This window comes from Polaromonas sp. (genome assembly GCF_049790275.1).
Lineage (GTDB): Bacteria > Pseudomonadota > Gammaproteobacteria > Burkholderiales > Burkholderiaceae_C > Polaromonas.
Genome location: NZ_JBAQYR010000122.1, coordinates 1 through 55,459 on the forward strand (window position 1 = coordinate 1; position 55,459 = coordinate 55,459).

Consider the following 55,459-nt stretch of genomic DNA (forward strand, 5'->3'; position numbering starts at 1 on the left):
GTTCGGCCTGCTGGCGCACCTGGGCCTGACGCGCCGGCAGATCCTCGCCCTGGTTGCCGGCGAAGGCGCCGCCTGGACGCTGGCCGGCGCCTTGGCGGGGCTGGGCCTGGGCCTGGGCGTATCACTGGTGCTGGTGCATGTGGTCAACCCGCAGAGTTTTCACTGGACCATGGACCTGGCGCTGCCCTGGGCACGCCTGCTGGCACTCTGCGCGGCAGTCATCCTGGCCGGTACCGTCACCGCCTGGCTGGCCGGGCGCGCTGCGGCGGGTAGGGACGCAGTGCTGGCGGTCAAGGAAGACTGGTAGCGCCCTGAAACTGCGGCTTGGCTATCTGTCGAGACTGCGCGATTCGCTTTTTCATTTGCTTACCAACTGCCCGATTTTTGACAGTGAAAATTTGTGAATTGTCATGACTTCGTCGCACCGCACGCGCATCATGAATATCTCACTCGAGGAGATCTTCACCATGGCATCCGCTCAATTTCGCATTGAAAGCAGGGACCCTCTGCGCGGCAGCCTGCTGCCTCCGGCCTCGCTTCAGCAGCTCTACACCAACCAGTCACTGGCCGTGGCCGTGGCGGTGAAAAGCCTGACCGATCCCACGCGACAGGACATTCGCGTGGTGCATGTTCCCAGCGGTGAAGTAGTTTTCCAGACGTCGCAGCATTGACCTGCATCCCACTATCCTGCGACGCCTCCCTGACGGAACTGCTCCAGCGTCAGCAGCAGGTTGCGCGTGGCACCATCCACCGCTTCGATCGGCCTGTGCACCACGGCCGTATGCCGCGTCAGCAGCGGCTTGAGCGGAACCACCTGCACACCCTGATGCACCAGTGACCCGGCGGGCTGCTCCAGCGGCAGCACCGCCGCACCGTAACCGGCGGCCACCAGGCTTTTCATCGCTTCGTTGTAGTTGAGCTCGATGCGCGTGCGCGGGCTCAGCCCCGCGTTGGCAAACCACTCCATGGTCAGGTGGTACATGTGCGTGGTCGAATCGTTGAAGATCAGCGGCCGCGCAGCCAGCCACTGCGGCGTGATGCGTTTGGGCACCGTCCAGTGTTTGGGCACAAAAGCCATCATCGGGTCGCTGCGCCAATGCGTCATGACCACGCCCGGCCGGGGAAGCTGCGGCGAGGCCACCAGCCCGACATCGATCGTGCCCTGGCTGAGCCGTTCCATGGCCTCGCTGGAGCCGAGGATGCTGACCTCGACATCGATGTCGGGGTGCGCGCGCTCCATGGCCTTGAGCACCTCGGGCAGCAGATACACCAGCACGCCGGTGGAGCTGCCCAGGCGCACACGGCCAATGCGGCCCTCGACATGGCGCTGCACTGCGTCCACCGCGTCGTCGGCATCACGCAACAGGCGCCTGGCGCGCTGCACCAGCACCGCACCGGCGGCTGTGGGCTCCACCCTTCTGCCGCCGCGCAGCACCAGCGGCGCACCCAGCCGGCTTTCCAGCTCGCTGACATGCAGGCTCACCGTGGGCTGGGCCAAGTGCAGCGCGCGTGCCGCTGCTGAAAAAGTCCCCAGGTCGGCAATCGCGACCAGGGTGCGGAGTTGGTCGAGGTTCAGTTCACGCATCAGCAATCCTGATAGTTTTGATCAGAAAACTCAACTTCCACAATACCATGATAAATCGCACCATTGGGTACTTCAACTCAGGAGTACCACCATGCTGTACAAGACCGTTGGCTTTCCATTTCCTGCGCTGGCGCGCGGACTCGCGCAGATGACGCGCGTGTTGCCGCGGTGGCCGACGCAGGACAGGGGCCTGCGTCGCAGCCGGGACGAACTGGCGCAAATGAGCGCGCGGGAACTGAACGACCTGGGCATAAGCCGCGGCGACATTCCCGCACTGCTTGATGAACCAGTGGCCTGGCGCAGGGACAGGCGCTAGTGTTGTGCGGGGGGCAAAAAATCAGTGCATTGCGCCATCAACCGGCGTAGCATGGAGGCGGATACTCCCCAAGTATTTCCCGGAGGTGCTGCATCATGAACATCGTATTGGCTGCCATCGTTCTGGCCCTGGTCTGCCTGCTGGTGATCTGGCTGCTGCCAAGCTGGCGTGCGCTGAGTGCGCAACTCGGCAACCTGTTCCCCAGTGCACCCACTCCTGACACGGGCTTCGGGGCGAGCAAACCGGCGCAGCGTCTGCGCGCCGGCAAACAGCCCCCCGTGCATGCGCCGGCGCACCTGCATGGCGCCAAGCGGCACACCGTGCTGCCGCACCAGGCGCGGGGCCGTTAGGCAACCCACCCACCACCTTGCTGCGCAGCAAGGTGGGAAGAAGTCAGTGGGTGATGACCACCAGCACGCTGCAGGGCGCGTGTTCGATCAGCGACTTCGACACCGAGCCGCGCCACCAGCGCGCCGCCCAGCCCTCCAGGTGTTTGTGGCCCACCACAATCAGGTCGGCACTGATTTTTTTAGCGTACTTGGTGATCTCATCCACCGTCTCGCCCACCACCACCTCGCCTTTCGCCTGATGGCCCGCCCCGGCCAGCTGTCGCAGACCCTCGTCCAGGATGGCGGTGTACTTCTCCTTCTCGTGCTCGGCCAGGCTTCTGTCGTACACACCGCCTTCCACACCAATGAGGTCCATGTAGAGCGGCGTCACGGCAATCAGCGTCAGCGAGGCCTGGCTCCACTGCGCAATCTCCTGGCAGTCCAGCAGCGCCTGCTGCCCGGCCTTGGAGCCGTCATAGGCCAGCAAAATCTGTTTGTACATGTTGCATCTCCCGCATAGAGTCAAAGAAAAGGTTTCACGAACGGTTCAAGGATAGACCTTACATTCCTGCCCCGCAACCGCAACTCTCCCTAGCTCTGCCATGGCATTCTTGCTGCGAGAATGATTCGATGCGCCCCGCCAACACCCTTGCCCGCCCCCCCTCCAGCCTGCTGCGCCGCCGCCTGCTGCTGGCCGTAGGCATGACGGGGCTCGGCACAGGCACCGGCCCAGTCAGCGCATTGCCCGCGAGAGCGTTGCAGTTTCCGCGCGATTTTGGTGCGCATCCCGATTTCCGCACCGAGTGGTGGTACATCACCGGCCATGCAAGCTCGGGTTCGCGCGAGTTCGGTTTTCAGCTCACCTTCTTCCGCTCGCGCGTGGATGCCACGCAAGGCATGGTGTCGAAGTTCGCCGCGAAGCAACTGATTTTTGCGCATGCCGCCGTCACCGACGTGCTGGGCAACAAGCTCTGGCACGACCAGCGCATAGCCCGCGAAGGTTTTGACATCGCCAGCGCCAGCCCGCAAGGCATGGCCATCAAGCTGCGCGACTGGTCACTGCAGAGCCAGGGCCGTATTCATCGCGCCCACCTGCCGGCTGCCGACTTTGCGCTCGACCTGGCATTTGCCGAAACGCAGCCGGTGCTGCTGCAGGGCAAGCAGGGCCTGTCGCGCAAGGGGCCCGAAGAAAAGCAGGCCAGCTATTACTACAGCCTGCCGCAGCTGGCCACCAGCGGCAGCCTGCAGGTCAAAGGCCAGAAATTTGAAGTCACCGGCAAGGCCTGGCTGGACCATGAGTGGAGCGAAGAGCTGCTGCATCCCAGCGCCACAGGCTGGGACTGGATAGGCATGAACCTCGACGACGGCAGCGCCCTCACCGCCTTTCGCCTCCGTGACAAGGAAGGCAATGCCGTGTGGGACGGCGGCTCTTTCCGTTCTGCAAAAGGAGATTTCTTTGCCTTCAGCCGCGGCGAAGTGATCTTCAGGCCCGTGCGCCGCTGGAAAAGCCCGCTGAGCCAGGCCAGCTATCCGGTGGAATGGCTGGTGCGCACGCCGGCCGATATCTACACCGTGCGCGCCGTTATCGACAACCAGGAACTCGACAGCCGCCAGTCGACAGGCGCGATTTACTGGGAGGGTCTGAGTGAATTGATCGACAGCAATGGCAAACGTGTCGGGCGCGGGTATCTGGAGATGACGGGATATGCGGCGGCGTTGAGGTTGTGATGAATGGTTTTGGACATTTAACCCGGATACCTGAGCATCAACGGTTATGGACATTAGCAGCCGATGGCCGCTCTGGGCCCAAAGCAGACATCACAACTCAAGATGGAAGCAGCGGTGACGCCAATATCCGCAGACAAAAAAGGCCGGCACTTGCACCGCCGGCACCAACTGTCTTGGAGACTTACCTTGTTGTTTTTGACTTGACATGGTTAAGCTTGACTAAAAGAAGTCAGAACGATGACGCAGCCCCAAATCCAGCCCGGAAGAGGACTGATTGGCGCCTGCGGTCGCACCGTTCAACGCGGCCGTGGCGCCACCGCTGTTGCGGACGCGAGCGTACGTACCGTAAAGAGAGGTGCGCTTGGGCAGGTTGTGTACGTCCGGAGGCGTCATCAGATCAAACGTCGCGTTTCCGGCACCGATATCATGCCGCCTGGCATAACGACTTGCGCGAATATGCGCCAGCCGCCTACGTTCTGCCCAAAAATGGACATCGATTGGTAGGTACCGAACGCCGGGTAAAAGGCATTTCCGCCGAAGGCAACGGGAAAGTTACCCGCGCCTGAGCCGAACACGCCGACTGGAGCGAGTGCGGCATTGGGATGATTTGACATTACCGCGGCGCCGACGCCTGGCACGAGCCCCATCAATTGATTGGCGAGCACGCCGCCAGCGAGGCCGGGCGCTGGGGTTATATGAGACGCATAAGTTACGCCGCCGTGCCGCGCGAGGCAGAATGCGCACCCGGTAAGTTGCGTCGTCACCATCCAAGTCGGCATCCCCGCAAAATCAATACCCTGCATGTTTGCGAAGGTAGGCGCGGGCAGCGCCACAGGCACGGCCGGCGGATTGTTCAAGGGACCCCGTCCCGGAACCTGCCCCCAGTGGAGCGCGGGAACACTTACGGCGTTGAACTGATGGTCCGGAAGCGCTGCGTGTGCGATCGCGGTTATCTGAAACCTTTGATTGGCCGGCACATACATAAAGCGAAAAGCCACAACGTTCTGGTAGGCTGGCGCTGGCCCCGTCAGCAAATTCTGACCGTGAACTGTCCCTTGAATGAGAAGACGATGCCGCTGGATGAACGCCAGCGGATTCGGCGCGAAATGCTGGTTGAAAACGTGCGAGATGCCGGCTGGTGAGGCGACCGCTGCGGCAAAGAACATGGCGTCTTCGAGTGCTGCGGCGAGGTTCCCAACCGGCATGCTCATCGCGGCCGCTTCCTGCGGCAAAGCTCCCGCCGCGCCGCGCGAGCCGATGGCCGCCCAGAGCATCGCGATGGCACGCCGCTGCTGGCGCGCTGCTGCCGTGCCCGGAGCTACGCCGATCACGACGTGGTTCTTCACGGAGATGCTGTCAACCATGGTGTTGAACCTCGCCTTCTGCACGGGCGTGAGCCGTGGGAACTGCGCGTTGATCATGGCAACGATGTCAGTCCTGATCGCCAATGGCAGCGCAATGCCGCCAATCCCCGCAGCGTAATTCAGGACTACGTTAAGGGTATCGTTGTAGCGGGTGCTGCGGAAGTAGGGCATCAATTCCGTTCATGTTGGGTTGCGGGCGTCTTACCATCAAATGCATCAACGACTATGCATGAGTCGTCAGCAAGATTTTATGATTCGCGCGAGCTAAGTAGGCTGTTTTTTAAATAAACACACGTATTATTTTTGATTAATTCGGTCGCGTATGGCACTAGCCGCTTTGATTGCACGCTTGTTGTATGGCACGGGCATGCGCTTGATGGAGGGAATACGGCTTCGCATCAAGGATGTGGACTTTGACCGACGTGTGATCATCGTGCGAGAGGCCAAGGGCGGCAAGGATCGTGTGGTGATGCTGCCGCAATCCCAAATTGCCGCGTTGCGGTCGCAGATGCAGGTTGCACGTTCTCAGTGGAAGATAGATCGTCACGCCCAACGAGGTGGCGTGGAAGTGCCCCATGCTTTGGAGATAAAGTATCCCCACGTAGGACATACTTGGGGTTGGTTTTAGCTATTCCCTTCACCCACGCTGTCGATTGATCCTCGAAGTGGCGTGCAACGGCGGCACCATTTGTATGAGGACCGTGTGCAGCGTGCGCTCAAGAAGGCGGTGCAGCTCGCGGGTATTGTCAAACCGGTCTCAGTGCACACTTTGCGACACAGTTTTGCAACGCATCTGCTGCAATCGGGTAGCGACATTCGCACAGTTCAGGAACTGTTGGGCATAGCGATGTATCCACCACCATGATTTACACCCATGTGTTGAAGGTTGAGGCCGTGCAGACAATGAGTCCGCTGGATTCGATCACTGGTGAGCAAGGAATGTCTGCTTTGCGGTGAGGCAGTCGTAAGTCTGCTATTGGCCGAAAGCGGACGTCACAACGAACAATCAGCCAAAAAGCCAATGCAAAAACACACCGTGGCAGTTGCGCGGTGCTCAGGATGCACCAAACATTCCAGGAAATCTTTCCGGAGTTGCTGAAACTCTTCTCCTGCAGTCACCTGGAGCAATTTCATCCTGTCGAAACGATCTGCCCAGGCATCCAGGATCTCGCGGCTTGCCGACCCGGTGAAGGACAGTTCCCGGTCGTTCAACGAGAGTTCCTTCATCCCGTGAAACCCTGCCATCCTCATCTGAGACGCCAGCTTGCTTCCCATCGAGAAGTCGTACCGCTTGGCAGCCAAAGCTTCCGTCGTGAAGGTTTTCAGGGTTTGCGCGGACTGCGCTGGAAGTGGCTCGTGGCCGAACATGTCGTCCACCTCTGTCAGCGCGAGCCAACCGCCTGGCTTTAGAGCAGAGCGCCAATTCCGCAGCACAGGTTCCAGATCCGGAAAATACGCGGCAACGAAGCTGGACCAGATTCCATCAACTGACCCGGCTGGAAGAGTATCTCGGGCATCACCGAGAAGAAATGTTGCGCGTGGAATGTTTTTGCTTCGAGCTACCGCCAAAAGCTCCGGGTTCAGCTCAACGCCAACAACGGTAGCGCCCCGTTCAGCCAGATCTTTCGATTGAGTTCCAACGGCGCAGCCTAGGTCCAGCACCTTTTTCCCATTCAGATTTGGGAGGGCGCCATAAGCAGTTTTCCAGTCGCGCCACGCGGACTGGCGTTCGTATTGAGCCGCGATATCCATGCCACACTTTACCGTGGCCGTCGCTCGCTCCTGGCCCCGAATTCACATCAACGGATTCGCTGCGTCATAGAGGTCTCAGGCGAAGCAGCTACCGGCGTATATTTTATGCCTCCAGCCCTTTCCACACCTGCGCCAACAGCTATCAAATACATAGCAACTTGACCCGCTCTTCCGAACGCGGCGACCTGGGAATGGCAGGGTACACATCGCCACTGCGCCTGTGATTTCCTGAAGCAACATCCTCGCAAACTCCGACGGTATGAGGCCCGTCGGCTGTGCAGGCCATGCGCCCTAAACTGCCAGCTGCCGCGCAAGCGCAACGATGCCGCGCAGGCCGAGCAGGTAGGACTGCGGCCCCAGGCCCTGGATCGTTCCTTTGACCGCCGGTGAAATGATGGAATGGCTGCGCCAGGGTTCACGCGCCGCGATGTTGGACATGTGCACTTCCAGCACCGGGAAAGGCATGGCCTTGATGGCGTCATGCAGCGACACGCCGTGCTGCGTCAGCCCGGCGGGGTTGATCAGGGCTCCCTGCGCCGCGTCCATGTGCAGATGCAGGAAGTCAATCAGCGCACCCTCGTGGTTGGACTGAATGGTCTCCAGCGTCACCTCCAGTTCGGACGACAGCGCCGCAAGCTGGCTGTTGATTTGAGCCAGCGTGGTGGTGCCGTAGATGTGCGGCTCACGACGTCCGAACAGGTTGAGGTTGGGGCCGTGCAGGACAAGAATTTTCATGGCGTTCAGAACTTGGATACGCGCTCCAGCTCGGTCTTGAACAGGGTCACGACGGCTGGGTCATAGGCAGCGGCAAACTTGTCGTAGACCGGTTTGACTTCAGCGCGCATTTTGGCGAGTTCGGCGGCTGGCAGGTCGTTGTAGATCATGCCCTTGGTCTTGAGTTCGCCCAGGGCCTTGCCGGAGATTTCCCGGCTGACAACGCGCTGGTAATTCTGCGCTTCGATGGCGGCGTCCTGCAGCAGCTTCTGCTCCACCGGCGACAGCTTGTCCCAGAAACGCTTGCTGATCTGGACCGGGTTGGTCGCGCAGACGTGGTTCGTGCCGCTGACGTACTTCTGCACCTCGTAGAGCTTGCTCGACAGGATCACCGCGAAGGGGTTCTCCTGGCCATCCACGGCCTTGCTTTCGAGCGCGCCGTAGAGCTCGGCGAAGGGCATCGGCAGCGGGTTCGCCTTGAAGGTTCTGAAGGTTTCCAGGAACACCGGATTCGGGATCACGCGCAGCTTCAGGCCTTCCAGGTCCGATCCCTTCATGATGGGCCGCTTGCTATTGGTGACATTGCGAAAACCCAGGTCAAAAAAGGCCAGCACAATCACGCCCTTTTCCGGCAGCTTGGCGGTGAGCATCTTGCCCAGCGGGCCGTCGACCAGTGCGTCCGCCTGTTTGGCGTTGGCGAAGAGGAAGGGAAAGTCGAGCAGGCCGAATTCCTTGACGATGCCGTTCAGCGAGGTAGTCGACGCCACGAGCATTTCCTGCACACCGCCTTGCAGCGCCGATTGTTGCTGCAGCTCGTTGCCCAGCTGGGATGAAGCGAATTCCTGCACCTTGATCTTGCCGCCGCTCTTGGCTGCGACGATCTCCGCGAACTTCTTCACGCCGAGACTGGTCGGGTGGTCGGCATTGTTGAGGTGGCCGAACTTGATGGTCCGTTCCTGGATGTCCTGGGCGATGGCCACAGACGCAGAGAGGAGCAAGGCGGCGCACAGGGCGGCGCGGCGGTGCAAAACGGTGTTCATGGGTTTGTCTCCGGTTGGAATTGGAAAATGGCGAAATTGGGAAAAGGCATCATAACTTCAATTATGGAATGTCATTCCAATTTGGAACAACGTTTCTTTTTTAGTATGATGACCCGGAAGATGGAGAATCCAAGGCATGACCGGCCCCCTCGAACGATCGTTTGCAATCCTTGAATATTTGGCGTCTTATCCCGAGGGGCTGCCGCTGGCGTCCATCGCGGTAGACCTGGACCTGCCGCGCAGCGCCTGCCACCGGCTGCTGACCGACCTGGTGCGCTGCGGCTACGTGCGCCAGTTGCGCGACCATGGCGACTACGCGCTGACCAGCAAGCTGGCAGCGCTGGGCCTGACTTACTTGAGCAGCTCGGGCATTGTGGACATTGCCCAGCCTCTGATCGACCGGCTGGCAGCTTCGTCGGGCGAGCTGGTGCGCCTGGCGATTGTGGACGGCGAGCGCCTGACCTTTGTGGCCAAGGCCCAGGGCGCGCGCTTTGGCCTGCGTTACGACCCGGACATGGGCATTGACGTGCGGCTGTCGTGCAGCGCCGGCGGCCATGCGTGGCTGATGACCATGAGCGACGAACAGGCGATGGAGATTGTTGCGCGCCAGGGCTTTGGCGACCCCAAGCAGTACGGCCCCAAAGCGCCCACCACCATCAAGGCCCTGACCAAAGTGCTGCAGGAAGACCGCAAGCGCGGCTTCAGCCTGATCAACGAAATGTATTCGCCCGGCATGACGGCGATGGCAGCACCGGTGCGCAGGCGCGGCGAGCCGGCTATTGGCGTCATCACCATTGCCGGCCCGCTGATGCGGTTGACCGAGCAACGCATGCTGGAGCTGGGCCCCGAGCTCTTGGCCGCAGCCGATGAGCTGGGCATGGCCAGCACGGCCTCACCGATGTTCTCGCGCGGCAGCTTGAAGGCACCTGTGCCCGAGCCATCCTTGCGCTGAAAGACCCCATGCCCTTTTTAGGCAAGGCAGCGGTGGCCATGTGGTGGAACATGGCACCCGAACACCGCGAAGAATTTGAAGACTGGCACTCGCACGAGCACTTTCCCGAGCGCATGGCCATACCGGGCTTTTTGCGCGGCTCGCGCTGGGCGCATGCGGATGGCGGCGAGCGCTTCTTCGTGATGTACGAGCTGGACGACTACGCCACGCTCACATCCAGCACCTACCGCGAGCGCCTGAACAACCCGACGCCTTGGTCCACCCAGATGATGCCGCGTCATCAGGGCATGGTGCGCAGCCAGTGCCGTGTGCTCCACAGCGCAGGTGGCGGCATCAGCCGCTTTGCGTTGACGCTGCGCCTCTCCCCGGCGGAGGGTCGCGAGACGGCGCTTCAAAACCACCTTGCGGAAGCTGCCACCACTTTCACCACACAGCCGGGTGGCGCAGCCCTGCACCTGCTGGCCACCCAGACGCCTGACACACCTCCCACACTGGAGCAGCAAATACGCGGCGGCAAGGACGCCGCAGCCGACTGGATTGTGGTGGCGATGAGCTACGCAGCCGAAGCGCTGGAAGCTCTGCAGCGCGGCGCACTCAGCCAAGCACAAATGCTGGCACATGGCGCACGGCCTGGGGGCATCACGGGCATGTACCAGCTTTCCTACACGCTGGCTGCGCAGGACTTGCGTTAGGCCCCGGTTGCCATCCCGGACCCGGATCAAGTCCGGATCAGGCCTGATCCGGGGATCCATGCCCCCGTCAACCGCGGCCCCACGCTCAAATTTGCACCCGCGTCCCCAGTTCAATCACACAATTGTTGGGCAAGCGAAAAAACGCAGCCACGCTTCCGGCGTTGCGTGACATCAGCGCAAAAAGTGCTTCACGCCAATGCGCCATGCCAGCACCTTTGGTCGGCACCACAATCTCGCGGCTGAGGAAATAAGACGTCTCGAACAGGTTGATGGGCAGGCCTTGTGCCTGGCAAAGCTCCAGCGCTTTCGGGATATCCGGCGTGTTGATGAAACCGTAGTTGACCTGCACCCGCCAGAACCCGGCGACCAGCGGCGTCACCTGGACGCGCTCCTCAAACGGAATCCAGGGCACGTCCTGAAACACCACAGTGAGAATCAGGTTGCGCTCGTGCAGCACCTGGTTGTGTTTGAGGTTGTGCATCAGGGCCTGCGGCACGGTGTCGGGGTTCGCCACGGCGTAAACCGCGGTGCGCGGGATGCGATGCGTGCGATCTGCGGCCAGCGCTGTGATGAAAGGCAGGAGTTCGGGATCATCGCGCCGCATGCTCTCCATCAGCAGCTCGCGACCGCGCCGCCAGGTGGCCATGATGATGAAGATGGCCACGCCCAGCACCAGCGGAAACCAGCCCCCCTGCCAGAACTTGAGAGAACAGGAAATCACCAGCAGCAAATCGAGCGCCAAAAATACGCCGGTTGCTGCAAGCGCCAATGGCAACGGGTAGCCCCAGGCATGCCGAACCACAAAAAAAGTCAACACAGTGGTCACCAGCATGGTCACCGTCACCGCAATGCCGTAGGCCGAGGCCAGTGCTGACGAACTGCCAAAGCCGACAACTGCCAACAGTACGGCCACCAGCAGCAGCCAGTTCACCTCAGGCATGTAGATTTGCCCGGCCTCTTTGGCGGAGGTGTGCTGCACCAGCATGCGCGGCAGCAGCCCCAGCTGCATGGCCTGCTTGGTCATCGAATAAGCACCGGAAATCACCGCTTGCGAGGCGATCACCGTAGCCAATGTGGCCAGCACCACGGCAGGAATCAGCCAGCTCTCGGGGAACAGGCGATAAAAGGGGTTCTCCAGCGCGGACGGGTCACGCATCAACAGTGCACCCTGCCCCATGTAGTTGATCGTCAGCGCCGGCAGTACCAGCCCCATCCACGCGAACTGGATAGGCCGCTTGCCGAAGTGCCCCATGTCCGCATACAGCGCCTCGGCACCGGTGAAGGCCAGCACGATGGCCCCAAACGCAACAAACATGTGCCAGCCCTGTGCTCGCAGAAATGCAAACGCATGCAAGGGATTGAGCGCCGCCAGAATGGCCGGCTGCTGGATGATCTGCAGCAGGCCTGTGAGAGCAAGCACACCGAACCAGAGCAGGATGACCGGCCCGAACATCTTGCCCACAGTGCCTGTTCCGTAACGCTGGACGGCAAACAGGCTGATGAGAACCGCTATCGAAACGGGAAGCACGTAGGGCTTGAGTACCGGTGTCACCACCTCCAGCCCCTCAACCGCGCTGAGCACCGAAATGGCCGGCGTGATCACGCTGTCGCCATAAAACAGCGAGGCACCAAAGACACCTGCCAGCAGCAGGATCACGCGCCGCTGCGGGGTCTTGCCGGCCGCCTTGGCTGCCAGCGCGGTCAGGGCCATGATGCCGCCTTCACCGCGGTTGTCGGCGCGCAGGATCAACAGCACGTACTTCAGCGTCACCACCATCATCAGGCCCCAGAAGATGACAGAGGTGGCACCGATGAGATGCACCGCGTCCAGCGGAATGCCGGTGGCGGGGCTGAAAATCTCTTTCATGGTGTACAGCGGGCTGGTGCCAATGTCGCCGTACACCACACCCATGGCGCCCAGGGTAAGCGCTGCCACGCCCTCGCGGCTTGAAGTCTTGGTCATAACCATCCATCAACAGTGAACATGGCTTCACTGTCGCTGCCAAGGCATCAGGAACGCATAAGGACGCGCTGGATCAGGCTGAGGCCAGGCGGTAACCCACGCCGGTTTCCGTCAGGAGATGGCGCGGCTCGGCCGAATCGCGCTCTATTTTGGCGCGCAGCTGGGCCATGTAGAGCCGCAAGTAATGGGTGTGTTCGGTAAATTCCGGACCCCAAACATCCACCAGCAACTGCCGATGCGTGACCACCCGGCCGGCGCTGCGCACCAGCCGCGCCAGCAGCTTGTATTCGGTTGGCGTCAAATGCAGTGCCTCGCCCTCAAGCGTCACCACGTGCGACTGCAGGTCGATGCGCAAGCCATCCAGCTCATGCACAGTCACCGCTGCAGCCAGGGCTGTGCCACGGTGCCGCAGCGCCACTCGGATGCGTGCCAGCAATTCGCCGACGCTGAAGGGTTTGGTCAGGTAGTCGTCGGCACCCGCATCGAGCAGCTGGATTTTCTGCGCTTCCTGATGGCGCGCCGAAACCACAATGATGGGAATGGCTTTGCTCTTGCGCAGCTCGCGCACCAGCTCCACGCCATCGCCGTCGGGCAGGCCCAGGTCCAGCACAACCACATCGGGCAGGTGATGAGCCAGCATGGCGCTCGCCTCGCTCAGTGACACAGCGGTCTGCACCTCAAAGCCTTCCACAGACAGGGATGACCGCATCAGTGCCCGTATTTCCCGGTCGTCCTCGACGACCAACACGCGCAAGGTCATGGCAACTCCCCTTGCGGCGGCTGCGCCTCAACCGGCAAGGTCAGGGAAAAATTGCTGCCGCCGCCGTTGCGCCGCCTGAGCGTCAGGCGCCCGCCATGCGCCTGGGCGACGGCCCGGCACACCGCCAGACCCAGACCCGCACCACGCGCGCCGGGGTGGTCCCCGCGGGCGTAGGGCTCAAAAACGGTGTGCTGCTCGGCCTCGGAGATGCCGGGTCCCCTGTCCTTGACCGAGACCACCAGTTCGCCAGAGCCGGTGCTGACTGCCAGGTCAATCTCACCTTCGCTGTACTTCAGCGCGTTTTCAAGCAGGTTGCCAAGCAACTGTGCGAGCAGCACCGGGTCAGCCTTCACCAGCGGCAAGCCCTCCGGCACGCTGGACTTGATGCGACGGCCCGGATCGCGCTGGCGCACCCGTGCCAGCACCGCACCAACGATTTCTTCCATGGCTTCCCAGTCGCGCCGGAGCTCCTGCGTCGAACTCGCCAGCCGCACAAGCTGCAGTGTGTTCTCGGTCACCGTGGACAGGTAGGAAGCTTCACCTGCGATGCTGGCCAGCAAGCGGTCCTGTTCTGCAGGGTCCAGCTTGTCGCGCTGGGTCTGCAATGACGAAGCTGCGCCAACAATGGCCGCCAGCGGTGTGCGCAGGTCGTGCGATATCGCCGCCAGGAAGGTGTTTTGCAATTGTTTTTGCTGCACCTCGTTTTGCGCGGCCAGCATGGAGGATGTCAAGCGCAGACGCCACAAGGTCTGCGCCAACAAGGAACACAGCGCATGCGCATGCTGCCGGCCATCCTCGTCCGCAGCCAGGGCAGGCTGCACGCAGGCCGCGCCGGTAACTTGTCCCTTGTCGCCCAAAGGCAGGTACCAGGCGTTAAGGCCCGGCCAGCGTCCGGTACCCGGCCCCAACACTGCTGCATCGGCCATGCATTGGCGCATGCCATCCCGCACGGACGGCTCTAGCGCGTCTGCACGTTCCAGTTCATTGCCGGCATTCCCCAGCGCCAGGAAACAGGGCCCGAAAAAGGCTGCATCCAGCGCCGACCCGCCCAGCGACAGCACCTCATCTGCCTGGCTGGCATTGGCAATCTCACCTGCCAGAATCTGCAACTGCCGCGCCCGCCGTTCGTTCAGGCGGGCCGTCTCCGTCTCACGCCGCAGTCCGGTGGCAAGCCGGTTGATCACCATCGCAACGGCCAGCATGGCAACCAATGCGATAACGTTCTCCCGGGAGTCAACCACAAAGGTCCAGCGTGGCGGCACAAAAAAGAAATTCACCGCGGTCACAGCCCCCACCGCACACACAGTCGATTCAATCCAGCCGAGTCGGTAGGCTGCAATCACCACTGCCAACACATACACCATGGCCAGGCTTGTAAGTGAAACGTATCGATCCAGTACAAAACCCACGGCAGTGGCGACGACCAGCAGCAGTGCTACGACAGTCCAGCTTCTGACTGAAGGGGAACTTTGCGCGGTAGCTTCGTGTGCACTCATCATGCGCCAGCGTAACACCAGCTGTATCAAGATTGCATTAGGAATGAGTGCGTGTCCGGCGCAAAAACATCCATTTCTTCCAACATCAACACCGTTCGCCTTGTCATCGTCAAACCAGCGGCTCGACAGACGCCAGTCCACCGGCGCGATTTACTGGGAGGGCTTGAGTGAGCTGATCGACAGCAATGGCAAGCGTGTCGGCCGCGGGTATCTGGAGATGACGGGGTATGCGGCGGTGTTGAGGTTGTGATGGCTGTGTGACTAGCTTGCCAGCGAAAATATGTATCTCGATCGCTGTCAAATCCGCATGACGCTTTCGACGAAAGAACTGAATATTTTGGGCCTCCAGCCCTTGATTTGCGAGCACAATCAGCTATCAAACACATAGCAATTCGACACAATCGCTGGGGCACAGGCAGTTGGAGATCACAGGCCATGCACCGCCCTTGCATATGAAAGTTTTTGCATGGGCACCCCATCGGGTCGCTGTCGATCGATCTGGCCGTTTTTACGCTTTTTTTACAGCCGATTGATAAATCTCATCCCCGCTTTTACGCGCCGGTAGCCAAACTCCAACCATTCATTTGATTCAGGAGCTGTTATGGACATGGCGTATTTAACCCTTGCCGCCGGGCTGTGGGGGGTAATGGTGTTATTGGTCTGGGGTTTCCAGAAGCTTGAGCGGCCTGCAGGGGGTCGGCCATGATCAGCCTCGAAATTCTTTATGGCTTTGGTGCCACGTGTGCCATCGCGTTGCTGGCTTATCTGGTCTATGCGCTGATCTACGCAGAGGAGTTCTGATGAGCAGCTCGGCATGGGGTCTGCTGGCCCTTTTTCTCGGTGTTTTGCTGGTGGCAGCCTGGCCGCTCGGCATCTGGATCGCGCGTTTAAGCTCCGGCCGTCTGCCGGGCTGGATGCTGCGCGTTGAAGCGCCTTTGTTCCGCCTCGCCGGCACCTCGGCGGACCAGTCCATGAAGTGGTCGCATTACGCGCTGTCGCTGCTGGCTTTCAATGCGCTGGGGGTGCTGGCGGTGTATGCCTTGCAGCGCCTGCAAGTGTGGTTGCCGCTGAACCCGGCCGGCATGGCCGCCGTGACACCCGACTCGGCTTTCAACACGGCCGTCAGTTTTGTCACCAACACCAACTGGCAGGGCTACGGCGGTGAAACCACCATGAGTTACCTGACACAGATGCTGGCGCTGGCAGTGCAGAACTTTCTGTCGGCTGCCACGGGCATCGCCGTGGTGTTTGCGCTGTTCCGCGGCTTTGCCGCGCGCTCGACCAGTGTGATCGGCAACTTCTGGGTGGATGTGACACGCATCACCGCCTGGCTGCTGCTGCCGCTGTCGCTGGTGTTTGCCGTGTTTCTGGTGGGCCAGGGCGTGATCCAGAACTTTGACACCTACAAGGAAGTGACGACACTGGAAACCATCAACTACCAGGTACCCAAAAATGGTCCTGACGGCCAAGCCCTGAAAGATGACAAAGGCGCCCCCGTCATGGAAGACGCCAAGACCGACAAGCAGACCCTGGCCATGGGCCCGGTTGCTTCGCAGGAAGCCATCAAGATGATAGGCACCAACGGCGGCGGCTTCTTCAATGCGAATTCGGCGCATCCGTATGAAAACCCGACTGCGCTGAGCAATTTTTTCCAGATGCTGGTGATTTTCCTGATCCCGGCAGCGCTGTGTTTTGCCTTCGGCCGCGAGGTCGGCGACCTGCGCCAGGGCTGGGCCGTGCTGGCAGCCATGACAGTGATGTTCGTGATTGCGGTGGCGGCCATTGTCCCGGCCGAGCAGGTCGGCAACCCCTTGCTGACGCCGCTGGGTGTGGACCAGACGGCCAGCGCGCTGCAATCGGGCGGCAACATGGAAGGCAAGGAAACCCGTTTCGGCATCAACGCCTCCAGCCTGTTCGCGGTGATCACCACGGCGGCGTCATGCGGTGCGGTCATTGCCATGCACGACTCCTTCACGCCGCTGGGCGGCATGGTGCCCATGGTGATGATGCAACTGGGTGAGGTGGTGTTCGGCGGCGTAGGCACCGGCCTGTACGGCATGCTGATATTTGCCATTCTGGCGGTGTTCATTGCCGGCCTGATGATCGGCCGCACACCGGAGTACCTGGGCAAAAAAATCGAGTCGCACGACATGAAGCTGACCTCGATTGCGATATTGGTCACGCCGATTCTGGTGCTGGCGGGAACGGCCATCGCCGTGGTGGCCGGCGCCGGTCAAGCGGGTGTTGCCAATCCCGGTGCCCATGGCTTCTCGGAAATCCTCTACGCGCTGAGCTCGGCGGCCAACAACAATGGCAGCGCCTTTGCCGGCCTGTCGGCGAACACACCGTTTTACAACACGCTGCTGGGCCTGGCGATGTGGTTGGGCCGCTTCGGCGTGATTGTGCCGGTGCTGGCGATTGCCGGCAGCCTGGCTTCCAAAAAACGCCTGCCCACCACCCCGGGAACCATGCCGACCCATGGCCCGCTGTTCGTCTTCCTGCTGATTGGCACGGTGCTGCTGGTGGGGCTTCTCAATTACGTGCCGGCGCTGGCGTTGGGCCCGGTGGTCGAGCATTTGATGCTGTGGCCTGGTCGTTGAACCGCCGAAAAACAAGGTCAATGTTATGAAAACGAAAACTTCCCTGACGCTTTTTGATCCTGTGCTGCTCAAGCCAGCCATCAAGGCCTCCTTCACCAAACTGAGCCCGCGTGTGCAATGGCGCAACCCGGTGATGTTTGTTGTTTACATCGGCAGCATCGTCACCACCTTGCTGGGCCTGCAGGCGCTGCAGGCCAAGGGAGAAGCCCAGGCAGGCTTCATCCTGGCCGTGGCGCTGTGGCTCTGGTTCACCGTGCTGTTTGCCAACTTTGCCGAAGCCCTGGCCGAGGGCCGCAGCAAGGCGCAAGCGGCATCGCTGCGCAACCTGAAAAAAAGCACCTGGGCCAAGAAGTTCAAGGAACCCGCGGGCAAAATTTTCCACGGCACTACCTGGCTGCCGCAGCAAGCCGAGAACCTGCGCAAGGGTGATGTGGTGCTCGTCGATGCGGGCGACATGATTCCGCTGGACGGTGAAGTCATCGAAGGCGTGGCATCGGTCGATGAAAGCGCCATCACCGGCGAATCGGCCCCGGTGGTACGTGAATCGGGCGGCGACTTCTCGGCGGTGACCGGCGGCACGCACGTGTTGTCGGACTGGCTGGTGGTACGCATCATGGTGAACCCGGGTGAATCGTTCCTGGACCGCATGATCAGCATGGTCGAGGGCGCCAAACGCCAGAAGACACCGAATGAAGTGGCGCTGACGATTTTGCTGGTGGCGCTGACCATCGTGTTCCTGGTTGTGACCGTCACGCTGTTGCCTTTTTCCATCTTCAGCGTGGGCGCCGCAGCAACCGGCACGGTGGTCAGCCTGACCGCGTTGATCGCCCTGCTGGTGTGCCTGATACCCACCACCATTGGCGGCCTGTTGTCGGCGGTCGGCGTGGCCGGCATGAGCCGCATGATGCAGGCCAATGTGATTGCCACGTCCGGCCGTGCGGTGGAAGCAGCCGGCGATGTGGATGTGCTGCTACTGGACAAAACCGGCACCATCACCCACGGCAACCGGCAGGCCACCACTTTCCTGCCGGCACCTGGCGTGTCCGAGTCCACGCTGGCAGCCCGTGCAAAGCAGGCTTCCATGGCCGACGAAACACCGGAAGGCCGCAGCATCGTCACGCTCACCCAGAAAATTCATGCAGCGCAGCCCCTGACCAGCGAAGCGAGCGAGGTTCCGTTCACGGCGCAGACCCGCATGAGCGGGGTGGATGTGCACAACAGTGACGGCAGCACACGCCAGCTTCGTAAGGGGGCAGTGGATGCCATCCGCAAACACGTGGAAGCGCTGGGCGGCAGTGTGCCTGCAGAAGTGCTCCGCGCTTCCGAGGAAGTTTCGCGCCGTGGCAGCACGCCGTTGGCGGTGGCCGACGGGAATGTGGTGCTCGGCGTGGTTGAGCTCAAGGACATCGTCAAGGCCGGTATCAAGGAACGTTTTGGCGAGCTGCGGCGCATGGGCATCAAGACCATCATGATCACCGGCGACAACAAGCTCACGGCGGCGGCGATTGCGGCGGAAGCCGGCGTGGATGATTTCCTGGCCGAAGCCACGCCGGAGGACAAGCTCAAGCTGATCCGCCAGTACCAGGCTGAAGGCCGGCTGGTGGCCATGACGGGCGACGGTACCAACGACGCGCCGGCCCTCGCACAGGCCGATGTGGCGGTGGCCATGAACAGCGGAACCCAGGCGGCCAAGGAAGCCGGCAACATGGTGGACCTGGACTCGAACCCGACCAAGCTGCTGGAAGTGGTGGAAACCGGCAAGGCGCTGCTGATGACGCGCGGCTCCCTGACCACTTTTTCCATCGCCAACGACGTGGCCAAGTACTTCGCCATCATCCCGGCGATTTTTGTGACCACTTACCCGCAACTGGCGGCACTCAATGTGATGCGCCTGGGCAGCCCCAACTCGGCGATTCTGTCGGCGGTGATCTTCAACGCGCTGATCATCATGTTCCTGATTCCGCTGGCGCTCAAGGGCGTGAAGTACCGCGCGGTGGGTGCTGCCGCCCTGCTGCGCCGCAACCTGCTCATTTACGGCCTGGGCGGTCTGATCGTGCCTTTCATCGGCATCAAGGCGATCGACCTGTTGCTGGTGGCCATGAAGCTCGCTTGACGGGCACCCCAAGGAAAATCCATGAAAAACATTCTTCGTCCCGCCCTGGTACTGTTCCTCGTCCTCACGCTGGTGACCGGCGTGGCCTACCCGCTGGTGGTCACCGGTGTGGTGCAGTCGCTGTTTCCGTCGCAGGCAGGCGGTAGCCTGATCCTGCGCGACGGCAAGCCGGTGGGCTCGGCACTCATTGGCCAGAACTTCAGCGACCCGGGACATTTCTGGGGCCGCCCTTCAGCGACCGGCCCAATGCCTTACAACGCAGCAGCCTCCAGCGGCTCCAACCAGGGCCCGCTCAATCCGGCACTGGTCGATGCCGTCAAGGGCCGTATCGAGGCACTCAAGGCTGCCGACCCCGGCAACACGGTGCCCGTTCCGGTAGACCTGGTCACCGCCTCGGCCAGCGGGCTGGATCCGCACATCAGTCCTGCCGCGGCCAGCTACCAGGCGGCACGGGTGGCCAAGGCGCGCGGCCTTGCACCGGAGAAGGTTCAGGGCCTGGTTGAACAGCAAACCGAAAAGCCGCTCGCCGGCTTCCTCGGTGAATCACGTGTCAACGTGCTCAAGCTCAATCTGGCTCTGGATGCTCTTCGCTGAGGTGGTGGTCTTTACGCCTTTTTGACGACCCGCCAACGAATCTGTTTCCCGTTTTTATGCCGTGACATCCAGAATTCTTCTCTGGTTCCAATGAACCGTTTATCAAGAGGACATCATGGCTTACGCCGCTTATCGTGAATCGTTTGGTGCAAATCGTTGTGACACTCCGACCGAGGAGCATGGGCAAATCCAAGAGCTTGTCGTGCTGGACTTCACGGTTCCCAGCCGCGACGCTTTCGCGGTGCGCCGCCTGCTGGCCAGTTGCCCCGACACGGGCGTTGTGCGCTGCGTACCGCGGCCGCACGACAGCCGGGTCCGCCTGGAAATCCAGTTGCCGGCGGACCGGGTGCCTGAGGTCATGCACGTCCTGATGATCTCTTTGCCGAGCGGTGAAATGGGCGCGCTGACCTCGTGGCGGCGCCATCTGACCGGGCACGGAATGACCCATGGATTCTGACCTGTTGCGGGCCTTGTGTGCGCTGGCGGCCTTTGTGCTGCCACTTGGCGTGGCCTGGTTCATTGTGGCGCGCGACCAGCAGGCAAAAAAGCACATGGCCGGGCGACCGCGCTGGCTCCGGCGGCATCGCAGGTGAAAGCGAAGGGAGCGCCCAGTGGTACCCTGCGCAAGGCAGCATCCGGCATTTGACCCACCGATGGCAACAACACTGCATGGCATATAACCCCGATTCTCGGCCTGACCCGGACCAGCTTCTCGACCAGCTCCGGGAGCATGAAGCACGAGCGAGCCGCGGCAAATTGCGCATCTATTTCGGCGCCAGTGCAGGCGTCGGAAAAACCTATGCGATGCTCAGTGCCGCCCGGCACGAGCGCAAAACCGGACGCGACCTCGTGGTGGGCGTGATTGAAACGCATGGGCGCGGCGAAACCGCCGAGCTGCTGGCGGGGCTGCCCCAGTTGCCGCTGCGTCAGGTGCCCTACCGCGGCCGAATCTTGCAGGAGTTCGACCTGGATGCGGCGTTGGCGCGCAAGCCAGCCGTGCTGCTGGTCGACGAACTCGCGCACAGCAATGTCGAGGGTTCGCGCCACCCCAAACGCTGGCAGGACGTCCAGGAGTTGCTGGAGGCAGGCATCGACGTCTGGTCGGCGCTCAATGTCCAGCATCTGGAAAGCCTCAATGGCACCGTGGGGGCCATCACAGGCATCCGGGTCCATGAGACGGTGCCGGACACGGTGCTGGATGCGGCCGACGAGATCATCCTGGTGGATGTGACGCCGGACGAGTTGATGGCACGACTGAAAGCCGGCAAAGTCTATTTGCCCCAGCAGGCCGAGCGCGCAGCGCAGAACTTCTTTCGCAAGGGCAACCTGATTGCCTTGCGCGAGATTGCCCTGCGGCGCACGGCCGAGCACGTGGAAGACGATGTGCGCAGCTACCGGGTGGAGCAATCCATCGCACCGGTGTGGAACACCGAAGGCGCCATCCTCGCCTGTATCGGACCGCGTGAGGGAGCCGAACAGACCGTGCGCACTGCAGCGCGTCTGGCTGGCCAGCTCAATGTGCGCTGGCATGCGGCTTACGTGGAAACGCCGCGCCTGCAGCGCCTGGACGTGGTGCAGCGCGACAGGACGCTGGCGGTGATCAAGCTGGCCGAAGAGCTAGGTGCGGTGACGGCCGTGCTGGCGGGCGCAGATGCAGCGACCGAACTGGTGGCTCAGGCGCAGTTGCTCAACTGCGCTGTCCTGGTGGTCGGAAGGCCCCAGCTGTCGGGCTGGTCAGCCCTGTGGAACAACCGCACCATGACCCGCCGACTGGCCACGCTGGCACCCACGCTGGACATTGTGGAAGTGGGCCAAGCCGAAAGCGCCAGACGCTTTGCCCCGGCCGTGCAACGTACGGGTGAAGAGGACGCGACGGCCTGGCTTGGCAGCCTGCCGCGTTATGCCTGGACCATCGCCAGCAGTGTGGGCATCACGCTGCTGGCCACACCCCTGCTGAAGTTTTTCGACCTGGCCAATATCGTCATGCTGTTTCTGCTCGGGACGGTGCTGGTTGCGCTGAAGTTCGGGCGCGGCCCGGCTGCGCTGGCGGCCTTCCTCAATGTGGCGGCGTTTGACTATTTTTTTGTCCCGCCGCGCCTGTCCTTTGCTGTCAGCGATGTGCAGTATCTGGTGACCTTTGCCGTCATGCTGGTGGTCGGTTTGCTGACCGGGCAGTTGACGGCCGGCTTGCGTTTTCAGGCCAGCATTTCTTCCAGCCGGGAACGCCGCGCACAGTCCCTGTTCGAGCTGACACGCGAACTGTCGGCCGCTCTGCTCTCTTCGCAGGTGGCTGAGCTGGGCGAAGCGGCGGTACAGCGCAACTTCGGCGGACGGGCACTGGTGCTGAGCACCGATGCCAAAGACCAGCTGGTGTTTCCGGCACTGGCACCGACGGGCTTCGATGCCAGTGTTGCGGACTGGGCGTTTCGCAATGCGCAGGCCGCCGGTCTGGCCACTTCCACCCTGTCGGCCCAGACCTGGCACTACATTCCACTGAAAGCGCCGATGCGGGTGCGCGGCGTGCTGGCCCTGCAACCCGCACAGCCGCGCTGGTTGTTGATTCCCGAGCAGCTGCAGCAGCTTGACACGCTGGCGCGGCAGATCGCCATTGCCCTGGAGCGGGTGCACTACGTGGACATCGCCCAGCAGGCGGTGGTGCAAATGGAGTCGGAGCGGCTGCGCAACACGCTGCTGGCGGCCATCTCGCATGACGTGCGTACACCGTTGACGGCGCTGATCGGCCTGGCCGAATCGCTGCAGCGCTCCCTGCCGCCGCTGGACAGCCGGCAGGCGGAAATGGCCCAGGCGATGACACAGCAGGCGCGCCAGCTCAGTGCCCTGGTGACCAACCTGCTGGACATGGCGCGCCTGCAGCATGGCGAAGTCAACCTGCACAGCGAGTGGCAGTCTGTCGAAGAAGTGGTGGGCTCGGCCATCCGCGCCGCACAGCCCGCGCTGGAACACCGGGCGGTGCAAACCGGTATTCCACCGGATATGCCGCTGGTGGAATTTGACGCTGTATTGATGGAGCGGGTGCTGGTGAACCTGCTGGAGAATGCCGCCAAATATGGTGCGCCGCCGATTGAGGTCCGCGCCCGCGTCACGTCGGACAGCCTGGTGCTGGGTGTGCGTGACCATGGGCCCGGGCTGCCGGCCGCACTGAGGGGGCGCGAGGCCGAACTGTTCGATAAATTCACCCGGGGCCAGACCGAGTCCGCCACGCCGGGTGTCGGACTCGGTCTGGCCATCTGCAAAGCCATCGTGGACGCGCATCGCGGCCATATCGAGGCTGGCAACGCCCCCGGTGGAGGGGCAGAATTCGCCATCACCCTGCCACGGCGTTCCCCGCCAGAGCAGACACCCGAATAAACTTCCCGCATGTCTCACCCCGTTGTTGTTGTCATTGAAGACGAACCGCAGATCCGTCGCTTTGTACGTAGCGCGCTGGAGGCTGAGGGCTGGCAGGTGTTTGAGGCCGACACGGCACAGCGTGGCTTGAGCGAAGCCGGCACACGCAAACCCGACCTGCTGGTGCTGGATCTCGGGCTGCCTGACAGCGACGGCCTGGACCTGATCCGGGACGTTCGGGGCTGGTCAGGCGTGCCCATCATTGTGTTGTCGGCACGTGCCGATGAAGCCGACAAAATCGCCGCGCTGGACGCCGGCGCCGACGATTACCTGACCAAACCCTTCGGCGTCGGTGAACTGCTGGCCCGAGTGCGCGCCAACCTGCGACGGCCGCGGGCCGCCACCGCCGACGGCGGACAAGCCGAAGAGGCAGCGTCGGTGTTCCGTTTCGGCGAGGTGGAAGTGGACCGCCAGGCCCGGGTGGTGCGCCGCAGTGGCGTGGAAGTTCATTTGACGCCGATCGAATACCGGCTGCTGAGCATGTTGATGGCCAATGCAGGTCGGGTGCTGACGCACCGCCAACTGCTGCGGGAAGTATGGGGGCCTTCCCACGCAGAGCAGAACCACTACCTGCGCATTTATATGGGGCATCTGCGGCAAAAACTGGAAATCAATCCAGCCCAGCCACAGCATCTGCTGACGGAAACGGCGGTCGGTTATCGCCTGCAGATGGCCTGCCCCTGAATTCCGTGGGTGGCCCTGGCAGCCGTGACAACTGGTTGCGGCATTTCATGCATGCTTCAGGCTCGCAGCCCTTGCCAACCGGTCGTTGCAAGCTATCAAACACGTAGCATTTCCACCATGGCAAGAGCAAACCAACCTGCGCCGGACAGACCCGTGCGCAGCCGTTTGGCACGCCATTTGCTGCGGTTTGTTATGCTCATTGCGGTGCCTCCGCCACTCACGTAGCAGCGAGTTTGGCGACTCCGGGGTTTTGTATGCAGGTCAACGGTCGAAGCAGGCGGCACGGGTCATTGCTTCCATGATTCAAAAACATGACGGGTCCCGTACAAGGAGAAGATGACGTGCGATTCAAGCTCATACCATGGCTGGCGGTTTCAACATTGATTGCGGGCCTTGCCGGCTGCCAGACAGCACCAGGGCCCGCCGGCGCTGCCGGGTCATCAACACCCCCGATCGGGTCCATCGGCCTGACCCTCGCTTGCCCAACCTCCAGGTCAGTTGTTCCTAACGCCGACTACATCGGGCCCTACATGGGCGTTGAAAACGTCATCCCGTTGAAGGAACTGGCCCAGGACGTGTATTGCTCGGACTCATTCAAGGCCCGGAATTTCCCGCTCGGCTTCGTCACCATCTACGGCAGCTCCCGTATCAGGGAAAAGAATGCACCGTGTGATGCGCGTGGGGAAAACTGCAACGAGTCCGTCAGGGCCGCGAATGACGTGATTTACCGGGACACCCGGAACTTTGCCTACACCTGGACCCAGCGACATGGCAAGAAGTACCCGATCATGACGGGAGCTGGCCCCGGGCTCATGGAGGCTGGAAACAAGGGGGCTGTTGAAGCGGGCGGTGCCAGCGTAGGCTACACGACCTATTACGACCGCAAATCCGGCAGCGATCCTGTCAAACCTTATGGCGGTGATCCCAAACTGGCGCTCAACGCCTACGTGACGCATGGCTTGATCTTTTCCAGTGTGGCTGTGCGCGAATACGCCATGATCAAACATTCAGCGGCGATGGTGATTGCGCCGGGTGGAACCGGTACCGAATGGGAACTGTTCCAGATCATTGAAACCATCAAGAGCAGGCAACTGACAAAAGTGCCGGTCTACTTGCTGGGCAATCGCCAGACCCACTGGCGCAGCCTTGAGGCACGCCTGAAGGACATGGTGGAACGGAAAACCGTCAACGCCGAAGAGTTGTCGTTTTTGAAATACGCGGAAACCAGTGAAGACCTGATCAGGCAACTGGGTGTTGATCTGGGCCTGAACTGATATTGCACACACCACCCTGCCGCGGAAAAGATCGGATGACCTATTCGCCCGGGAGCCCCGGAGCAACCCGTCACCAGGTTCAGCCGTGCTGGCTGGCCAGTTTTTCAAGAAGTTCGAGGCCTCTCAGGCCTCCAGCCCTTTTGCTTCTTGCGCAAGCAGCTATTAAATCAATAGCGCCCAAGATCCCCTGGAGGGACTCTTCACGTTTGAAAGCTGCTGCTGGAGTCAGAAGGAGCTGCTTGCATGTCACCTGGACCCCCGTTGCAACGGGGGTCGAACGTGGACACTAGTGAGAACAGCACCAGCGTTTTCTCACGCCGGCTGGCCTCACAAGAGGCCGGACGCACGGTGAGCCCGGGCCATACCAAGCGCATGGCCGACCAGCGGGGTCACGCCCGCCGGTAGCCGTGAAAACTGCTCAGTAGTCGGCGCGCATCAGGCGCTGGGAGCGCGCGCTCATGTTGCGGCGGATGGCTGGCGTCAGCCAGTGGGGCGACAGCCGCGCAACGTATGCGGTGCCCAGTGTTTCGAGCATGGCATTTGCGGCGTCCAGCACCTGGCGAACCAGGGAAGGAGACGACGAAGTACGCTGGCCGGCAGACATTCCGCTGGCTTGGGCGTTGACGAAGAGTACGGAGCGAGTCATGGAGCTTCCTTTCAAAATTTGACCTGAACTGGGCTGCCTTTACAGCGGTATTGGAAAAAGTATAGGGTTTACGAGCATAGAAGTAAAACGACTTATATTTGATTTCAATGCAAAATTTTTCTTTTAAAGCCTGCCCTGTACCGGAGTTTTTTGATGGACATCAACCTCGCCCGCACTTTTCTGGAGATCGTTTCCAGCCACAGCTTTGCCCAGGCCGCGGAGCAGTTGCATGTCACGCAGACGGCGGTCAGCGCGCGTGTGAAGACGCTGGAGGAGTTGCTGGGCCGCAAGCTCTTTGTGCGGAACAAGGCCGGCGCATCGCTGACTGCGGCCGGCGAGCAGTTTGTCCGGCATGCCATGGCGCTGGTGCAGGCGTGGGAGCAGGCCCGCCACCAGATGACGGTGCCGCCCGGGCGCCGGGCGCTGGTCACGGTGGGCTGCGAAATCAGCCTCTGGCAACCCCTGCTGCTCGACTGGCTGCTCTGGATGCGCCAGGGTGCACCGGACCTGGCGCTGCGAACCGAGGTGGGTGTGGCAGAAGACCTGCTGGAGCGCGTGGCTCATGGAACACTGGACATCGGCATCGCCTACGCACCGCGGCAGCGCCCCGGCCTCAGGATCGAGCTGTTGATCGAGGAAAAGCTGGTGCTGGTGACCACTTCCCCCACGCTTGAGGTACCCCAGGCCGCCGACTACGTGTATGTGGATTGGGGCCCTGAATTTGCGGCGCAGCACAGCCTGGCGTTTCCGGAGCTTTCCAGCGTGGGGGTGTCGTCCAGCCTGGGACCACTGGGGCTCGAATACCTGCTTGCCGTCGGCGGCGCGGGCTATTTCCGGCAAAACGTGGCGCGCAAGTACATCAAGGAAGGACGTCTGCACCGCGTGCCCGGTGCGCCTGAATTTCTGTACCCGGCTTACGCCGTTTATGCCGGCAACGCGGACATGAAGGTGCTGGAGGCGGCTCTCGCCGGATTGAGACAGGTCGCGGCAGGAAACCCGGCCAAACCGCGCGCCGCCAGGCCAGCCAAGGCAGCCGGGAAGCCGAAGCCCTCTTCCCCTTCTTCTTCCTAGCACCCTACCCTAGTGCGCTCCCGCCGCCGCATCCAGCGTGCCGGCGGCCTTTTGCGGATGGGTCATCCACACCAGGGGAATCAGCGCCAGGAAAAGCAGTGCCGAGATCCAGAAGATGTCGTTCGCAGCCAGCATGAAGGCCTGCTGGTCCACCAGCCGGTTCACCTGCGCCAGCGCTTGTTCAGGCGTGAGGCCGGATGCGGTCAGGCCCGACAGTGCGGCCTGCGCTGCCGGGCTGCCCGGGTTGATGGTTTCGGCGAGCTGCGCGTGATGCAATGCAGCGCGGCTCTCCCACAGCGTGGTCGAGATCGAGGTGCCCATGGCGCCGGCGGTGATGCGCACGAAGTTGGTCAGGCCCGAGGCGGCGGGCATGCGGTCCGGCGTGAGGCCGGACATGGTGATCGTCATCAGCGGGATGAAGAAGAAAGCCATCGCCACACCCTGGATGATGGTGGGAACCAGGATGGTGTTGAAGTCGGCCTGGGTGTTGAAGTTCGAGCGCATCCACAGCACCAGTGCGAACACCAGGAAAGCGAAAGTCGCATAGCGGCGCGGGTCGACACTGCCCACCGTCTTGCCCACGATTGGTGACAACACTAGCGCCAGCAGGCCCACCGGTGCCATGATCATGCCGGCATCCGTCGCGGTGTAACCCATGAACTGCTGCAGCCACAGGGGCAGCAGCACGACGTTGCCGAAGAACAGGCCGTACGCCACCGAGGTCGTGATGGTGCCGGCCCAGAAGTTGCGGCGCGCAAACAGGCGCAGGTCCACCACCGGGTGTTTGTCGGTCAACTCCCAGATCAGGAAGAAGGCGAAACCCACGGCGGCCGTGATGGCCAGCCCGATGATGAGCGGCGAGTGAAACCAGTCGTGTTCCTTGCCCAGGTCCAGCATGATCTGGAGCGCACCAATCCACAGCACCAGTAGCGACAGCCCCACGGTGTCGATGGGCAGCTTCTTCGTGACACTTTCACGCTTGCGGTAAATCGTCCAGGAGGCAAATGCGGCGAGCATGCCGACCGGAATGTTGATGTAGAAAATCCAGGGCCAGGAGATGTTGTCGGTGATCCAGCCGCCCAGCAGCGGCCCCATCACCGGCGCAACCAGCGTGGTCATGGCCCACATCGCCATGGCCAGCCCCGCCAGTGCGCGTGGGTAGCTGGCCAGCAGCAGCGACTGCGACAGCGGGATCATCGGACCGGCAACAAATCCCTGCAGCGCGCGCAGCGCAATCAGGCTGGTCATGTTGGGCGCCAGGCCGCACAGCCATGATGCAATCACGAACAGGATGACACTGCCAACGAACAGGCGCACCTGGCCGAAGCGCTGCGACAACCAGCCAGTGAGGGGCACTGCAATCGCGTTGGCAACGGCAAAACTCGTGATGACCCAGGTCCCCTGGTTCGGGCTGACGCCGAGGTCGCCGGCGATGGCTGGCAGCGAGACGTTGGCGATCGAGGTATCCAGCACGTTCATGAACGTGGCGGCGGACAGCGCGATGGTGCCCCAGGTGCGCGCCGATCCCTCGAGCGGCGCGTGCGCAACGGGCATGGCGGCGCTGGCCATGTTCAGTTCGCGCGGGAAACGGGTGCGGTGACGGCCAGGGTGGCGGGCGCCGGCACGGGCGTCAACGTATTCTTGCTGCCCCCTGTGCGTGTGCGACCCAGGTTGGCGGCAATCACGCGGCGCACAGCGGCCTCGCCGCCGTTGTCGGGCACCTGCAGGGCCTGTGCCTGCGACGCGGCGGCGCCCGGCGCATCGGCCAGGGTCTTGCCGTCGCGGTTGCGGATATCGACCTCGGCGTCCATCGACAGGCCGACGCGCAACGGGTTTTTCGCTATCTGTTCGGCATCGAGCGCAATACGCACCGGCACACGCTGTACCACCTTGATCCAGTTGCCGGTAGCGTTTTGCGCGGGCAGCAGCGCAAAGGCCGCGCCGGTGCCAACACCAAGCCCGGCCACAGTGCCGGTGTATTCGACCTTCCTGCCGTAGAGGTCGGCCGTCAGCTTGACCGGCTGGCCGATACGGATGTTGCGCAGTTGCACTTCCTTGAAGTTGGCATCGACCCAGACCTGCTTGAGCGGGATGATGGACATCATGGGTGTGCCGGCGGCCACGCGCTGACCGAGCTGCACCGTGCGTTTGGCGACGTAGCCGTCGACCGGCGCTGGCATGACGACGCGCTGGGTGGCAAGGTAAGCCTCGCGCACCCTGGCGGCGGCGACCTGCACGCTGGGGTGCTGCTCGACACTGGTGCCGTCGGTCAGCGCCTGATTGCTGGCGAGTTGCTCACGCGCGGCGGCGACGCCGGCCTGCGCCGCGGCCAGCGCGCTTTTGGCATTGGCCAGTTGCGTCTGGGCATGGCCGAGTTCTTCGCGCGAGACCGCGCCGTTGCCGGTGAGGGCCTGTCGCCGGTTCAAATCGTCATTCGCGCGGGCGATCTCGCTTTGGGCACGGGCAATGTCGGATTCGCGCAGGGTCACCTGCGCGGCGAGAGAGCCATTGTTGGCATACAGCGTGCGCACCTGGCGCACGGCTTGCGCCAGCGCGGCCTCGGCCTGGTCCATGGCGACCTTGGCATCAGCGGGATCAAGTTGCACCAGCGGCTGGCCGGCTTTCACGAAGTCAGTGTCGTCAGCCAAAACGCCGACCACAGTGCCGCCGATCTGCGGCGTGATCTGGATCACATTGCCCTGCACATAGGCGTTGTCGGTGGACTCGTAGTGGCTGGCCAGCAGGAATTCGTAGGCTGCCCAGCCGACACCGGCGACGATGACAACCGCCGCCAGTGCGGTCAGCGCCTTCTTGCGCTGGGGGTTGGCGGCGGTGGCGGGTGTTTGGATATCAGTTGGCGTGTTCATGATGACTGTTGTTTTGTTGGGTGTGATCCTGGCAATGCAGATCGGGCGCCTGGCGGCTCAGCGGCCACCTGCACCGGAATTTGAAGAAAAATGGCTTCCAACTCCTGCCGAACCTTGGCCGGCAGCTATCTTTTCAGGAGTATCGAAGGCGGCGGCAGGAGCCCCGGATGTGTAGCCGCCACCGAGCGCGCGCACCAGGCCAACCTGCGTGTCCAGCGCGCGGGCCGCGAGGTCCACGGCCTGCCGGCGCTGGTTCAGCACGCTGGTCTCTGCCGTCAGCACATACAGGTAATTGCCCAGGCCCGCCTTGTAACGCTGCACGGCAATGTCGTAAGCGCCTTCGGCGGCGGCCTGTGCGGCGCGCTGCTCGATCTGCTGGCGTCTGATGGCCTGGCTGGAAGCGACCTGGTCGGCAACGTCGCGCACCGCGTCAATCACCGCGGCGTTGTAGCTTTCCACCGCAGTGTCGAGATCGCTGGTCTTGCCGCGCAGGTTGGCGCGCAGGCGGCCTGCGTCAAAAATCGGCAGGCGCAGGGCCGGGCCCACGCCCCACTGCTGGCTGCCGGCGTCCAGCAGGCGGCTCAGGCCGATGCTGGAAAACCCGGCGAAGGCCACGAGATTGATGTTGGGATAAAACTGCGTCTTCGCATTGACCACATCGTTGGACGCAGCCTCCACGCGCCAGCGCGCGGCAACGATGTCGGCCCGGCGGCCCAGCAGGTCGGCCGGGATGGATTCCACTGACGCTATCTTTTTAATAGCTGACAGCGCAGGCGGGGAAAGGTCCAGAGCCTCGTTTGGCTTGCCAACCAGGGCACCCAGGGCGTTTCGCGCCAGAGTCAGCTGCTCCTGCAGGCTTTCGATCTGCAGGCGCGCTTCAGGCAGGCCGCCTTCGCTCTGGCGCAACTCCAGCTGGGTGTCCAGCCCGGCGTTGACACGGTCTTTCACCAGGCCCAGCGTCTCCTGGCGCTGCGCCAGGGTGCGCTGCGCCACCTGCAGTTGCTCGTTCAGGCGTGCGACCTGGAAGTAGCTGCGTGCCACATTGCTGGCCAGCAGCACACGCGCAGCCTCGGTATCGGCCTGTGCGGCGCGCACGCTCCCCAGGGCGGACTCGAGGGCGGCGCTGTATTTGCCGAAGAAGTCGAGTTCCCAGCTGCCGCTGAGCTGCACCGTGCCGCTTTCGCGGATGGAGCCGGCCAAGGGCGCGGGCACGGCGCCGTTGGCGGTGTATTTCTGGCGTGTGAGGTCGATGCCGCCATTGATCTGCGGAAGTTTCGCCGCGTCGGCCACTTCAGTCACCGCCTGCGCGCGTGCCAGCCGGGCCTGCGCCAACTTGAGGCTGGGGTTGCTCTGCAGCGCCAGGGCCACCAGGCCATTGAGCTGTTCGTCGCCGAAGTCGCGCCACCATTCGGCAGCAACGGGCATCACCTCCTGCACAGCCGGTGCGGATGAAGTCTGCAGGCCCAGCGAGGACGCTTCGCGCAGGCTCGATTGCGGCTGGATACCCGACATGTCGGCACAGCCGGTGATGCCGGTGGCCATCAGGCCCGCCGCAATCAGGCCGGCTGTCGCCACCAGGGCCATGCGGAAGGAAGCGCGCCACAGCGGCAGGGAGCTGGGCGCGCTGTCAGGTGCTGCGCCGGAGGGAATGCGGGGCTTGTTTTTCATTTTTTCTCTGCGGCTGCCTGCAGGCTTTGGGCGGTCTCGAAAATGCGCCGCAGGTAGCTTTTAAGGGTTTGCCATTCCTCGACCGAAAAGCCGGCCAGATGCTCGTTCTGGATGCGGCTGAGGATGACGGGAATCTCTTTTGCGGCGATGCGCCCGGCATCTGTCAGCTCAAGATTGACAACGCGTCTGTCCTCAGAAGATCGGATGCGGCGGCACAGATCCTTGGCCTCCAGCCGGTCCAGCAGGCGGGTCATTGAGCCGGCGTCCAGGTCGCACTCGCGTGCCAGTTCGGCCACGGTTGAAGCGCTGCCCATGTAGAGCTTGAGCAACGGCACCCATTGCGCATTGGTCAGGCCTTTGGGCTCGAGTTCGCGTTCGACGCCCTGGGCGATCAGGGACAGGATGCGGCGCATCAGGTAACCGACGCTTTCGTCGGGTTTGTAGCCCTCCGCCCGGTAAAACTCGACCAGAGGGCACGACAGCGCGTCGGCAATCGGGTCGGACTTGTGTTTTGAAACCATGAGCGAATATTAATTGTCTAGACAAATATTGTCAAGCCTTTGTTTGTGGAGGCAATCTTTATCGCTCAATCCGGCTTGCGCTGATGCAAGCGGGGGTGGGCGCGTCGCCCAGCATGGGCCGCAGGCGGTGAGTGTGTCGGGACACAAGGGCGCTGGCGGACCAGCCTTTGCCTGACGATGCGGGGGTACCGGGCGGGCCGGTGTCGATCGTGCGGCCTGCGGCATGTGTTGAGCGGCACGTGTGCAGACTCGCATGCACCAGCCAAGGGCCGCGTGGCCAATGCCGGCGCGACTTACGGCACTCCGGGTATCCGGCGCATCCGATTCCTGCGCCCGGCCCGGGTCGCTGATGTCAGGCCCGGCTTCGGGCGATCAACGCGCCAGGTAGCCGCCGTCCACCGGGTAATAGGCCCCGGTCACAAACGACGCCTTGTCCGAGGACAGCCAGGCCACCAGTTCGGCCACTTCTTCCGCGCGGCCCAGGCGGCCTATGGGGTGGGCACCGACCAGCATGGCTTTGATGGCGGGGTCTTCTTCCAGGCCGCTGATCATGGGAGTGTGGATGAAGCCCGGGCCGACGGCATTGACACGCACGCCGTGTGCGCTGTATTCAAGTGCGGCCGCTTTGGTCAGGCCCACCACACCGTGTTTGGCGGCGGTATAGGCCGGGGCACCGGCAAAACCGACGGCGCCCAAGATGGAGGCAACATTGATGATGGAGCCGCCGCCGTTTTTGAGCATGCCGGCAATCTGGTATTTCATGCCGTAAAAGACGCCCGACAGGTTGATGTTGATGACCTGTGTCCAGCCGTCGAGCGGGTAGTCGGCCGTGGGGGCTTGCGGGCCGCCTATGCCGGCGTTATTGCAGGCGATGTCGAGCCTGCCAAACAGCGCCACCGTGCGCTCCACCAGTGCCTGGCCATCTTCTGGTCTGCCGACATCGGCTTTCACAAAAATGGCATCAGCGCCCAGCGCGCGCACCAGGGCCGCGGTTTCCTCGCCGGTCTTCTCGTTGACATCCGACACCACCACCCTGGCGCCCTCGCGCGCCCAGGTCAGCGCAATGGCACGGCCAATACCCGACGAGGCGCCCGTGACCAGCGCTACCTTGTTCTTCAACATGAAAATCCTTTTGCCTTGTTGTGCGGCCCGGTGCCACACCCCTGCCCCTGTCAGCCCGCGCGCGACGCGCGGTGATGCTGCGGAATTCATTTTGGGTCGCTCCACGGCAGCGGGCTTGATCCATGACAAAGAGCGGGAAGGTCACCCTTCTTTCATCCCTCGCCTGTACAGCCGTGCGGCGAACCGGGAGCCGGCCGAACTAAACTCACCACATGGCCACCTCCCCTCCTCCTGACGCGCCCAAAGGCTCGCCCCGTTCCCTGTCGGGCCTGCTGCCCTTTCTGTACCCCTACCGTGGCCGCATCGGGCTGGCCGTTTTTTTTCTGGTCATGGCAGCGGTGGCCACACTGATCTTTCCGCTGGCACTGCGCGGCCTGATCGATGGCGGCCTGGGTGCCGGCGACAAAGGCGCCCAATTGATGGCGCTGCGCACACACTTTTTCGAGCTGTTTGCGGTGGCGGCGGCACTGGGTCTGTTTTCGGCCGGGCGCTTTTACATGGTCAGCTGGCTGGGTGAACGTGTCACGGCGGATCTGCGCAACGCGGTGTATTCACATGTGGTGCGGCAGAGCCCGGAGTTTTTTGAAACCACCCAGACCGGCGAGGTGCTCTCGCGCCTGACCGGCGACACCACGCTGGTGCAAACCGTGGTGGGCTCGTCGCTCAGCATGGGCCTGCGCAACGCGGTGATGGGCGTTGGTGCATTGGGCATGCTGGTGGTAACCAACCCTTACCTGATGGTGCAGGTGCTGGGCGGGCTGGTGCTGATCGTGCTGCCTTCGGTATGGTTTGGCCGGCGCGTGCGCAAGCTCTCGCGCGCCAGCCAGGACCGCGTGGCCGACTCCAGCGCGATTGCGGCGGAGGTGCTCAACGCCATCCCGGTGGTGCAAAGCTACACCGCCGAAGCACGCGAGGCCACGCGCTTCGACGCGTCCACCACCGCTGCCTTCAACACCGCGGTGCGCCGCAGCAAGGCCCGTTCGGTGCTGGTGGCCTTCATCATCATCGCCACCTCGGCGGCTTTGCTGTGGGGCCTGTACCAGGGCACACAGGCGGTGATGCGCGGCGACATCAGTGCCGGCCACCTGGGCCAGACCGTGGTGTACGTGATCATCCTGGCCAGCGCCACCGCGGTGCTGGGTGAGGTCTATGGCGACCTGCTGCGCGCCGCCGGCGCCACCGAGCGGCTGATGGAGCTATTGGAAACGCGCTCCCCTGTGACTTCACCCTCGAATCCGGTCCCGGCCCCCGTGGTACGGGCGGGAAGCGCTATTAAATTTGAAGCAGTGACCTTCCACTACCCTTCACGCCCGCTGCAGCCCGCGCTGAGCGACTTCTCCCTGGATGTGGCGCCCGGCGAAACCGTGGCGATCGTGGGGCCCAGCGGTGCCGGTAAAAGCACGGTGTTCCAGCTGCTGCTGCGCTTTTACGACCCGGCCTCCGGCCGCATCGAGCTGGACGGCGTGCTGACCCGCGACATGGCGCTGCATGACCTGCGCCAGCGCATCGGCATCGTGCCGCAGGACGCCGTGATTTTCTCGACCAGCGCGCTGGAGAACATACGTTACGGCAAGCCCGGGGCAAATGACGAGGAGGTGAAGGCCGCAGCACAAGCGGCTTTTGCGCATGAGTTCATCACCGCCCTGCCCGAGGGTTACAACACCTTCCTGGGCGAGCGCGGCGTGCGCCTGTCGGGCGGCCAGCGCCAGCGTATTGCGATTGCACGCGCCATGCTGAAAAATCCGCCGCTGCTGCTGCTGGATGAAGCCACCAGTGCCCTGGACGCCGAGAGCGAACGCATGGTGCAGGCCGCACTCGAATCGGCCATGCAGGGCCGCACCACGCTGGTGGTGGCGCACCGCCTGGCCACAGTGCAAAAAGCCGACCGCATCCTGGTGCTGGACCATGGCCGGCTGGTGGAACAGGGCACCCATGCAGAACTGGTGGTGCGCGGAGGCATTTATGCCCGGCTGGCCGCGCTGCAGTTCAACGTCTGAGCGGATGCCTGAAGGGTCAAACCATGGTTATGCGTTAAATGCATGACAACCCATGAAGCCGGCCTTGGACAGTTGAACGCTGCAAGCCTAAGCTCTGCCCATTGATCTTCCAACAGGAGTATTTGATGTCGCAAGCTTCCCCCTCCGTCACCCCCGTACTGTCACACCCGCTGCCCTCTTACCTGCAGGCCGACAATCTCGGCCCCTGGGGCAATTACCTGCAGCAGGTGGACCGTGTGATCCCCCACCTGGGCAGCTTGGCACGCTGGGCCGAAACACTCAAGCGCCCCAAACGCATCCTGATTGTGGACGTGCCCATCCACATGGACGACGGCACGGTGGCGCACTTTGAAGGTTACCGCGTGCAGCACAACGTCTCGCGCGGGCCGGGCAAGGGCGGCGTGCGTTTTCACCAGGATGTGACGCTGTCGGAAGTGATGGCGCTGTCGGCCTGGATGTCGATCAAGAACGCGGCAGTGAACGTGCCCTACGGCGGCGCGAAGGGTGGCATCCGTGTCGATCCGAAAAAACTTTCGCGCGGCGAGCTCGAGCGCATGACGCGCCGCTACACCAGCGAGATCGGCATCATCATCGGCCCGAACAAGGACATCCCCGCGCCCGACGTCAACACCAACGAGCAGATCATGGCGTGGATGATGGACACCTACTCCATGAACACCGGCTCCACTTCCACGGGCGTGGTCACCGGCAAGCCGGTGGACCTCGGGGGTTCGCTGGGCCGGCGCGAGGCCACTGGCCGCGGCGTGTTCACTGTGGGCGTTGAAGCAGCCAAACACATCGGGCTGGACATCGCGACCGCCCGCGTGGCGGTGCAGGGCTTCGGCAATGTGGGCGGTGTCGCCGGCAAGCTGTTTGCCGAAGCCGGCGCGCGCATTGTGGCGGTGCAGGACCATGGCGGCACGATTTACCGCGAAGCCGGGCTGGACGTGCCTTCGCTGCTCAAACACGTGGCCGAGACCGGCAGTGTGGCCGGCTTCGGGCAGGCCGAAAAAATCAGCGACGATAAATTCTGGGAAGTCGATTGCGAAATCCTGATTCCCGCGGCTCTCGAGCAGCAGATCACCAGGGACAACGCCGGTCGCATCAAGGCGCGCATGATCATTGAAGGCGCCAACGGCCCCACCACCCCGGAGGCCGACGACATCCTGCATGAGCGCAATGTGCTGGTTCTGCCCGACGTGATTGCCAATGCCGGCGGCGTGACCGTCAGCTATTTCGAATGGGTGCAGGATTTTTCGAGCTTCTTCTGGGATGAAACCGAAATCAATGCCCGTCTGGTGCGCATCATGAAGGAAGCCTTTGCCGGCGTCTGGCAGGTGGCGCAAGATCATAAGGTCAGCCTGCGAACCGCAACGTTTATCGTGGCGTGTAAACGCATTCTGCATACACGCGAACTGCGCGGCTTGTACCCCTGACTTGACGCCCATCGGGTGGTTACAGTACAGGATGATCACCTGTCGCCGCCCAATAATGGCGTTTGTTCTGGGCGCCTTGCTGGCCAGCCTCGCAGCGTGGGTCGGGCCCTTGCTTGACCCGCCGGCGCTCGCGCGCTGGACAGTCCAGACGCATGAAGAAAATGATTTCCGTGCGGCTTATGCGCTCATAGCGATCCGTCACCTGCCCATGTTCCTGCTCGCCGTGGCGGCCGGCCGGCTGATCTTCCTGGTGCTTGAAAAGCCGTCCATGCGCATGGTGGCGGCAGTCACTCTGCCCTGGCTGCTGTATGTCGTTGTAACCGGCGTTCTGGAATCCGTCGCCATCGGCGAAAAGCCGTTCGAGTGGATGGTTTACCAGCCCGCGTATTTCATCTGGCCGCATTTCATCGCCATTCCGGCTGGGCTCTACGCCGCCAGCCGTATGGCCAACCGGCGCAAGTGAATGCAGATGCCCGGCCGCCCCGGCTCTGCCAGAGGCCGGCCTACTGCAGGGTTTCCTTGACAGCCTCGGCCAGCGGCAGCGGCATCACGTCGATGCCCTCATCCAGCAATTCAATCGCTTCGGCCCGGCTGGCCTGGCCGCGGATGCTGCGCTGTTCGGCATCGCCGTAATGCATGGCACGCGCTTCGTCGGCGAAACGCTGGCCCACATCTTCGGTGTTGGCCAGCACGTGGCGCAGGGCCCTGAGAAACTCTGCCTGTCCTGCGGGATGGCCGGCGGCAGCGATCATTTCATGGGTCGGGCCGGCCGGCAAAGCCGCGGGCGCCGACAGCTCGCGCGAAGGCGAAGCCGCTGCTGGCGCCTCGGCCACTGCCCCGAAATTGAGCCGCGGCGCACTGGGCATTTTCTGGACGGCGGGGTCTCCGCACAGCGGGCAGGTAACCAGACCACGGCCCAGCTGGCTTTGAAAATCATCTTCCGACGCGAACCAGCCCTCAAAGGCATGCTGGTGCGAACACTGGAGGTTGAGAACTTTCATATGCGAATTATCAGGCCTGGCTTGGGGGCGCGCCATCCTGCCAGTCCAGCGTCCACGCACCCGACAAAACGTTTTGCAGCCACAGGGTGCCGGCCAGCGTCTTGGCGTCGGTGACGCGACCGTCGCGGCACCACTGCAGCAGCTCTGCCGGGCTGGCGGTGAACACGTCGAGAAACTCGCCTGCATCGAGCTTGCGTTCCCCGGCGGTCAGGTTTCTGGCGAACCAGACGTCGATGAATTCGGTGGAGTAGGAAATCACCGGATGCATCACACCGGCTTTGGCCCACGATGCGGCGCTGTAGCCGGTTTCTTCCAGTAGTTCGCGCCGGGCACAGGCCAGCGAGGCTTCACCGGCATCGAGCTTGCCGGCCGGGAACTCCAGCATGACGGACTGCACCGGGTAACGGTACTGCCGCTCGAGCACGAGCCGGCCATCCCCGAGCTGGGCAATGATCATGACCGCACCCGGATGGCGCACATATTCGCGCAAGGCCTCGCGCCCGTCAGGCAAGCGCACGGTGTCCCGAAATGCGTGCAGGAAACGGCCGCGCAGCAGCTCCTGGCTGCTGAGCTTGTGTTCGCGCAGATGATCGTCAGCCGGATCGCCAGGGTGTGGGGAAGGGTCAGGCATGTCGAAAAATCCGGCCGTGGCGATGGTCAGCGGTGCTTGAACAGATAGCGGAATACAAAGCCGGGAAAGGCGAAGGTGATGAACAGCGTGCCCGTGATGGCGTAAAACTCCCAGCCCTGCGGCGCAATCTGGCCGAGGCGCTGTTCAAGCAAAAGGGCGAGGCCGCCGACCACGAAATACCAGAACACCAGCTCCGCCAGGCGCACCGCGAGATTCTTGGGCGCGTCCAGCCGGTAAACCAGCAGGAGCCGGTTGCTGATGAAAGGCAGGTTCGCCGCCAGCAGGGCCAGCGCGACCACCAGCCACACCGAAACTGCCTGGTTCATGTACCCAGTGACTTCACCACGCTGGCAATTGCCTGCTGGCACAGCGTCATGAGGCCCCCCGGCAGGATGCCCAGCAGCAGCACCAGCGCGCCGTTGATGGAAAGCACCACACGGGCATCGGCAGGAGCGGTGATGGCTGTGGGCATGCCGACATTGGGTGCATCGAAATACATCACCTTGACGACACGCAGGTAGTAAAAAGCGCCGACAAGCGACATGGCCACCGCAAAGACCGCCAGCACGATGTAGCTGGTCTGCTGCGAGGACACCAGGGCCTGCAGCACGCCGAGCTTGGCGTAAAAACCAACCACGGGCGGCACGCCGGCCAGCGAGAACATGCTGATGGCCATGACACCGGCAAACAGAGGACTGCGCTGGTTCAGGCCGGCCAGGTCGGTGATTTCTTCGGACTCATGGCCGGCACGCGCCAGCAGCAGGATGATGCCGAACACCGCGAGCGTCGTCAGCACATAGGTGATGGCATAAAACATGGCCGCACCATAGGCGTATTCGGCGTTGAACTGTTTGCCCGGAACCACAGCGGCCAGCAATGCCAGCAACAGGAAACCCATTTGCGAAATGGTGGAAAAGGCGAGCATGCGCTTCAGGTTGGACTGCGCCACCGCTGCCAGGTTACCGACCAGCAGCGAGCCGATGGCCATGAGCGCAAGCATTTGCTGCCAGTCAATGGCCAGAGGCAGCATGCCCTGCACCAGCAGGCGGATGCAGATGGCAAAGGCAGCCAGCTGCGGCGCCGCACCAATCAGCAGCGTGATGGCCGTGGGCGCGCCCTGATAGACGTCCGGCAGCCACATGTGGAAAGGCACGGCACCGAGTTTGAAGGCCAGGCCGGCGACGATGAAGACCAGGCCAAACACCAGCACCTGGTGATTCACCTGGCGGCTCGCAATCGCCTTGTACACCTCGTTGACGTCCAGCGAACCGGTGGCGCCGTACATCATGGACAGGCCGTAGAGCAGCAAGCCTGAAGCCAGGGCACCCAGCACAAAATACTTCATGGCGGCTTCGGTGGCCGTGGCGTTGTCGCGGCGCAGCGCCACCAGGGCGTAGCTGGAAAGCGTCATCAGTTCCAGGCCCATGTAGAGCACCAGGAAATTGTTGCCAGAGATCATCACGAAGATGCCGAGCAATGCAAACATGCCCAGCGTGAACAGCTCGCCGCCGCGAAGCATGTCGCGGTCCGCCGCGTAGCCGCGGCCATACACCAGGGTGACCATCATCGCGATGGCAGCGAAACACTTGAGCCAGTTGCCCATCGGATCGCTCACAACCATGTTGCCGAAGCCATAGAAAGTATTGCCCTTCACGGCGTATACGGCTTCCAGCGCGGCAACAGTCGCCAGGGTCAGCAAGGTCAGCACATAGGTCAGGGTGCGCTGGGGGCTTTTTACGCCCAGGTCGACCAGGGCGATCACACACGCCATGACCAGGAGCACGATCTCCGGGTAAACCGATAGCCAACTGAGTTTGTCAATCATCTGAATTCTTTTGAATGGTTGCTTATTGCAGTTTGGAGATCGCCACGTGCTTGAGCAGGTCAATGACCGAGCTGTCCATCACATCGGTGAAAGGCTTCGGATAAATACCCATGAAGAGGACGGCGATGGCCAGCAAGGCCAGCATCAGGAATTCGCGGCTGTTGATGTCGGCGAGGCCCTTGACATCGTCATTGGCGACCGGACCCAGGTAAACGCGCTTGAACATCCACAACGTGTAGGCTGCACCGAAAATCAGTGCCGAAGCAGCGGCCGCGCCGATCCAGAAGTTGAACTTGACCGCGCCCAGGATGACCATCCACTCGCCGACAAAACCGGCGGTGGCAGGCAGGCCGCAGTTGGCCATGGCAAACAGCAGTGCAAACGCGGTGAATTTCGGCATGGTGTTGACCACGCCGCCATAACTTGCGATCTCGCGCGAATGCACACGGTCGTACAACACCCCGATACACAGGAACATGGCGCCCGACACAAAACCGTGCGCAATCATCTGCACAATGCCGCCGGACACACCGATGTCATTGAAGATGAAGAAACCCAGCGTGACAAAACCCATGTGCGCCACGGACGAATAAGCCACCAGCTTTTTCATGTCCTGCTGAACCATGGCCACCAGACCGACATAGACCACGGCGATCAGGGACAGCGCAATCATGAGCCAGGCCCACTCGCGGGCAGCATCCGGCGCGATTGGCATGGAGAAACGCAGAAAACCGTAGGCACCAAGTTTGAGCATGATGGCCGCCAGCACGGCCGATCCCCCGGTGGGTGCCTCGACGTGCACATCGGGCAGCCAGGTGTGAACCGGCCACATCGGCACCTTGACGGCGAAAGCCGCAAAGAAGGCAAAGAAAAGGAAGGTCTGCGCCGTGTCACTCAGGGGCAATTTGTACCAGGTGGCCAGGTCAAAACTGCCGCCCGACTTGACATACAGGAAGACCAGCGCGATCAGCATCAGCAGCGAGCCAAGCAGCGTGTACAGGAAAAACTTGAACGCTGCGTAGATCTTGCGGGGACCACCCCAGACACCGATGATCAGGTACATCGGAATCAGCGTGGCCTCGAAGAACACATAAAAGAGCATGCCATCGAGTGCGGCGAACACGCCGATCATCAGCCCGCTGAGAATCAGGAAGGCGGCCATGTACTGGTTGACGCGGCTGGTGATGGATTCCCAGCTGGCGATGATGACCACCACGTTGATAAAAGCCGTGAGAAGGACAAACCACAGTGAAATGCCGTCCACGCCGAGGTGGTAATTCACATTGAAGCGCGCAATCCAGGGTGCGTTCTCGACGAACTGCATGGCCGAGGTACCGACCTCGAAGCCGCCGTACAGGGGAAGGGTCACGAGGAAACTGACGACGGCACCGATCAGTGCGATCCAGCGCACGCTGCGTGCCTGGTCGTCACGTCCAAGTGCCAGCAGCACGACGCCGAAGAAGACCGGCGTCCAGATGGCAAGGCTCAACAAACCCATTTTTATTATTCCTCTGCTTTGCTTATTTGCTGAGCATGTCTTTGATCAGCGGCCAGGTCGAGAAGTAGCTGATAAGAATGAAAATACCGACGATCATGGCCAGCGCGTAGTGGTAGATGTAGCCGGTCTGCACCTTGCGCACCACACCCGATACCCATCCGACCAGCTTCCATGAGCCATTGACCAGCGCACCGTCGATGAGCTTTTCGTCACCGCCCTTCCACAGGCCGATGCCCAGGCCGCGCGCACCGCGCGCAAGAACGTTTTCATTGAACCAGTCCATGTAGTACTTGTTTTCGAGCAGCGTGTAGAGCGGCTCGACCCGGCGCTTGATCGCTGCCGGCAGGGCCGGGTTGATCATGTACATGTAATACGCTAGGGCCACACCGGCGAGTGCCAGCCAGAACGGCGCTGTCGTGAGGCCATGCAGGGCCATCTGCGCCGGGCCATGGAACATTTCTGCGAGCTCGGCCATGGCCGGGTGTTTCTCGGCATTGACGATGATCGCGTCTTTCAGGAAGTCGCCGAACAGCATGGCGTCAATGCTCATGAAGCCGATCACCACCGAGGGAATAGCCAACAGGACCAGCGGCGCGGTTACCACCCAGGGCGACTCGTGCGGTGCGTGTGATCCATGATGCTCATCATGGCCGTGGTGGTCATCGTGATGTGCATCGGGGTTCTGGTCGAAACGTTCCTTGCCGTGAAAGACCAGGAAATACATGCGGAAGGAATAAAAAGCTGTCACGAACACGCCGGCCAGCACCGCAAAATGCGCAAAACCGGCGCCCGGCAAGTGGCTCGCATGCACCGCTTCGATGATGCTGTCTTTCGAATAGAACCCGGCAAACAGCGGCGTGCCGATCAGGGCCAGCGAGCCGAGCAGTGCGGTGATCCAGGTGATAGGCATGTACTTACGCAGCCCGCCCATCCAGCGGATGTCCTGGTTGTGGTGCACACCCATGATCACGGAACCCGCTGCCAGGAACAGCAGCGCCTTGAAGAAGGCATGGGTCATGAGGTGAAAGACCGCCACCGAATAGGCCGAGGCGCCCAGCGCCACCGTCATGTAACCCAGTTGCGACAGCGTGGAATACGCCACCACGCGTTTGATGTCGTTCTGGATGATGCCCAGGAAACCCATGAACAGGGCGGTGATGGCGCCAATCACCATGATGAAGCTCAGCGCGGTGTCACTCAACTCGAACAGCGGCGACATGCGCGCCACCATGAAAATGCCGGCCGTGACCATGGTGGCTGCGTGGATCAGCGCGGAAATGGGCGTCGGGCCTTCCATGGAGTCGGGCAGCCAGACGTGCAAGGGAAACTGGGCCGACTTGCCCATGGCGCCAATGAACAGGCAGATGCAGATCACGGTGATCAGCATCCAGTCGGTACCGGGAAAGCCAAGCCGGGCAATTTCGCCCGATTTGGCGAACACCTCGGTGTAGTTGAGCGTGCCTGCATAGGCGGCGAGCAGGCCGATGCCAAGAATGAAACCGAAGTCACCGACACGGTTAACCAGGAAGGCCTTCATGTTGGCGAAGATGGCGGTCGGTTTGTTGAACCAGAAGCCGATCAGCAGGTAGGACACGAGGCCCACGGCTTCCCAGCCGAAGAACAGCTGCAGCATGTTGTTGCTCATCACCAGCATCAGCATGGAGAAGGTGAACAGCGAGATGTAGGCGAAAAAGCGGTTGTAGCCTTCGTCTTCTTCCATGTAGCCGATGGTGTAGATGTGCACCATCAGCGAAACAAAGGTCACGACACACATCATCATGGCGGTCAGGCCGTCCACGAGGAACCCGATTTCCATCTTCAGGCCGCCCACAACCATCCAGGTGTAAAGCGTTTCATTGAAGCGCGCACCGTCGAGCGCCACGCTCTTGAGCGTCATGGCCGAGATAACGAAGGCCACCAGCACGCCGACGATGGTCAGCGTATGCGACAGGCGGCGGCCAATCCAGTTGCCGCCGAACGCGGTACCAAAAATGCCGGCCAGCAGCGAGCCGGCCAATGGCGCCAGGGGAACGGCAAGCAGGGTTGAAGCGTTGAGGGTGGATGCCATATCAGATTTCTTCCGCCAAGCCAGTTGCGCAGGCAAACAGGGGAGCCATGCCAGGGCCGCCACGGAACCGGCTTTGCCGGGCCGTCAGCGGCGCCCCCTTGAGGGGGAGGCGGCCGAAGGCCGCTTCGGGGGGGAGCGTCATCTTCATCCCTTGAGCGTGTTGAGTTCGTCCACATTGATGCTGGACTTGTTGCGGAACAGCAGCACCAGAATAGCCAGGCCGATGGCCGATTCGGCGGCCGCGACAGTCAGGATGAAAAACACGAAAACCTGACCGTGCATGTCGCCCAGATAGTACGAAAAGGCAATGAAGTTCGTATTGACGGCCAGCAGCATCAACTCGATGGCCATCAACAACACGATTAGGTTCTTGCGGTTCAGAAAGATGCCAATCACGGACAGGGCAAACAATATGGCCCCCAGCGAAAGAAAGTGTCCCAGCGTCAACGTCATGCTTTCTTCTCCTCGGTGGGGGTCTGCGCGGCCGCCACCTCGGGTGCGGCCTGCGTGGCCGACACTTTCACGAGCGTGACACGGTCGCGTGCCTTCACACGGATCTGGAGGGCAGGATTGATGTGCTTGCTGTCCTTGCGCTGGCGCAAGGTCAGCGCAATGGCGGCAATCATCGCCACCAGCAAAATGGTCGCGGCAATTTGAAGAGGGTACAGGTACTCGGTGTAAAGCAGTTTGCCCACCGCCTTGGTGTTGGAAAACTGGACCGCCTGGCCGGCTGTATTGGCCAGTGATGCGCTCCTGGGCTCCTCGGTCAGCCGGAAGCCCCCCATCAGCACAGCGGCCATTTCAAGCGCGATCAGCACACCCACCGTGGCAGCCATCGGAAAATGCTTCCAGAACCCCTTGCGCACGGCATCCATGTTGATGTCAAGCATCATCACCACAAAGAGGAAAAGCACCATCACCGCCCCCAGATACACGAGCACCAGGGTGATGGCGAGAAATTCGGCCTTGAGAAGCAGCCACACCGCTGCCGCCTGCGAGAAGGCGAGCATCAGGTACAGCACGGCATGCACGGGGTTGCGCGCCGTGATCACCCGGAACGCCGCAAACAGCAGCACCAGGGCGAAGAGATAAAAGAGACCGGTTTTAACGTCCATGTTCTGCGAATCTTTCTTGAGCCAACGACTTTGCGGCGGTTTCAGCGGTACTTGGCATCCGCAGCACGGTTGGCAGCGATTTCTTTTTCGTAGCGGTCACCGACCGCCAGCAGCATGTCCTTGGTGAAGTAGAGGTCGCCACGCTTCTCCCCGTGATACTCGAGGATGTGCGTTTCGACGATGGAGTCCACCGGGCAGCTTTCCTCGCAGAAGCCGCAGAAAATGCATTTGGTCAGGTCGATGTCGTAACGCGAGGTGCGGCGGCTGCCGTCTTCGCGAACATCCGATTCGATGGTGATAGCCAGCGCCGGACACACGGCCTCGCAGAGCTTGCAGGCAATGCAGCGTTCTTCGCCGTTCTCATAGCGGCGCAAGGCGTGCAGGCCGCGAAAGCGTGGTGAAAGAGGCGTTTTTTCTTCAGGGAACTGCACGGTGATCTTGCGCCGGAAGGCATAGCGGCCGGTCAGGGCCATGCCCTTGAGCAGTTCCACGAGCATGAAGCTCCTGAAAAAATCCCTGAACGAAAACGTTGAAGCGGTTGCGCTGGCCATGATGATTTTCCGCTTAGTTCCAGATATTCCAGGGCGTCTGCATCCACACACCCACGACGACCAGCCACACCAGGGTGACCGGGATAAAAATCTTCCAGCCCAGCCGCATGATCTGGTCATACCGGAAGCGCGGGAAAGTGGCGCGGATCCAGATGAACATGGACACGACCAGGAAAGTCTTCAGACCCAGCCAGATCCAGCCGGGAATCCAGTTGAACAGCGCGCTGTCCACCGGCGACAGCCAGCCGCCGAGGAACATCAGCGCCGCCAGGATCGCCACCAGCCACATGCTGGCGTATTCGGCCAGGAAGAAGATGGCAAAGCCCATGCCCGAGTACTCGACCATGTGGCCGGCCACAATCTCGGCCTCGCCTTCCACCACGTCAAACGGGTGGCGATTGGTTTCAGCCACGCCGGAAATCATGTAGACCATGAAGATGGGCAGCAGCGGCAGCCAGTTCCAGGACAGGAAGGTCAAACCCTTGTCGGCTGCCATGCCCCTGGCCTGACCCATGACGATGTCCGTCAGGTTCATGCTGCCCGATATCATCAGCACCACCACCAGGCAAAAGCCCATGGCGATTTCATAACTGACCATCTGGGCTGAGGCGCGCAACGCCCCCAGGAAAGCGTATTTCGAGTTGGAGGCCCAACCGGCAATGATCACGCCATATACCTCGATGGAAGTGATCGCCATGATGAGCAACAGTCCGGCGTTCACATTGGCAAGCGCAATGTCAGGGCCGAACGGAATCACGACCCACGCCGCAAGCGCGGGCATGATGGCCATGATGGGACCGAGTGCGAACAAACCCTTGCTTGCAGCCGTCGGGCTGATGATTTCCTTGGTCAGCAGCTTCACCGCATCGGCGATGGGCTGCAACAGGCCAAACGGACCCACGCGATTCGGGCCAAGCCGCACCTGCATGAAACCCAGCAGCTTGCGCTCCCAGAGGGTCAGGTAAGCCACCGCACCCATCAGGGGCAGCAGGACACAGACGATCTTGATCAGGATCCACAGGACAGGCCAGACCGTGCCCGGCCAGATACCACCCATCAAACCCTGGCCGAAGTCGAAAATGCTGTCGATCATGCTGCTGCTCCCTCACCTGCCAGCGCCTGCCGCGCATCGGCGGTCAGTTGCAGCGATGTTGCACGCCGGACCAGGCCGTCGAGCTGGTAAATGCTGGCAACCACCGGGGCCGGGCCTGCCGCCGACAGATCAATGCCAGCCTGGGTGCTGTTGCCCAGATGCTCTGCGGGCACCTGCGCTGCTGCGGCAGCGGGCACCTGTTTGAGCACATCCTGTGCGGATTCGAAGTCAAAGCCCGGCAACTCGAGCAGGTTGGCCAGCACACGCAAGACCTTCCAGGCCGGCCGCGTTTCGCCAAGCGGTTTGGCCACGGCATGAAAACCCTGCACCCGCCCTTCGGCGTTGACAAAGGTGCCCGGGGTTTCCGAGAACGGAGCAATCGGCAGCAGCACGTCACTGAACGCCATGTTCGCTTTGAACGGGCTCAGGGTGACCACCATTTGCGCTGCGCTGAGCGAAGTCCTGGCTGACGCACCTGCTGCGGAATCGAACTCGGGTTCGTTGTTGAGCAGCAGCACCGCCTTCAGGCCGCCTGCCAACATCTGCCCGGCATTCAGGCCCTGGCCTGACGGCATGGCACCCGCCAGCTGTGCGCCCACGGTGTTGGCCGCTTCTGTCAGATACCCAACACTGGCCCCGGTTTGGGCGCCGATCCAGTTGGCCAAGGCCAGCAGGCTCTCCGCATGCGCATGGTGCGCAGCGGCGTTGCCCAGCAGGATGGCCTTGCGTTCGCCACCCTGCAGGGACTTGGCGATGGCCCTGGCGGCATCGGTCACCTGACCGGCAGCCGGCGCGGCCACGCCCTTGTCTGCGGCAATCGCAGCAGCCACGTCGGCGAGCGCCTGCGCCCAGGCGCCCGGTTCAGCCAGCACATGATGGGCCACGGGCATGGCCCAGGCGTCGGCAGAAGCCAGATCCGCTACGGAAGTGATAGCACTCAGCGCACAGCCCTTGCGGACAGACTGCCGAATTCGCTGTGCAAACAGCGGATGATCCTTGCGCAGGTTGGAACCGACGATCAACACACGCTGCAACTGCGACAGCGATGCAATCGAGGTGCCCAGCCAGCGCACGGATGGCACGGACGCAAATTCTGCGTTGCGCAGGCGGTAGTCGATGTTGTCACTGCCCAGGCCTCGCATCAGCGATGCGGCGAGGTACAGCTCTTCCAGCGTGCTGTGGGGGCTGGCAAGCAGGCCCATGCTTTGGGCGCCATGGTCGGCCTTGATCTGCTTCAGTCCGTTGGCAACATATTCGAGCGCCGTCTGCCAGTCCACGGCCTTCCACTGGCCGCCCTGCTTGAGCATGGGGCTCAAAAGTCGCTCGTCGCTGTTCAGCGCTTCATACGAGAAGCGGTCGCGGTCGGCAATCCAGCATTCGTTGACGTCTTCGTTTTCGAGCGGCACCACGCGCATGACCTGGTTGGACTTGACCTGGACAATCAGGTTGGCGCCCGTGGAATCGTGCGGGCTGACCGACTTGCGGCGCGAGAGCTCCCAGGTGCGGGCGCTGTAGCGGAAAGGCTTGCTGGTCAATGCGCCAACAGGGCAGAGGTCGATCATGTTGCCCGACAGTTCGGAGTCCACCGACATGCCGACAAAAGTCTCGATCTCGGCGTGTTCGCCACGGTTGGACATGCCCAGTTCCATGACACCGGCAACTTCCTGGCCGAACCGCACGCAGCGCGTGCAGTGAATGCAGCGGCTCATCTCCTCCATGGAGATCAACGGGCCAACGTCCTTGTGGAAGACCACGCGTTTTTCTTCTTCGTAGCGCGAACCGCTGCCACCATAACCGACGGCAAGATCCTGCAGCTGGCACTCGCCACCCTGGTCGCAGATCGGGCAGTCGAGCGGGTGATTGATCAGCAGAAATTCCATCACGCCCTTCTGGGCCTTGATGGCTTTGTCGCTCTTGGTGTGCACGACCATGCCCTGCGTCACGGGCGTCGCGCAGGCCGGCATCGGCTTGGGCGCCTTCTCTACATCCACCAGGCACATGCGGCAGTTGGCCGCGATGCTGAGCTTCTTGTGATAGCAGAAGTGCGGAATGTAGGTACCGGCTTTTTCGGCGGCATGCATCACCGTGCTGCCTTCAGGCACTTCCACTTTCTGACCGTCGAGTTGGATTTCAACCATGTGAATCTGCTTTATTGGAGCGCTGTTATGCGTAAACCGGGACCAGACAGGTCTTGTGGGTGATGTGGTGCTCGAATTCGGCGCGGAAATGCTTGATCATGGCGCGCACCGGCATGGCCGCTGCGTCGCCAAGCGCGCAGATGGTGCGGCCCTGGATGTTGTCAGAGACCGAGTTGAGCAACTCCAGATCGCTCTCACGGCCATGGCCGTGTTCAATGCGGTCCACCATGCGCCAGAGCCAGCCCGTGCCCTCGCGGCAAGGCGTGCACTGGCCGCAGCTTTCATGCATGTAAAAGTAGGACAGGCGCAGCAGGCTTTTGACCATGCAGCGGGTTTCGTCCATCACGATCACCGCGCCGGAGCCGAGCATGGAGCCGGCCTTGGCGATGGAGTCGTAGTCCATGTCGGTCGCCATCATGATGTCGGCAGGTAGCACCGGCATCGACGACCCGCCGGGAATCACGGCCTTGAGCTTGCGCCCGCCGCGCATGCCGCCCGCGAGTTCCAGCAGTTTGGCAAACGGGGTGCCCATCGGGATTTCGTAGTTGCCAGGGCGCTCGACGTCGCCACTGATCGTGAAGATCTTGGTGCCGCCGTTGTTGGGTTTGCCGCAGTCCAGGTAGGCCTGGCCGCCGTTACGGATGATCCAGGGCACGGCCGCGAAAGTTTCCGTGTTGTTGATCGTTGTCGGCTTGCCGTACAGGCCAAAACTGGCTGGGAACGGCGGCTTGAAACGCGGCTGGCCTTTTTTGCCTTCGAGCGATTCGAGCAAGGCGGTTTCCTCGCCGCAGATGTAGGCGCCGAAACCATGGGCCGCATGCAGCTCGAAGCTGTAATTGCTACCGAGGATGTTGTCGCCCAGCAGGCCCGCGGCGCGCGCTTCTTCCAGCGCTTCCTCGAACCGCTTGTAGGTCGTGAAGATTTCGCCATGGATGTAGTTGTAGCCGACGCTGATGCCCATGGCGTACGCCGCAATCGCCATGCCTTCGATGACGATATGCGGGTTGTACTGCATGATGTCGCGGTCTTTGGCGGTACCCGGCTCGCCCTCGTCCGAGTTGCAAACCAGGTATTTCTGACCCGGGAACTGGCGCGGCATGAAGCTCCATTTCAGGCCGGTCGGGAAACCCGCGCCACCGCGGCCGCGCAGGCTGCCGGCCTTGACTTCGGCAATCACCTGATCGGGCGTCATCCCTTCGCCGCCGTCCTTGCCGAGGATCTTGCGCAGGGCCTGGTAGCCGCCACGCGCTTCGTAGTCTTTCAGGCGCCAGTTGGCACCGTCGAGGTCCGCCATGATCTGCGGATTGATGTGACGGCCGTGAAAGGAAGTCTGGACGCCGGTGGCTTCAAACTGGGAGAGGATGCTGGAAGCAGACATGGTTATTTCGCCTCGCCCGATTTCAGGCCATCGATCAGCTGGTCGAGTTTGTCGTTGCTCATGAAGCTGCACATGTGCAGGTCGTTGACCAGCATGACCGGCGAGTCGGCGCAGGCGCCCAGGCACTCGGACTGCTGCAGGGTGAACAGGCCGTCGTCGGTGGTGCCGCCCATGGTCACACCCAGTTTCTGCTCGAGGTAGGCCAGCGCCTTGGTGCCATCGCGCAGCTGGCACGGCAGGTTGGTGCAGACGTTGATCTTGTACTTGCCCACCGGCTTCTGGTTGTACATGTTGTAGAAGGTCGTGACCTCATGCACCGCTATCGGCGCCATGCCCAGGTACTCGGCCACCAGCTTTTCGCTCTCGGCGCTGACGTAGCCCTGCTCTTCCTGAACGATCGCCAGGCAAGCCATGACGGCCGACTGCTTCTGGTCCGCGGGATATTTCGCAACTTCTTTCGCGAAGCGCGCTTTGGCAACTTCAGAGATCATCGATCAATCTCTCCAAAAACAATGTCCATGGTTCCGATGATCGCCACGGCATCGGCCAGCATGTGGCCGCGCGCCATTTCGTCCAGCGCGGCAAGATGCGCAAAACCAGGCGGGCGGATCTTCAGGCGATAAGGCTTGTTGGCACCGTCGCTCACGATATAAATGCCGAACTCGCCCTTCGGGTGTTCGACCGCGGCGTAGGCTTCACCCTCGGGTACATGGAAGCCTTCCGTGAAGAGCTTGAAATGATGGATCAGCTCTTCCATGTTGGACTTCATGGACTCGCGTCCGGGAGCAGCCACCTTGTGGTTGCTGGTGATCACGGGCCCCGGGTTGTCGCGCAGCCAGGCCACGCACTGTTCGATGATGCGGTTGGACTGGCGCATCTCTTCGACCCGCACCAGATAGCGGTCGTAGCAGTCACCGGTCTTGCCCACGGGAATATCGAAATCCATGCGGTCGTACACCTCGTAGGGCTGCTGCTTGCGCAAATCCCACGCAATGCCGGAGCCGCGCAACATCGGACCGGTCATGCCCATGCCGAGTGCACGTTCCGGTGAAACCACACCGACCCCGACCGTACGCTGCTTCCAGATGCGGTTGTCCGTCAGCAAGGTTTCATACTCGTCCACATAGCCCGGGAAGCGGCGCGTGAAGTCCCCGATGAAGTCGAGCAGTGAACCCTGGCGGTTCTCGTTCATCGCCTCTATCGCCTTGGCATTCCTGATCTTGCTGACCTTGTACTGCGGCATGGTGTCCGGCAGGTCGCGGTAAACGCCGCCGGGACGGAAATAGGCTGCGTGCATGCGCGCACCGGATACCGCCTCGTAAATGTCAAACAGGTCTTCGCGCTCGCGAAAGGTGTAGATCAGGATGGTCGAGCTGCCGCAGTCGTTGCCATGCGAGCCCAGCCACATCAGATGATTCAGCAGGCGCGTGATTTCCGAGAACATGACACGGATGTATTGCGCGCGGATGGGCACATCAACACCCAGCAGCTTTTCGATGGCCAGGCAGTAGGCATGCTCATTGCACATCATGGACACATAGTCGAGCCGGTCCATGTAGGGCAATGACTGGATGTAAGTCTTGCTCTCGGCAAGCTTTTCGGTGGCGCGGTGCAATAGACCGATATGCGGGTCGGCACGCTGCACCACTTCGCCGTCCAGTTCCAGGACAAGGCGCAAGACGCCATGGGCAGCGGGATGCTGCGGTCCGAAGTTGAGCGTGTAGTTTTTGATTTCAGCCATATCGGTTCTGCGTTTGACTTGTCATGCCGGACTTCATCCGGCATCCATGCGGGCGAACAACGCCACCACGGACTGCGGGCCAGGCCCGCAAGGGCAAATAACTACTGCACCCCTCCGTAATTGTCTTCACGGATCACGCGCGGCGTGATTTCGCGGGGTTCAATCGTCACCGGCTGGTAAATCACGCGCTTCTGCTCGGGGTCGTAACGCATCTCGACATGGCCGGTGGTCGGGAAATCCTTGCGGAAAGGATGGCCGATAAAGCCGTAGTCGGTCAGGATGCGGCGCAGATCGTTGTGGCCCTCGAAGACGATGCCGAACAGGTCAAACGCCTCGCGCTCGAACCAGTTGGCCGAGTTCCAGACATCGCTGACGGATGCCACTACCGGAAAATCATCGTCGGCGCAGAAGACTTTCAGGCGGACACGCTGGTTCAGGCTGACAGAAAGCAGATGGGACACCACGCAAAAGCGGGGGCCATCGTAACGGCCATCGGCGTATTCGGAATAATCGACGCCGCAAAGATCCATCAGCTGCTCGAATTGGCAGCCCCTGGTATCGCGCAGGATCAGGGCAGCAGCCTTGTAGTCGGACACGTCGACAACAACGGTCACCTCACCGAGCGCCACCGTGGTGCGTTTGGTCTTTTCGCCCAGGGCAGCGGCAATGATGCCGGCGAGCTGTTCAGCAGAAGCAGGATGCAAAGGACCCATCAAGCCCTCGCAATGGTGTTGGTGCGGCGGATTTTCTGCTGCAACTGGATAATGCCGTAGATCAGGGCCTCGGCCGTGGGCGGGCAACCCGGCACATACACATCCACCGGCACGATGCGGTCGCACCCGCGGACCACCGAGTAGCTGTAGTGGTAGTACCCACCGCCATTGGCGCAGGAGCCCATGGAAATCACCCAGCGCGGCTCGGCCATCTGGTCGTACACCTTGCGCAGGGCCGGCCCCATCTTGTTGCACAACGTGCCGGCCACAATCATGAGGTCACTCTGGCGCGGGCTGGCACGAAACACCTCGGCACCGAAACGGCCGATGTCGTAACGCGCAGCGGCCGAATGCATCATCTCGACAGCGCAGCAGGCCAGACCAAAGGTCATGGGCCAGAGCGATCCGGTCTTGGCCCAGTTGACCACCGAGTCGTAACTCGTGGTCATGAAGCCTTCGTTAAAAACACCTTCTAGTGACATACCCGTACCTTTGTGGCGGCCGCTGGTGCTGCCGCTGAATCTTGGTGAGCTACTCCCAGTCCAGGGCGCCTTTTTTCCATTCGTAGGCAAACCCCACGACCAGAATGCCGAGGAAAACCATCATGGACCAGAAACCCACCGGACCGATTTCCTTGAGCGCGACGGCCCACGGAAACAGGAAGGCAATTTCAAGGTCAAAAAGAATGAACAGGATGGCGACCAGGTAATAGCGCACATCGAACTTCATGCGGGCATCTTCAAACGCTTCGAAGCCGCATTCATAAGGGGAATTTTTTTCGCTGTCCGGCTTGTTCGGACCGAGCAGACGCCCCAGCACCTGAGGCACCACGCCGACAGCCACGCCGACCAGGATAAACAACAGGACGGGGAGGTATTGGTCGAGGTTCATCGTCGATTCAACTTCTGCAAGCCGCTTGTGCTGTGTGCCAGTTTGCTGTTCCGGGCCCGGAGCCCTGCCTGTGCAGCGCCGGCCAGTGCCTGTAAGTGGTGCGGACGGCGAGACTCGAACTCGCACAGCTTTCGCCACTACCCCCTCAAGATAGCGTGTCTACCAATTTCACCACGTCCGCGGTTTTTAACTGTCCGGATGGCATGAGGAACCTTGCGGCTTTTGGCTTTCCGGGCAGTCTCAGAGTTTACCCCGAATTTGCGCCGCTCCCTGAGCGGGACGGCGCCTTTATCGCGCTATTTCGTGGGGATTTGACCTGCGCCGGATGCGGCCGGTGCAGGCGGCACAGCCGTGACACCCGTCGTCGGAGCCGGAGTGGTCGTGCCTGGAATCTGACCGGCACCGGGAGCTACCGGCGCAGGCGCCGTGATGGCCGCACCTTCAAGCACGCTGGTGCCCGTTTGGGGTCGCGCGTTGCCGAAATAGGCCAGCAGCAAGGTGCACGCAAAAAACACAGCAGCCAATACTGCCGTGGTGCGCGACAGGAAGTTGGCACTGCCGCTGGCACCAAACAGGCTGCCGGACCCGCCGCTGCCAAAAGCAGCGCCCATGTCGGCACCCTTGCCATGTTGCACGAGGATCAGGCCAATCATGGCCAATGCGGAAATCATCTGGATCGCCAGGGCAGCAGTCAACAAAATATTCATACCTACTCCTAATTTAATAGCGCGTTCCGTCTGTCAGACGGAGGCTGCAGCAATAATCGTTAAAAAATCGGGGGCCTTCAGCGATGCGCCGCCAATCAGGCCGCCGTCGATGTCGGGCTGGCCCAGCAACGAAGCGGCGTTGGCCGCATTCATGCTGCCGCCGTACAGGATCTTCACGCGGTCTGCATGTTCCGTCGCAGCCTTGAGCTGGGCCCTGAGCACGGCATGCACCGCCTGCGCCTGTTCAGGCGTGGCTGTCTGCCCGGTGCCGATGGCCCAGACCGGTTCATAGGCAAGCACGATCTCGCTGATGCAGTGTCCGTTGGTGTGGATCACGGCGGCGAGCTGGCGTTTCACAACGCTTTCGGTCTGCCCTGCTTCGTGTTCGGCCAGTGTTTCACCGACGCAGACGATGGGTGTGATGCCCGCAGCGAGCGCCTGCTGCGCCTTTTCTGCCACCAGTGCGTCGCTCTCGAAGTGGTACTGGCGGCGCTCCGAGTGGCCGACGATGGCATAGGCCACGTTCAATTCACGGAGCATGCTTGCAGAAACTTCGCCCGTATAAGCGCCCGCCTTGTGTGCAGAGACATCTTGAGCCCCCAGATGCAACATTGGTTCGCCGCTGTCATCTCGACTTCTATCCTGATAGTCCTGCACTTGGACAAGGTACGGAAAAGGTACACACACTGCAATCTCGCAAGCAGGCTTGCGTGCTTCGATACCCGTCAGTATTTCGTCCATCAACCGTTGATTGGCCCCAAAACTGCCATTCATCTTCCAGTTGCCAGCGATCAGCTTATTTTTCTTCACGACTTCACCATGTCAAAACGATTTTGCCGATGTGCTGGTTCGATTCCATCAGCACATGCGCCTTGGCAGCGTCGGCCGCGGCAAAGGTGCCGTGAATCACGGGCTTGATCGCTCCACTGGCCAGCAGCGGCCAGACTTTCTCTTTCAGGGCCACGGCAATCGCGGTCTTGAATTCGATGGGTCGCGGCCGCAGTGTGGAGCCGGTGATGGTAAGCCGCTTGCGCAGAACCAGGCCGGCATTGAATTCAGCCTTGGTGCCGCCCTGCACCGCGATGAACACCAGACGGCCGTCCTCGGCCAGGCAGCCGATCTCACGCGCCACATAACTGCCGGCGACCATGTCCAGAATGACGTTCACACCCTTGCCGGCAGTCAGCGTCTTGACCTCTTCGGCGAAATCGGTCGTCTTGTAGTTGATCGCGTGATCGGCCCCGATCTTTAGGCAGGCGGCGCATTTCTCATCGCTGCCGGCCGTCACGATGACGGTCGCGCCCATGGCCTTGGCAATCTGTATGGCCGTCACGCCGATGCCGCTGGAGCCACCCTGGATCAGCAGCGTCTCGCCTTTCTGCAGGCGGGCACGGTCAAACACATTGCTCCAGACCGT

Annotated in this window: 55 protein-coding genes, 1 tRNA gene and 2 pseudogenes (1 of these 58 cut by a window edge); 22 read left to right on the forward strand and 36 right to left on the reverse strand. The window is 61.9% G+C overall.

What is annotated here, in order from left to right; all coding sequences use genetic code 11:
* The coding region (locus WA904_RS16985) for an FtsX-like permease family protein (protein WP_425198313.1) at positions 1 to 307 on the forward strand (307 nt) is incomplete at its 5' end.
* A 160-nt stretch (positions 308 to 467) separates the two neighbouring features.
* The gene (locus WA904_RS16990) at positions 468 to 671 is read left to right on the forward strand and encodes a hypothetical protein (RefSeq protein ID WP_425198314.1); all 204 of its coding nucleotides are present in this window, start codon (positions 468 to 470) and stop codon (positions 669 to 671) included.
* 11 nt (positions 672 to 682) lie between these two features.
* Here the strand turns inward: WA904_RS16990 and WA904_RS16995 are convergent, their stop codons facing one another.
* The gene (locus tag WA904_RS16995; protein ID WP_425198315.1) at positions 683 to 1,585 is read right to left on the reverse strand and encodes a LysR family transcriptional regulator; all 903 of its coding nucleotides are present in this window, start codon (positions 1,583 to 1,585) and stop codon (positions 683 to 685) included.
* A 91-nt stretch (positions 1,586 to 1,676) separates the two neighbouring features.
* On the opposite strand from WA904_RS16995, the gene WA904_RS17000 reads away from it, so the two are divergent.
* Together WA904_RS17000 and WA904_RS17005 are read left to right on the forward strand one after the other, a co-directional pair.
* Complete coding sequence (locus WA904_RS17000; protein WP_425198316.1) at positions 1,677 to 1,901, forward strand: DUF1127 domain-containing protein; 225 nt, start codon at positions 1,677 to 1,679, stop codon at positions 1,899 to 1,901.
* Between the two features lie 95 nt (positions 1,902 to 1,996).
* Positions 1,997 to 2,251 (forward strand): hypothetical protein, encoded by a 255-nt coding sequence (locus WA904_RS17005; RefSeq protein ID WP_425198317.1) that lies wholly within the window; start codon positions 1,997 to 1,999, stop codon positions 2,249 to 2,251.
* A gap of 43 nt (positions 2,252 to 2,294) precedes the next feature.
* On the opposite strand, the gene WA904_RS17010 is transcribed toward WA904_RS17005, so the two are convergent.
* Positions 2,295 to 2,732 (reverse strand): universal stress protein, encoded by a 438-nt coding sequence (locus WA904_RS17010; RefSeq protein WP_425198318.1) that lies wholly within the window; start codon positions 2,730 to 2,732, stop codon positions 2,295 to 2,297.
* Positions 2,733 to 2,860: 128 nt separating this feature from the next.
* On the opposite strand from WA904_RS17010, the gene WA904_RS17015 reads away from it, so the two are divergent.
* The gene (locus WA904_RS17015; RefSeq protein WP_425198319.1) at positions 2,861 to 3,958 is read left to right on the forward strand and encodes a lipocalin-like domain-containing protein; all 1,098 of its coding nucleotides are present in this window, start codon (positions 2,861 to 2,863) and stop codon (positions 3,956 to 3,958) included.
* Between the two features lie 392 nt (positions 3,959 to 4,350).
* Here WA904_RS17015 and WA904_RS17020 read toward each other — a convergent pair whose 3' ends face one another.
* Complete coding sequence (locus WA904_RS17020) at positions 4,351 to 5,493, reverse strand: hypothetical protein (RefSeq protein WP_425198320.1); 1,143 nt, start codon at positions 5,491 to 5,493, stop codon at positions 4,351 to 4,353.
* A gap of 166 nt (positions 5,494 to 5,659) precedes the next feature.
* On the opposite strand from WA904_RS17020, the pseudogene WA904_RS17025 reads away from it, so the two are divergent.
* Positions 5,660 to 6,279, forward strand: a pseudogene (locus WA904_RS17025) (integron integrase); the annotation flags it as partial.
* Between the two features lie 36 nt (positions 6,280 to 6,315).
* On the opposite strand, the gene WA904_RS17030 reads toward WA904_RS17025, so the two are convergent.
* The 3 genes from WA904_RS17030 to WA904_RS17040 all read right to left on the reverse strand — a co-directional run bounded on the left by WA904_RS17030 (position 6,316) and on the right by WA904_RS17040 (position 8,828).
* Positions 6,316 to 7,074: a class I SAM-dependent methyltransferase gene (locus WA904_RS17030; RefSeq protein ID WP_425198321.1), complete on the reverse strand. Its 759-nt coding sequence runs from the start codon at positions 7,072 to 7,074 to the stop codon at positions 6,316 to 6,318.
* A 291-nt stretch (positions 7,075 to 7,365) separates the two neighbouring features.
* Complete coding sequence (locus tag WA904_RS17035) at positions 7,366 to 7,809, reverse strand: type II 3-dehydroquinate dehydratase (protein WP_425198322.1); 444 nt, start codon at positions 7,807 to 7,809, stop codon at positions 7,366 to 7,368.
* 5 nt (positions 7,810 to 7,814) lie between these two features.
* Complete coding sequence (locus WA904_RS17040; protein WP_425198323.1) at positions 7,815 to 8,828, reverse strand: TRAP transporter substrate-binding protein; 1,014 nt, start codon at positions 8,826 to 8,828, stop codon at positions 7,815 to 7,817.
* Between the two features lie 136 nt (positions 8,829 to 8,964).
* Between WA904_RS17040 and WA904_RS17045 the strand changes: the two genes are divergently transcribed.
* On the forward strand, positions 8,965 to 9,780 hold the full coding sequence (locus WA904_RS17045) for an IclR family transcriptional regulator (protein ID WP_425198324.1): 816 nt from the start codon (positions 8,965 to 8,967) through the stop codon (positions 9,778 to 9,780).
* A gap of 8 nt (positions 9,781 to 9,788) precedes the next feature.
* On the forward strand, positions 9,789 to 10,472 hold the full coding sequence (locus tag WA904_RS17050) for a hypothetical protein (RefSeq protein ID WP_425198325.1): 684 nt from the start codon (positions 9,789 to 9,791) through the stop codon (positions 10,470 to 10,472).
* 85 nt (positions 10,473 to 10,557) lie between these two features.
* Here the strand turns inward: WA904_RS17050 and WA904_RS17055 are convergent, their stop codons facing one another.
* The 3 genes from WA904_RS17055 to WA904_RS17065 form a co-directional block, all read right to left on the reverse strand.
* Positions 10,558 to 12,435: a potassium transporter Kup gene (locus tag WA904_RS17055; protein ID WP_425198326.1), complete on the reverse strand. Its 1,878-nt coding sequence runs from the start codon at positions 12,433 to 12,435 to the stop codon at positions 10,558 to 10,560.
* Positions 12,436 to 12,508: 73 nt separating this feature from the next.
* Entirely contained in the window at positions 12,509 to 13,195 is a 687-nt protein-coding gene (locus tag WA904_RS17060; protein ID WP_425198327.1) for a response regulator, read from the reverse strand.
* A complete protein-coding gene (locus WA904_RS17065) occupies positions 13,192 to 14,691 on the reverse strand; it encodes an ATP-binding protein (protein ID WP_425198328.1) in 1,500 nt (499 codons plus the stop codon). Before WA904_RS17065 ends, WA904_RS17060 begins: the two co-directional genes overlap by 4 nt.
* Positions 14,692 to 14,803: 112 nt before the next feature.
* On the opposite strand from WA904_RS17065, the pseudogene WA904_RS17070 reads away from it, so the two are divergent.
* The 10 genes and pseudogenes from WA904_RS17070 to WA904_RS17115 all read left to right on the forward strand — a co-directional run.
* Positions 14,804 to 14,941, forward strand: a pseudogene (locus WA904_RS17070) (lipocalin family protein); the annotation flags it as partial.
* A gap of 452 nt (positions 14,942 to 15,393) precedes the next feature.
* Complete coding sequence (gene kdpF, locus WA904_RS17075; RefSeq protein ID WP_425198329.1) at positions 15,394 to 15,492, forward strand: K(+)-transporting ATPase subunit F; 99 nt, start codon at positions 15,394 to 15,396, stop codon at positions 15,490 to 15,492.
* Positions 15,492 to 17,291, forward strand: coding sequence for a potassium-transporting ATPase subunit KdpA (gene kdpA, locus WA904_RS17080; protein WP_425198330.1), 1,800 nt, complete (start codon positions 15,492 to 15,494; stop codon positions 17,289 to 17,291). The genes kdpF and kdpA overlap by 1 nt, the downstream gene beginning before the upstream one ends.
* 25 nt (positions 17,292 to 17,316) lie before the next feature.
* On the forward strand, positions 17,317 to 19,404 hold the full coding sequence (gene kdpB / locus WA904_RS17085) for a potassium-transporting ATPase subunit KdpB (protein WP_425198331.1): 2,088 nt from the start codon (positions 17,317 to 17,319) through the stop codon (positions 19,402 to 19,404).
* A 21-nt stretch (positions 19,405 to 19,425) separates the two neighbouring features.
* Positions 19,426 to 19,998 carry a potassium-transporting ATPase subunit KdpC gene (gene kdpC, locus WA904_RS17090; protein WP_425198332.1) on the forward strand — a complete coding sequence of 191 codons (573 nt, stop codon included), beginning with the start codon at positions 19,426 to 19,428 and terminating at the stop codon, positions 19,996 to 19,998.
* A gap of 115 nt (positions 19,999 to 20,113) precedes the next feature.
* Entirely contained in the window at positions 20,114 to 20,455 is a 342-nt protein-coding gene (locus WA904_RS17095; RefSeq protein ID WP_425198333.1) for a hypothetical protein, read from the forward strand.
* Complete coding sequence (locus WA904_RS17100; RefSeq protein WP_425198334.1) at positions 20,445 to 20,591, forward strand: hypothetical protein; 147 nt, start codon at positions 20,445 to 20,447, stop codon at positions 20,589 to 20,591. Before WA904_RS17095 ends, WA904_RS17100 begins: the two co-directional genes overlap by 11 nt.
* A gap of 76 nt (positions 20,592 to 20,667) precedes the next feature.
* Complete coding sequence (locus tag WA904_RS17105) at positions 20,668 to 23,367, forward strand: DUF4118 domain-containing protein (protein ID WP_425198335.1); 2,700 nt, start codon at positions 20,668 to 20,670, stop codon at positions 23,365 to 23,367.
* A 9-nt stretch (positions 23,368 to 23,376) separates the two neighbouring features.
* Positions 23,377 to 24,090, forward strand: coding sequence for a two-component system response regulator KdpE (kdpE, locus tag WA904_RS17110; protein ID WP_425198336.1), 714 nt, complete (start codon positions 23,377 to 23,379; stop codon positions 24,088 to 24,090).
* A 530-nt stretch (positions 24,091 to 24,620) separates the two neighbouring features.
* The gene (locus tag WA904_RS17115; RefSeq protein WP_425198337.1) at positions 24,621 to 25,364 is read left to right on the forward strand and encodes an LOG family protein; all 744 of its coding nucleotides are present in this window, start codon (positions 24,621 to 24,623) and stop codon (positions 25,362 to 25,364) included.
* 418 nt (positions 25,365 to 25,782) lie between these two features.
* Here the strand turns inward: WA904_RS17115 and WA904_RS17120 are convergent, their stop codons facing one another.
* Positions 25,783 to 26,010 (reverse strand): hypothetical protein, encoded by a 228-nt coding sequence (locus tag WA904_RS17120; RefSeq protein ID WP_425198338.1) that lies wholly within the window; start codon positions 26,008 to 26,010, stop codon positions 25,783 to 25,785.
* 153 nt (positions 26,011 to 26,163) lie between these two features.
* On the opposite strand from WA904_RS17120, the gene WA904_RS17125 reads away from it, so the two are divergent.
* Positions 26,164 to 27,081, forward strand: coding sequence for a LysR family transcriptional regulator (locus WA904_RS17125; RefSeq protein ID WP_425198339.1), 918 nt, complete (start codon positions 26,164 to 26,166; stop codon positions 27,079 to 27,081).
* A gap of 9 nt (positions 27,082 to 27,090) precedes the next feature.
* On the opposite strand, the gene WA904_RS17130 is transcribed toward WA904_RS17125, so the two are convergent.
* The 5 genes from WA904_RS17130 to WA904_RS17150 all read right to left on the reverse strand — a co-directional run bounded on the left by WA904_RS17130 (position 27,091) and on the right by WA904_RS17150 (position 33,259).
* On the reverse strand, positions 27,091 to 28,650 hold the full coding sequence (locus tag WA904_RS17130) for a DHA2 family efflux MFS transporter permease subunit (protein ID WP_425198340.1): 1,560 nt from the start codon (positions 28,648 to 28,650) through the stop codon (positions 27,091 to 27,093).
* A 2-nt stretch (positions 28,651 to 28,652) separates the two neighbouring features.
* A complete protein-coding gene (locus tag WA904_RS17135; protein WP_425198341.1) occupies positions 28,653 to 29,948 on the reverse strand; it encodes an efflux RND transporter periplasmic adaptor subunit in 1,296 nt (431 codons plus the stop codon).
* A 57-nt stretch (positions 29,949 to 30,005) separates the two neighbouring features.
* Entirely contained in the window at positions 30,006 to 31,532 is a 1,527-nt protein-coding gene (locus WA904_RS17140) for an efflux transporter outer membrane subunit (protein ID WP_425198379.1), read from the reverse strand.
* Between the two features lie 80 nt (positions 31,533 to 31,612).
* The gene (locus tag WA904_RS17145) at positions 31,613 to 32,137 is read right to left on the reverse strand and encodes a MarR family winged helix-turn-helix transcriptional regulator (RefSeq protein ID WP_425198342.1); all 525 of its coding nucleotides are present in this window, start codon (positions 32,135 to 32,137) and stop codon (positions 31,613 to 31,615) included.
* Between the two features lie 372 nt (positions 32,138 to 32,509).
* Positions 32,510 to 33,259: an SDR family NAD(P)-dependent oxidoreductase gene (locus tag WA904_RS17150; protein ID WP_425198343.1), complete on the reverse strand. Its 750-nt coding sequence runs from the start codon at positions 33,257 to 33,259 to the stop codon at positions 32,510 to 32,512.
* Positions 33,260 to 33,471: 212 nt separating this feature from the next.
* Between WA904_RS17150 and WA904_RS17155 the strand changes: the two genes are divergently transcribed.
* From WA904_RS17155 to WA904_RS17165, 3 genes are all read left to right on the forward strand, one after another.
* A complete protein-coding gene (locus WA904_RS17155) occupies positions 33,472 to 35,256 on the forward strand; it encodes an ABC transporter transmembrane domain-containing protein (protein WP_425198344.1) in 1,785 nt (594 codons plus the stop codon).
* A gap of 125 nt (positions 35,257 to 35,381) precedes the next feature.
* Positions 35,382 to 36,692, forward strand: coding sequence for a Glu/Leu/Phe/Val family dehydrogenase (locus WA904_RS17160; protein ID WP_425198345.1), 1,311 nt, complete (start codon positions 35,382 to 35,384; stop codon positions 36,690 to 36,692).
* Between the two features lie 55 nt (positions 36,693 to 36,747).
* A complete protein-coding gene (locus tag WA904_RS17165; protein ID WP_425198346.1) occupies positions 36,748 to 37,155 on the forward strand; it encodes a hypothetical protein in 408 nt (135 codons plus the stop codon).
* A 40-nt stretch (positions 37,156 to 37,195) separates the two neighbouring features.
* Here WA904_RS17165 and WA904_RS17170 read toward each other — a convergent pair whose 3' ends face one another.
* The 21 genes from WA904_RS17170 to WA904_RS17270 all read right to left on the reverse strand — a co-directional run.
* On the reverse strand, positions 37,196 to 37,693 hold the full coding sequence (locus WA904_RS17170) for a DUF1178 family protein (RefSeq protein WP_425198347.1): 498 nt from the start codon (positions 37,691 to 37,693) through the stop codon (positions 37,196 to 37,198).
* 10 nt (positions 37,694 to 37,703) lie between these two features.
* Positions 37,704 to 38,324, reverse strand: coding sequence for an NUDIX domain-containing protein (locus tag WA904_RS17175; protein ID WP_425198348.1), 621 nt, complete (start codon positions 38,322 to 38,324; stop codon positions 37,704 to 37,706).
* A 26-nt stretch (positions 38,325 to 38,350) separates the two neighbouring features.
* Positions 38,351 to 38,650, reverse strand: coding sequence for a DUF2818 family protein (locus WA904_RS17180; RefSeq protein WP_425198349.1), 300 nt, complete (start codon positions 38,648 to 38,650; stop codon positions 38,351 to 38,353).
* A complete protein-coding gene (gene nuoN / locus WA904_RS17185) occupies positions 38,647 to 40,149 on the reverse strand; it encodes an NADH-quinone oxidoreductase subunit NuoN (protein WP_425198350.1) in 1,503 nt (500 codons plus the stop codon). The genes WA904_RS17180 and nuoN overlap by 4 nt, the downstream gene beginning before the upstream one ends.
* A 22-nt stretch (positions 40,150 to 40,171) precedes the next feature.
* Positions 40,172 to 41,647, reverse strand: coding sequence for an NADH-quinone oxidoreductase subunit M (locus WA904_RS17190; protein WP_425198351.1), 1,476 nt, complete (start codon positions 41,645 to 41,647; stop codon positions 40,172 to 40,174).
* Between the two features lie 22 nt (positions 41,648 to 41,669).
* Entirely contained in the window at positions 41,670 to 43,715 is a 2,046-nt protein-coding gene (gene nuoL / locus WA904_RS17195; protein WP_425198352.1) for an NADH-quinone oxidoreductase subunit L, read from the reverse strand.
* Between the two features lie 144 nt (positions 43,716 to 43,859).
* Positions 43,860 to 44,168 carry an NADH-quinone oxidoreductase subunit NuoK gene (gene nuoK / locus WA904_RS17200; protein ID WP_348069353.1) on the reverse strand — a complete coding sequence of 103 codons (309 nt, stop codon included), beginning with the start codon at positions 44,166 to 44,168 and terminating at the stop codon, positions 43,860 to 43,862.
* Positions 44,165 to 44,830, reverse strand: coding sequence for an NADH-quinone oxidoreductase subunit J (locus WA904_RS17205; protein ID WP_425198353.1), 666 nt, complete (start codon positions 44,828 to 44,830; stop codon positions 44,165 to 44,167). The genes nuoK and WA904_RS17205 overlap by 4 nt, the downstream gene beginning before the upstream one ends.
* 41 nt (positions 44,831 to 44,871) lie before the next feature.
* Complete coding sequence (nuoI, locus tag WA904_RS17210; RefSeq protein ID WP_348069358.1) at positions 44,872 to 45,381, reverse strand: NADH-quinone oxidoreductase subunit NuoI; 510 nt, start codon at positions 45,379 to 45,381, stop codon at positions 44,872 to 44,874.
* Between the two features lie 13 nt (positions 45,382 to 45,394).
* Positions 45,395 to 46,474 (reverse strand): NADH-quinone oxidoreductase subunit NuoH, encoded by a 1,080-nt coding sequence (gene nuoH / locus WA904_RS17215; RefSeq protein WP_425198354.1) that lies wholly within the window; start codon positions 46,472 to 46,474, stop codon positions 45,395 to 45,397.
* The gene (gene nuoG, locus WA904_RS17220; RefSeq protein WP_425198355.1) at positions 46,471 to 48,612 is read right to left on the reverse strand and encodes an NADH-quinone oxidoreductase subunit NuoG; all 2,142 of its coding nucleotides are present in this window, start codon (positions 48,610 to 48,612) and stop codon (positions 46,471 to 46,473) included. Before nuoG ends, nuoH begins: the two co-directional genes overlap by 4 nt.
* 25 nt (positions 48,613 to 48,637) lie before the next feature.
* Positions 48,638 to 49,990, reverse strand: a complete 1,353-nt coding sequence (gene nuoF, locus WA904_RS17225; RefSeq protein ID WP_425198356.1) for an NADH-quinone oxidoreductase subunit NuoF — start codon at positions 49,988 to 49,990, stop codon at positions 48,638 to 48,640.
* 2 nt (positions 49,991 to 49,992) lie between these two features.
* Complete coding sequence (gene nuoE, locus WA904_RS17230; RefSeq protein ID WP_425198357.1) at positions 49,993 to 50,481, reverse strand: NADH-quinone oxidoreductase subunit NuoE; 489 nt, start codon at positions 50,479 to 50,481, stop codon at positions 49,993 to 49,995.
* Entirely contained in the window at positions 50,478 to 51,731 is a 1,254-nt protein-coding gene (locus WA904_RS17235) for an NADH-quinone oxidoreductase subunit D (protein WP_425198358.1), read from the reverse strand. Before WA904_RS17235 ends, nuoE begins: the two co-directional genes overlap by 4 nt.
* Positions 51,732 to 51,832: 101 nt before the next feature.
* On the reverse strand, positions 51,833 to 52,444 hold the full coding sequence (locus WA904_RS17240) for an NADH-quinone oxidoreductase subunit C (protein WP_425198359.1): 612 nt from the start codon (positions 52,442 to 52,444) through the stop codon (positions 51,833 to 51,835).
* Positions 52,444 to 52,926 carry a NuoB/complex I 20 kDa subunit family protein gene (locus WA904_RS17245; RefSeq protein WP_077593284.1) on the reverse strand — a complete coding sequence of 161 codons (483 nt, stop codon included), beginning with the start codon at positions 52,924 to 52,926 and terminating at the stop codon, positions 52,444 to 52,446. Before WA904_RS17245 ends, WA904_RS17240 begins: the two co-directional genes overlap by 1 nt.
* Before the next feature lie 49 nt (positions 52,927 to 52,975).
* A complete protein-coding gene (locus tag WA904_RS17250) occupies positions 52,976 to 53,335 on the reverse strand; it encodes an NADH-quinone oxidoreductase subunit A (RefSeq protein ID WP_425198360.1) in 360 nt (119 codons plus the stop codon).
* A 96-nt stretch (positions 53,336 to 53,431) separates the two neighbouring features.
* Positions 53,432 to 53,516 (reverse strand) — tRNA-Leu (locus tag WA904_RS17255).
* 115 nt (positions 53,517 to 53,631) lie between these two features.
* Complete coding sequence (gene secG / locus WA904_RS17260; protein WP_425198361.1) at positions 53,632 to 54,042, reverse strand: preprotein translocase subunit SecG; 411 nt, start codon at positions 54,040 to 54,042, stop codon at positions 53,632 to 53,634.
* Positions 54,043 to 54,075: 33 nt separating this feature from the next.
* Entirely contained in the window at positions 54,076 to 54,852 is a 777-nt protein-coding gene (tpiA, locus tag WA904_RS17265; protein ID WP_425198362.1) for a triose-phosphate isomerase, read from the reverse strand.
* A 4-nt stretch (positions 54,853 to 54,856) separates the two neighbouring features.
* Positions 54,857 to 55,459, reverse strand: the 3' portion of a protein-coding gene (locus tag WA904_RS17270; protein ID WP_425198363.1) for an NAD(P)H-quinone oxidoreductase. Its footprint extends 384 nt past the window's final position; 603 of the gene's 987 nt are visible here — the last part of the coding sequence; the start codon falls outside the window, past its right edge — the gene reads right to left on this strand; the stop codon is at positions 54,857 to 54,859.

Excerpts from the sequence above, each read along its gene's own strand:
- WA904_RS16990 (WP_425198314.1), top strand. The coding sequence starts at position 468 with ATGGCATCCGCTCAATTTCGCATTGAAAGCAGGGACCCTCTGCGCGGC.
- WA904_RS16995 (WP_425198315.1), bottom strand. The coding sequence starts at position 1,585 with ATGCGTGAACTGAACCTCGACCAACTCCGCACCCTGGTCGCGATTGCC.
- WA904_RS17000 (WP_425198316.1), top strand. The coding sequence starts at position 1,677 with ATGCTGTACAAGACCGTTGGCTTTCCATTTCCTGCGCTGGCGCGCGGA.
- WA904_RS17005 (WP_425198317.1), top strand. The coding sequence starts at position 1,997 with ATGAACATCGTATTGGCTGCCATCGTTCTGGCCCTGGTCTGCCTGCTG.
- WA904_RS17010 (WP_425198318.1), bottom strand. The coding sequence starts at position 2,732 with ATGTACAAACAGATTTTGCTGGCCTATGACGGCTCCAAGGCCGGGCAG.
- WA904_RS17015 (WP_425198319.1), top strand. The coding sequence starts at position 2,861 with ATGCGCCCCGCCAACACCCTTGCCCGCCCCCCCTCCAGCCTGCTGCGC.
- WA904_RS17020 (WP_425198320.1), bottom strand. The coding sequence starts at position 5,493 with ATGCCCTACTTCCGCAGCACCCGCTACAACGATACCCTTAACGTAGTC.
- WA904_RS17030 (WP_425198321.1), bottom strand. The coding sequence starts at position 7,074 with ATGGATATCGCGGCTCAATACGAACGCCAGTCCGCGTGGCGCGACTGG.
- WA904_RS17035 (WP_425198322.1), bottom strand. The coding sequence starts at position 7,809 with ATGAAAATTCTTGTCCTGCACGGCCCCAACCTCAACCTGTTCGGACGT.
- WA904_RS17040 (WP_425198323.1), bottom strand. The coding sequence starts at position 8,828 with ATGAACACCGTTTTGCACCGCCGCGCCGCCCTGTGCGCCGCCTTGCTC.
- WA904_RS17045 (WP_425198324.1), top strand. The coding sequence starts at position 8,965 with ATGACCGGCCCCCTCGAACGATCGTTTGCAATCCTTGAATATTTGGCG.
- WA904_RS17050 (WP_425198325.1), top strand. The coding sequence starts at position 9,789 with ATGCCCTTTTTAGGCAAGGCAGCGGTGGCCATGTGGTGGAACATGGCA.
- WA904_RS17055 (WP_425198326.1), bottom strand. The coding sequence starts at position 12,435 with ATGACCAAGACTTCAAGCCGCGAGGGCGTGGCAGCGCTTACCCTGGGC.
- WA904_RS17060 (WP_425198327.1), bottom strand. The coding sequence starts at position 13,195 with ATGACCTTGCGCGTGTTGGTCGTCGAGGACGACCGGGAAATACGGGCA.
- WA904_RS17065 (WP_425198328.1), bottom strand. The coding sequence starts at position 14,691 with ATGAGTGCACACGAAGCTACCGCGCAAAGTTCCCCTTCAGTCAGAAGC.
- kdpF (WP_425198329.1), top strand. The coding sequence starts at position 15,394 with ATGATCAGCCTCGAAATTCTTTATGGCTTTGGTGCCACGTGTGCCATC.
- kdpA (WP_425198330.1), top strand. The coding sequence starts at position 15,492 with ATGAGCAGCTCGGCATGGGGTCTGCTGGCCCTTTTTCTCGGTGTTTTG.
- kdpB (WP_425198331.1), top strand. The coding sequence starts at position 17,317 with ATGAAAACGAAAACTTCCCTGACGCTTTTTGATCCTGTGCTGCTCAAG.
- kdpC (WP_425198332.1), top strand. The coding sequence starts at position 19,426 with ATGAAAAACATTCTTCGTCCCGCCCTGGTACTGTTCCTCGTCCTCACG.
- WA904_RS17095 (WP_425198333.1), top strand. The coding sequence starts at position 20,114 with ATGGCTTACGCCGCTTATCGTGAATCGTTTGGTGCAAATCGTTGTGAC.
- WA904_RS17100 (WP_425198334.1), top strand. The coding sequence starts at position 20,445 with ATGGATTCTGACCTGTTGCGGGCCTTGTGTGCGCTGGCGGCCTTTGTG.
- WA904_RS17105 (WP_425198335.1), top strand. The coding sequence starts at position 20,668 with ATGGCATATAACCCCGATTCTCGGCCTGACCCGGACCAGCTTCTCGAC.
- kdpE (WP_425198336.1), top strand. The coding sequence starts at position 23,377 with ATGTCTCACCCCGTTGTTGTTGTCATTGAAGACGAACCGCAGATCCGT.
- WA904_RS17115 (WP_425198337.1), top strand. The coding sequence starts at position 24,621 with ATGGGCGTTGAAAACGTCATCCCGTTGAAGGAACTGGCCCAGGACGTG.
- WA904_RS17120 (WP_425198338.1), bottom strand. The coding sequence starts at position 26,010 with ATGACTCGCTCCGTACTCTTCGTCAACGCCCAAGCCAGCGGAATGTCT.
- WA904_RS17125 (WP_425198339.1), top strand. The coding sequence starts at position 26,164 with ATGGACATCAACCTCGCCCGCACTTTTCTGGAGATCGTTTCCAGCCAC.
- WA904_RS17130 (WP_425198340.1), bottom strand. The coding sequence starts at position 28,650 with ATGGCCAGCGCCGCCATGCCCGTTGCGCACGCGCCGCTCGAGGGATCG.
- WA904_RS17135 (WP_425198341.1), bottom strand. The coding sequence starts at position 29,948 with ATGAACACGCCAACTGATATCCAAACACCCGCCACCGCCGCCAACCCC.
- WA904_RS17140 (WP_425198379.1), bottom strand. The coding sequence starts at position 31,532 with ATGGCCCTGGTGGCGACAGCCGGCCTGATTGCGGCGGGCCTGATGGCC.
- WA904_RS17145 (WP_425198342.1), bottom strand. The coding sequence starts at position 32,137 with ATGGTTTCAAAACACAAGTCCGACCCGATTGCCGACGCGCTGTCGTGC.
- WA904_RS17150 (WP_425198343.1), bottom strand. The coding sequence starts at position 33,259 with ATGTTGAAGAACAAGGTAGCGCTGGTCACGGGCGCCTCGTCGGGTATT.
- WA904_RS17155 (WP_425198344.1), top strand. The coding sequence starts at position 33,472 with ATGGCCACCTCCCCTCCTCCTGACGCGCCCAAAGGCTCGCCCCGTTCC.
- WA904_RS17160 (WP_425198345.1), top strand. The coding sequence starts at position 35,382 with ATGTCGCAAGCTTCCCCCTCCGTCACCCCCGTACTGTCACACCCGCTG.
- WA904_RS17165 (WP_425198346.1), top strand. The coding sequence starts at position 36,748 with ATGGCGTTTGTTCTGGGCGCCTTGCTGGCCAGCCTCGCAGCGTGGGTC.
- WA904_RS17170 (WP_425198347.1), bottom strand. The coding sequence starts at position 37,693 with ATGAAAGTTCTCAACCTCCAGTGTTCGCACCAGCATGCCTTTGAGGGC.
- WA904_RS17175 (WP_425198348.1), bottom strand. The coding sequence starts at position 38,324 with ATGCCTGACCCTTCCCCACACCCTGGCGATCCGGCTGACGATCATCTG.
- WA904_RS17180 (WP_425198349.1), bottom strand. The coding sequence starts at position 38,650 with ATGAACCAGGCAGTTTCGGTGTGGCTGGTGGTCGCGCTGGCCCTGCTG.
- nuoN (WP_425198350.1), bottom strand. The coding sequence starts at position 40,149 with ATGATTGACAAACTCAGTTGGCTATCGGTTTACCCGGAGATCGTGCTC.
- WA904_RS17190 (WP_425198351.1), bottom strand. The coding sequence starts at position 41,647 with ATGGGTTTGTTGAGCCTTGCCATCTGGACGCCGGTCTTCTTCGGCGTC.
- nuoL (WP_425198352.1), bottom strand. The coding sequence starts at position 43,715 with ATGGCATCCACCCTCAACGCTTCAACCCTGCTTGCCGTTCCCCTGGCG.
- nuoK (WP_348069353.1), bottom strand. The coding sequence starts at position 44,168 with ATGACGTTGACGCTGGGACACTTTCTTTCGCTGGGGGCCATATTGTTT.
- WA904_RS17205 (WP_425198353.1), bottom strand. The coding sequence starts at position 44,830 with ATGGACGTTAAAACCGGTCTCTTTTATCTCTTCGCCCTGGTGCTGCTG.
- nuoI (WP_348069358.1), bottom strand. The coding sequence starts at position 45,381 with ATGGCCAGCGCAACCGCTTCAACGTTTTCGTTCAGGGATTTTTTCAGG.
- nuoH (WP_425198354.1), bottom strand. The coding sequence starts at position 46,474 with ATGATCGACAGCATTTTCGACTTCGGCCAGGGTTTGATGGGTGGTATC.
- nuoG (WP_425198355.1), bottom strand. The coding sequence starts at position 48,612 with ATGGTTGAAATCCAACTCGACGGTCAGAAAGTGGAAGTGCCTGAAGGC.
- nuoF (WP_425198356.1), bottom strand. The coding sequence starts at position 49,990 with ATGTCTGCTTCCAGCATCCTCTCCCAGTTTGAAGCCACCGGCGTCCAG.
- nuoE (WP_425198357.1), bottom strand. The coding sequence starts at position 50,481 with ATGATCTCTGAAGTTGCCAAAGCGCGCTTCGCGAAAGAAGTTGCGAAA.
- WA904_RS17235 (WP_425198358.1), bottom strand. The coding sequence starts at position 51,731 with ATGGCTGAAATCAAAAACTACACGCTCAACTTCGGACCGCAGCATCCC.
- WA904_RS17240 (WP_425198359.1), bottom strand. The coding sequence starts at position 52,444 with ATGGGTCCTTTGCATCCTGCTTCTGCTGAACAGCTCGCCGGCATCATT.
- WA904_RS17245 (WP_077593284.1), bottom strand. The coding sequence starts at position 52,926 with ATGTCACTAGAAGGTGTTTTTAACGAAGGCTTCATGACCACGAGTTAC.
- WA904_RS17250 (WP_425198360.1), bottom strand. The coding sequence starts at position 53,335 with ATGAACCTCGACCAATACCTCCCCGTCCTGTTGTTTATCCTGGTCGGC.
- secG (WP_425198361.1), bottom strand. The coding sequence starts at position 54,042 with ATGAATATTTTGTTGACTGCTGCCCTGGCGATCCAGATGATTTCCGCA.